Annotated in this window: 55 protein-coding genes, 1 tRNA gene and 1 other RNA gene (2 of these 57 cut by a window edge); 33 read left to right on the top strand and 24 right to left on the bottom strand. The window is 64.7% G+C overall.

Features of this window, described 5'->3' with window-relative positions; genetic code table 11:
* A protein-coding gene (locus tag VFG17_RS14235; protein ID WP_325030042.1) for a sulfite exporter TauE/SafE family protein crosses the window boundary here: on the top strand, positions 1–758 show its 3' portion. Its footprint begins 34 nt before the window's first position; only the last 758 of its 792 coding nucleotides appear in the window; its start codon lies beyond the left edge, outside the window; the stop codon is at positions 756–758.
* A 4-nt stretch (positions 759–762) separates the two neighbouring features.
* Here the strand turns inward: VFG17_RS14235 and VFG17_RS14240 are convergent, their stop codons facing one another.
* A complete protein-coding gene (locus VFG17_RS14240) occupies positions 763–2,892 on the bottom strand; it encodes a S9 family peptidase (RefSeq protein ID WP_325030043.1) in 2,130 nt (709 codons plus the stop codon).
* Between the two features lie 292 nt (positions 2,893–3,184).
* Between VFG17_RS14240 and VFG17_RS14245 the strand changes: the two genes are divergently transcribed.
* The gene (locus VFG17_RS14245) at positions 3,185–5,377 is read left to right on the top strand and encodes a TonB-dependent receptor (RefSeq protein WP_325030044.1); all 2,193 of its coding nucleotides are present in this window, start codon (positions 3,185–3,187) and stop codon (positions 5,375–5,377) included.
* A gap of 212 nt (positions 5,378–5,589) precedes the next feature.
* Here the strand turns inward: VFG17_RS14245 and VFG17_RS14250 are convergent, their stop codons facing one another.
* The 3 genes from VFG17_RS14250 to VFG17_RS14260 are packed head-to-tail and all read right to left on the bottom strand — an operon-like array spanning position 5,590 to position 8,131.
* A complete protein-coding gene (locus VFG17_RS14250; RefSeq protein ID WP_325030045.1) occupies positions 5,590–6,603 on the bottom strand; it encodes a histone deacetylase family protein in 1,014 nt (337 codons plus the stop codon).
* Positions 6,600–7,178 (bottom strand): FMN-binding negative transcriptional regulator, encoded by a 579-nt coding sequence (locus VFG17_RS14255; RefSeq protein WP_325030046.1) that lies wholly within the window; start codon positions 7,176–7,178, stop codon positions 6,600–6,602. The genes VFG17_RS14250 and VFG17_RS14255 overlap by 4 nt, the downstream gene beginning before the upstream one ends.
* The gene (locus VFG17_RS14260; RefSeq protein ID WP_325030047.1) at positions 7,175–8,131 is read right to left on the bottom strand and encodes an alpha/beta hydrolase; all 957 of its coding nucleotides are present in this window, start codon (positions 8,129–8,131) and stop codon (positions 7,175–7,177) included. Before VFG17_RS14260 ends, VFG17_RS14255 begins: the two co-directional genes overlap by 4 nt.
* Positions 8,132–8,307: 176 nt before the next feature.
* Here VFG17_RS14260 and VFG17_RS14265 point away from each other — a divergent pair, with 176 nt between their 5' ends.
* The gene (locus VFG17_RS14265; RefSeq protein ID WP_325030048.1) at positions 8,308–9,066 is read left to right on the top strand and encodes a helix-turn-helix transcriptional regulator; all 759 of its coding nucleotides are present in this window, start codon (positions 8,308–8,310) and stop codon (positions 9,064–9,066) included.
* Positions 9,067–9,220: 154 nt separating this feature from the next.
* Here the strand turns inward: VFG17_RS14265 and VFG17_RS14270 are convergent, their stop codons facing one another.
* Both VFG17_RS14270 and VFG17_RS14275 read right to left on the bottom strand, forming a co-directional pair.
* Positions 9,221–9,634, bottom strand: coding sequence for a DUF2147 domain-containing protein (locus tag VFG17_RS14270; RefSeq protein WP_325030049.1), 414 nt, complete (start codon positions 9,632–9,634; stop codon positions 9,221–9,223).
* Complete coding sequence (locus VFG17_RS14275) at positions 9,631–10,488, bottom strand: metal-dependent hydrolase (RefSeq protein WP_325030050.1); 858 nt, start codon at positions 10,486–10,488, stop codon at positions 9,631–9,633. The genes VFG17_RS14270 and VFG17_RS14275 overlap by 4 nt, the downstream gene beginning before the upstream one ends.
* Before the next feature lie 160 nt (positions 10,489–10,648).
* Here VFG17_RS14275 and VFG17_RS14280 point away from each other — a divergent pair, with 160 nt between their 5' ends.
* Positions 10,649–11,275, top strand: coding sequence for a TetR/AcrR family transcriptional regulator (locus VFG17_RS14280; RefSeq protein ID WP_325030051.1), 627 nt, complete (start codon positions 10,649–10,651; stop codon positions 11,273–11,275).
* Positions 11,276–11,281: 6 nt separating this feature from the next.
* Here VFG17_RS14280 and VFG17_RS14285 read toward each other — a convergent pair whose 3' ends face one another.
* Complete coding sequence (locus VFG17_RS14285; protein ID WP_325030052.1) at positions 11,282–12,277, bottom strand: FecR family protein; 996 nt, start codon at positions 12,275–12,277, stop codon at positions 11,282–11,284.
* A complete protein-coding gene (locus VFG17_RS14290; protein ID WP_325030053.1) occupies positions 12,274–12,786 on the bottom strand; it encodes an RNA polymerase sigma factor in 513 nt (170 codons plus the stop codon). The genes VFG17_RS14285 and VFG17_RS14290 overlap by 4 nt, the downstream gene beginning before the upstream one ends.
* A gap of 333 nt (positions 12,787–13,119) precedes the next feature.
* Between VFG17_RS14290 and VFG17_RS14295 the strand changes: the two genes are divergently transcribed.
* The 3 genes from VFG17_RS14295 to VFG17_RS14305 all read left to right on the top strand — a co-directional run bounded on the left by VFG17_RS14295 (position 13,120) and on the right by VFG17_RS14305 (position 19,678).
* A complete protein-coding gene (locus VFG17_RS14295) occupies positions 13,120–16,359 on the top strand; it encodes a TonB-dependent receptor domain-containing protein (protein WP_325030054.1) in 3,240 nt (1,079 codons plus the stop codon).
* Positions 16,360–16,726: 367 nt separating this feature from the next.
* On the top strand, positions 16,727–17,248 hold the full coding sequence (locus tag VFG17_RS14300) for a hypothetical protein (RefSeq protein WP_325030055.1): 522 nt from the start codon (positions 16,727–16,729) through the stop codon (positions 17,246–17,248).
* A 201-nt stretch (positions 17,249–17,449) separates the two neighbouring features.
* Entirely contained in the window at positions 17,450–19,678 is a 2,229-nt protein-coding gene (locus tag VFG17_RS14305) for a hypothetical protein (RefSeq protein WP_325030056.1), read from the top strand.
* A 3-nt stretch (positions 19,679–19,681) separates the two neighbouring features.
* Here the strand turns inward: VFG17_RS14305 and VFG17_RS14310 are convergent, their stop codons facing one another.
* The gene (locus VFG17_RS14310; RefSeq protein WP_325030057.1) at positions 19,682–20,161 is read right to left on the bottom strand and encodes an Lrp/AsnC family transcriptional regulator; all 480 of its coding nucleotides are present in this window, start codon (positions 20,159–20,161) and stop codon (positions 19,682–19,684) included.
* Between the two features lie 187 nt (positions 20,162–20,348).
* Between VFG17_RS14310 and phhA the strand changes: the two genes are divergently transcribed.
* The 9 genes from phhA (at position 20,349) to VFG17_RS14355 (ending at position 28,720) form a co-directional block, all read left to right on the top strand.
* Positions 20,349–21,221 carry a phenylalanine 4-monooxygenase gene (phhA, locus tag VFG17_RS14315; RefSeq protein ID WP_325030058.1) on the top strand — a complete coding sequence of 291 codons (873 nt, stop codon included), beginning with the start codon at positions 20,349–20,351 and terminating at the stop codon, positions 21,219–21,221.
* Positions 21,218–22,138 (top strand): tryptophan 2,3-dioxygenase, encoded by a 921-nt coding sequence (locus VFG17_RS14320; RefSeq protein WP_325030059.1) that lies wholly within the window; start codon positions 21,218–21,220, stop codon positions 22,136–22,138. Before phhA ends, VFG17_RS14320 begins: the two co-directional genes overlap by 4 nt.
* A complete protein-coding gene (gene kynB, locus VFG17_RS14325) occupies positions 22,135–22,764 on the top strand; it encodes an arylformamidase (protein WP_325030060.1) in 630 nt (209 codons plus the stop codon). Before VFG17_RS14320 ends, kynB begins: the two co-directional genes overlap by 4 nt.
* Complete coding sequence (kynU, locus tag VFG17_RS14330; protein WP_325030061.1) at positions 22,761–24,002, top strand: kynureninase; 1,242 nt, start codon at positions 22,761–22,763, stop codon at positions 24,000–24,002. Before kynB ends, kynU begins: the two co-directional genes overlap by 4 nt.
* On the top strand, positions 23,999–25,015 hold the full coding sequence (locus VFG17_RS14335; protein ID WP_325030062.1) for a carbon-nitrogen hydrolase family protein: 1,017 nt from the start codon (positions 23,999–24,001) through the stop codon (positions 25,013–25,015). The genes kynU and VFG17_RS14335 overlap by 4 nt, the downstream gene beginning before the upstream one ends.
* The gene (locus tag VFG17_RS14340; RefSeq protein WP_325030063.1) at positions 25,012–26,142 is read left to right on the top strand and encodes a cupin domain-containing protein; all 1,131 of its coding nucleotides are present in this window, start codon (positions 25,012–25,014) and stop codon (positions 26,140–26,142) included. The genes VFG17_RS14335 and VFG17_RS14340 overlap by 4 nt, the downstream gene beginning before the upstream one ends.
* Before the next feature lie 16 nt (positions 26,143–26,158).
* Complete coding sequence (locus VFG17_RS14345) at positions 26,159–27,067, top strand: fumarylacetoacetate hydrolase family protein (protein WP_325030064.1); 909 nt, start codon at positions 26,159–26,161, stop codon at positions 27,065–27,067.
* 7 nt (positions 27,068–27,074) lie between these two features.
* Positions 27,075–27,827 carry an Asp/Glu racemase gene (locus VFG17_RS14350; protein WP_325030065.1) on the top strand — a complete coding sequence of 251 codons (753 nt, stop codon included), beginning with the start codon at positions 27,075–27,077 and terminating at the stop codon, positions 27,825–27,827.
* Between the two features lie 269 nt (positions 27,828–28,096).
* On the top strand, positions 28,097–28,720 hold the full coding sequence (locus VFG17_RS14355; protein WP_325030066.1) for a PilZ domain-containing protein: 624 nt from the start codon (positions 28,097–28,099) through the stop codon (positions 28,718–28,720).
* Between the two features lie 3 nt (positions 28,721–28,723).
* On the opposite strand, the gene VFG17_RS14360 is transcribed toward VFG17_RS14355, so the two are convergent.
* The 5 genes from VFG17_RS14360 to VFG17_RS14375 are packed head-to-tail and all read right to left on the bottom strand — an operon-like array spanning position 28,724 to position 33,281.
* Positions 28,724–29,368 (bottom strand): FABP family protein, encoded by a 645-nt coding sequence (locus VFG17_RS14360; RefSeq protein WP_325030067.1) that lies wholly within the window; start codon positions 29,366–29,368, stop codon positions 28,724–28,726.
* A 20-nt stretch (positions 29,369–29,388) separates the two neighbouring features.
* Positions 29,389–30,240, bottom strand: a complete 852-nt coding sequence (gene aguB / locus VFG17_RS14365) for an N-carbamoylputrescine amidase (RefSeq protein ID WP_325030068.1) — start codon at positions 30,238–30,240, stop codon at positions 29,389–29,391.
* Complete coding sequence (locus VFG17_RS21615) at positions 30,237–30,599, bottom strand: energy transducer TonB (protein WP_414712956.1); 363 nt, start codon at positions 30,597–30,599, stop codon at positions 30,237–30,239. Before VFG17_RS21615 ends, aguB begins: the two co-directional genes overlap by 4 nt.
* A complete protein-coding gene (locus VFG17_RS14370; RefSeq protein ID WP_325030069.1) occupies positions 30,596–31,579 on the bottom strand; it encodes an agmatine deiminase family protein in 984 nt (327 codons plus the stop codon). The genes VFG17_RS21615 and VFG17_RS14370 overlap by 4 nt, the downstream gene beginning before the upstream one ends.
* Before the next feature lie 19 nt (positions 31,580–31,598).
* The gene (locus VFG17_RS14375) at positions 31,599–33,281 is read right to left on the bottom strand and encodes a M28 family metallopeptidase (protein WP_325030070.1); all 1,683 of its coding nucleotides are present in this window, start codon (positions 33,279–33,281) and stop codon (positions 31,599–31,601) included.
* 150 nt (positions 33,282–33,431) lie between these two features.
* On the opposite strand from VFG17_RS14375, the gene VFG17_RS14380 reads away from it, so the two are divergent.
* The gene (locus tag VFG17_RS14380; protein WP_325030071.1) at positions 33,432–35,393 is read left to right on the top strand and encodes a S9 family peptidase; all 1,962 of its coding nucleotides are present in this window, start codon (positions 33,432–33,434) and stop codon (positions 35,391–35,393) included.
* 57 nt (positions 35,394–35,450) lie between these two features.
* Here VFG17_RS14380 and rpsD read toward each other — a convergent pair whose 3' ends face one another.
* Positions 35,451–36,062, bottom strand: a complete 612-nt coding sequence (rpsD, locus tag VFG17_RS14385) for a 30S ribosomal protein S4 (protein ID WP_037557879.1) — start codon at positions 36,060–36,062, stop codon at positions 35,451–35,453.
* A gap of 201 nt (positions 36,063–36,263) precedes the next feature.
* Here rpsD and VFG17_RS14390 point away from each other — a divergent pair, with 201 nt between their 5' ends.
* Positions 36,264–36,578, top strand: coding sequence for a chorismate mutase (locus tag VFG17_RS14390; RefSeq protein WP_325030072.1), 315 nt, complete (start codon positions 36,264–36,266; stop codon positions 36,576–36,578).
* Positions 36,579–36,621: 43 nt separating this feature from the next.
* On the opposite strand, the gene VFG17_RS14395 is transcribed toward VFG17_RS14390, so the two are convergent.
* Genes VFG17_RS14395 through rpiB form a run of 5 tightly spaced genes read right to left on the bottom strand, consistent with a single transcriptional unit; the run spans position 36,622 to position 39,798 of the window.
* A complete protein-coding gene (locus VFG17_RS14395) occupies positions 36,622–37,350 on the bottom strand; it encodes an RNA methyltransferase (RefSeq protein ID WP_325030073.1) in 729 nt (242 codons plus the stop codon).
* Entirely contained in the window at positions 37,347–37,814 is a 468-nt protein-coding gene (gene nrdR, locus VFG17_RS14400) for a transcriptional regulator NrdR (RefSeq protein ID WP_037557889.1), read from the bottom strand. The genes VFG17_RS14395 and nrdR overlap by 4 nt, the downstream gene beginning before the upstream one ends.
* A gap of 3 nt (positions 37,815–37,817) precedes the next feature.
* Positions 37,818–38,036: a hypothetical protein gene (locus tag VFG17_RS14405; RefSeq protein ID WP_325030074.1), complete on the bottom strand. Its 219-nt coding sequence runs from the start codon at positions 38,034–38,036 to the stop codon at positions 37,818–37,820.
* Positions 38,037–38,041: 5 nt separating this feature from the next.
* On the bottom strand, positions 38,042–39,349 hold the full coding sequence (glyA, locus tag VFG17_RS14410) for a serine hydroxymethyltransferase (protein WP_325030075.1): 1,308 nt from the start codon (positions 39,347–39,349) through the stop codon (positions 38,042–38,044).
* On the bottom strand, positions 39,346–39,798 hold the full coding sequence (rpiB, locus tag VFG17_RS14415; RefSeq protein ID WP_325030076.1) for a ribose 5-phosphate isomerase B: 453 nt from the start codon (positions 39,796–39,798) through the stop codon (positions 39,346–39,348). The genes glyA and rpiB overlap by 4 nt, the downstream gene beginning before the upstream one ends.
* Before the next feature lie 112 nt (positions 39,799–39,910).
* Here rpiB and VFG17_RS14420 point away from each other — a divergent pair, with 112 nt between their 5' ends.
* Positions 39,911–40,075 (top strand): hypothetical protein, encoded by a 165-nt coding sequence (locus tag VFG17_RS14420; RefSeq protein ID WP_325030077.1) that lies wholly within the window; start codon positions 39,911–39,913, stop codon positions 40,073–40,075.
* A gap of 142 nt (positions 40,076–40,217) precedes the next feature.
* Here the strand turns inward: VFG17_RS14420 and VFG17_RS14425 are convergent, their stop codons facing one another.
* A complete protein-coding gene (locus tag VFG17_RS14425) occupies positions 40,218–40,874 on the bottom strand; it encodes an alpha/beta hydrolase (RefSeq protein WP_037510410.1) in 657 nt (218 codons plus the stop codon).
* Positions 40,875–41,014: 140 nt separating this feature from the next.
* Here VFG17_RS14425 and VFG17_RS14430 point away from each other — a divergent pair, with 140 nt between their 5' ends.
* From VFG17_RS14430 to ffs, 3 genes are all read left to right on the top strand, one after another.
* The gene (locus tag VFG17_RS14430) at positions 41,015–42,097 is read left to right on the top strand and encodes a cysteine desulfurase family protein (RefSeq protein WP_325030078.1); all 1,083 of its coding nucleotides are present in this window, start codon (positions 41,015–41,017) and stop codon (positions 42,095–42,097) included.
* Positions 42,094–42,432 (top strand): 2Fe-2S iron-sulfur cluster-binding protein, encoded by a 339-nt coding sequence (locus VFG17_RS14435; RefSeq protein WP_325030730.1) that lies wholly within the window; start codon positions 42,094–42,096, stop codon positions 42,430–42,432. The genes VFG17_RS14430 and VFG17_RS14435 overlap by 4 nt, the downstream gene beginning before the upstream one ends.
* Positions 42,433–42,573: 141 nt before the next feature.
* Positions 42,574–42,671: signal recognition particle sRNA small type (ffs, locus tag VFG17_RS14440), an RNA gene on the top strand.
* Here ffs and VFG17_RS14445 read toward each other — a convergent pair.
* Positions 42,670–43,134 carry a hypothetical protein gene (locus VFG17_RS14445; RefSeq protein WP_325030079.1) on the bottom strand — a complete coding sequence of 155 codons (465 nt, stop codon included), beginning with the start codon at positions 43,132–43,134 and terminating at the stop codon, positions 42,670–42,672. The genes ffs and VFG17_RS14445 overlap by 2 nt on opposite strands.
* Positions 43,135–43,176: 42 nt before the next feature.
* Between VFG17_RS14445 and VFG17_RS14450 the strand changes: the two genes are divergently transcribed.
* From VFG17_RS14450 to VFG17_RS14485, 8 genes are all read left to right on the top strand, one after another.
* Positions 43,177–44,880 carry a DNA polymerase III subunit gamma/tau gene (locus tag VFG17_RS14450; RefSeq protein ID WP_414712957.1) on the top strand — a complete coding sequence of 568 codons (1,704 nt, stop codon included), beginning with the start codon at positions 43,177–43,179 and terminating at the stop codon, positions 44,878–44,880.
* Positions 44,877–45,212: a YbaB/EbfC family nucleoid-associated protein gene (locus VFG17_RS14455; RefSeq protein WP_062181825.1), complete on the top strand. Its 336-nt coding sequence runs from the start codon at positions 44,877–44,879 to the stop codon at positions 45,210–45,212. The genes VFG17_RS14450 and VFG17_RS14455 overlap by 4 nt, the downstream gene beginning before the upstream one ends.
* A 138-nt stretch (positions 45,213–45,350) precedes the next feature.
* Positions 45,351–47,747 (top strand): endopeptidase La, encoded by a 2,397-nt coding sequence (lon, locus tag VFG17_RS14460; RefSeq protein WP_325030080.1) that lies wholly within the window; start codon positions 45,351–45,353, stop codon positions 47,745–47,747.
* 168 nt (positions 47,748–47,915) lie between these two features.
* Positions 47,916–48,188, top strand: a complete 273-nt coding sequence (locus VFG17_RS14465) for an HU family DNA-binding protein (RefSeq protein WP_037510426.1) — start codon at positions 47,916–47,918, stop codon at positions 48,186–48,188.
* Between the two features lie 162 nt (positions 48,189–48,350).
* Positions 48,351–48,425 (top strand) — tRNA-Val (locus VFG17_RS14470).
* A gap of 86 nt (positions 48,426–48,511) precedes the next feature.
* Positions 48,512–48,820, top strand: coding sequence for a hypothetical protein (locus VFG17_RS14475; RefSeq protein WP_325030081.1), 309 nt, complete (start codon positions 48,512–48,514; stop codon positions 48,818–48,820).
* Between the two features lie 117 nt (positions 48,821–48,937).
* On the top strand, positions 48,938–49,600 hold the full coding sequence (locus tag VFG17_RS14480) for a response regulator transcription factor (RefSeq protein ID WP_037557905.1): 663 nt from the start codon (positions 48,938–48,940) through the stop codon (positions 49,598–49,600).
* Between the two features lie 105 nt (positions 49,601–49,705).
* Complete coding sequence (locus VFG17_RS14485; RefSeq protein ID WP_414712966.1) at positions 49,706–51,010, top strand: sensor histidine kinase; 1,305 nt, start codon at positions 49,706–49,708, stop codon at positions 51,008–51,010.
* Positions 51,011–51,142: 132 nt separating this feature from the next.
* Here the strand turns inward: VFG17_RS14485 and VFG17_RS14490 are convergent, their stop codons facing one another.
* Positions 51,143–51,838: a glutathione S-transferase N-terminal domain-containing protein gene (locus VFG17_RS14490; protein ID WP_325030082.1), complete on the bottom strand. Its 696-nt coding sequence runs from the start codon at positions 51,836–51,838 to the stop codon at positions 51,143–51,145.
* Positions 51,835–52,122, bottom strand: a complete 288-nt coding sequence (locus tag VFG17_RS14495) for a chorismate mutase (protein ID WP_325030083.1) — start codon at positions 52,120–52,122, stop codon at positions 51,835–51,837. The genes VFG17_RS14490 and VFG17_RS14495 overlap by 4 nt, the downstream gene beginning before the upstream one ends.
* Positions 52,123–52,230: 108 nt before the next feature.
* Between VFG17_RS14495 and VFG17_RS14500 the strand changes: the two genes are divergently transcribed.
* The 3 genes in view from VFG17_RS14500 to hrpB are tightly spaced (at most 6 nt apart) and all read left to right on the top strand, a layout consistent with a single transcriptional unit that may run on beyond the window.
* A complete protein-coding gene (locus VFG17_RS14500) occupies positions 52,231–53,244 on the top strand; it encodes a polyprenyl synthetase family protein (protein ID WP_325030084.1) in 1,014 nt (337 codons plus the stop codon).
* Positions 53,245–53,250: 6 nt separating this feature from the next.
* A complete protein-coding gene (locus VFG17_RS14505; RefSeq protein ID WP_325030085.1) occupies positions 53,251–53,637 on the top strand; it encodes a DUF1801 domain-containing protein in 387 nt (128 codons plus the stop codon).
* Positions 53,637–54,817 carry the 5' portion of an ATP-dependent helicase HrpB gene (hrpB, locus tag VFG17_RS14510; RefSeq protein ID WP_325030086.1) on the top strand. It continues 1,282 nt past the right edge of the window, so 1,181 of the gene's 2,463 nt are visible here — the first part of the coding sequence; its start codon is at positions 53,637–53,639; its stop codon lies off the right edge, out of view. The genes VFG17_RS14505 and hrpB overlap by 1 nt, the downstream gene beginning before the upstream one ends.

Raw genomic sequence — 54,817 nt, forward strand, 5'->3', positions numbered from 1 at the left:
TGCTGCCCTTCATCGCCGTGGGTTTTGCCGCGCAGCTGATCGACAGCGCGCTCGGCATGGCATTCGGCGTCATCGGGACCGCGCTGCTGCTCGTGCTCGGGCTGCCGCCGGTATCGGCGTCGGCGGCGGTCCATGTCGCGGAAAGCTTCACCGGCGGTGTGTCGGGGCTGAGCCATGCGATGCAGCGCAATGTCGACTGGCGGCTGTTCCGCCGGCTCGTCGTGCCGGGTATCGTCGGCGGGCTGATCGGCGTCTGGCTGCTCACCAACATCGACAACAGCATCGCGCGGCCGGTCGTGCTCACCTATCTGGGGGCGGTCGGCATCTATCTGCTCTGGCGCGGCGTGCGGCGCCCGCAAACCTATCGCAGCCTGAAATTCGTCGAGCCGCTGGGACTCGTAGGCGGGATCGCCGACGGGTCGGGCGGAGGCGGCTGGGGTCCGATCGTCAGCGCGAACCTGCTCGCTCAGGGGGCCGAGCCGCGCATGGTGATCGGCACGGTCAACGCGTCGGAGTTTTTCGTGAGCGTGACGATCGCTGCGGGGTTCATCGGCGCGATGGGCTGGCAGAGCTTCAGCACCGCCGCCATCGGGCTGCTGATCGGCGGGATCATCGCGGCGCCGATCGGCGCCTGGCTGGTCCGCCGCCTTCGCGCCGAGTGGCTCGTCGCTGCCGCCGGCGTGCTGCTCCTTCTCGCGAGCGCCTATGGTTTCCTTTTGCTGATGTTCGCGCCGGTGCCCGCATTCCGGGGCTTCTGACGGTTCAGCTCACGCAGCGCATCGCGAACGCCCAGAACAGAGCCTTTTCCTTATATTCGCTCGCGAGGTCGGCGCTGCCCTGGTGGCCGCTGTCCATGTCGGTCATCAGCATCGCGGGATTGCCGCTCGTCGATTGCCGCCGCACCTCGGCGACCAGCTTCGCCGGCTCCCAATAGGACACGCGATCGTCCTTCAGTCCGGCGGTGCAGAGCAGGGGCGGATAGGGGGCGGCGCGGACATTCTCATAGGGAGAGATCGACGCGATATAGTCATAGGCCTTGGGGTCGGCGAGCGGGTCGCCCCAGTCGGGACGGAACAGCGGGACGAGCGGATGCGCGGCATCGCTCATCGTGTTGAGCATGTCGACGAACGGCACTTCGGCGATCACGCCGCCCCACAGCGTCGGGGCGATATTCATGCTCGCGCCGACCAGCAGCCCGCCGGCCGAGAGGCCATAGGCGACGACCTTGCCCTTCGCCGTATAGCCTTCGGCGGCGAGATATTCGGCGCAGGCGATGAAATCGGTGAAGCTGTTGCGCTTGGTGAATTTGCGGCCGCCGAGGAACCATTGGCGGCCCTTTTCGGACCCGCCGCGGACATGCGCGATCGCATAGCGCCAGCCGCGATCGACGAGCGCGAGTGCGGGGATCGAAAATTCGGGATCGCTCGGGACGCCGTAGGAGCCATAGCCATATTGGAGGAGCGGCGCCTTGCCGTCCCTGGGCGCATCACGGCGCGACAGCAGCGTGACCGGCACCATTTCGCCATCGGGGGCGGGGGCGAACAGGCGCTCGACCTGATAATCGTCGGGGTCGAAGTTTTCGACCTGCTGTTGCCGGACGACCGTCTGTTCGCCGCTCGCGAGGTCGACGCGGATCCAGCGGCGCGGCGATTTGGGCGACTGGTGCGCGATCATCACCGATGCGGCATCATAGCTTTGTTCGAGCGGGAGTTCGACCGCATAGGCGGGATCGTCGAACGCGATCGCCTGTTCCGATCCGTCGGCGCGGAGGATGACGAGGCGGTGCAGGCCCTCGGCGCGTTCGAGGCGCACGAGCGCGCGATCGAAGGGCAGGATCGACAGGATCGGCGTGCCCGCGCGGTGCGGAACGAGCGCGCCTAGTGTGCGGAAATTCTTTGGATCGAGGCGCAGTAGCTGCATGTCGAACGCGTCGCCGAGATCGGTCAGCGCGACGAGGCTGCCGTCCCATTCGTCGATTTCGTAACGCACGCCCACCTTGCGCGGCCAGACCGTGGCGGGCGCGGCGGTTTCGTCGCGCGCGGGCACGAGGCGGACTTCGGCGGTCTCGGGACCGGCGAGCGTCAGCGCGACGAAGCCGTCGGCCGCGGTGCGCTTCACCTGCATGAAGATCGCCGGGTCCTTCTCTTCATAGACGAGGTCGGTGACCTTGCCGTCGACCGAGGTGCGATAGAGCCGCGTCGGCCGGTTGCGCGCGTCGCGCCAGATCCAGAACAGCCAGCGCGATGAGGGCGAAAAGACGAGCCCGCCATAGCCATAGGCGTCCTTGTCGACGATCGTGCGGATCGCGCCGCTGGCGTTGTCGCGGATGCAGATGCGGTGGCGGTCGTTGCCGATCACATCCTCGGCCCAGGCGAACCAGCGGTGGTCGGGGCTCGGCTGGTGGCCGGTGCTGCGGAAATAGGGCTGGCCTTCGGCGCGCTCGCTTTCGTCGACGAGCAGTTCGGCCTCTCCGCCGCCGCGCTGGCGGGTGTAGCGCGCGTGGGTGGCGCCCGGGGGGATCGCCGACGCATAAATCCAGCCGTCTTTTTCGAGCGCGGGCGCCGCTGCGGCATCCGAACCGCGCGCCAGCATCGCGCGCACCAGTTCGGCCTGCTCGGCTTCGGTCGGCTTCAGCACCGCCTCGGCATAGGCGTTTTCGTCGGCGAGCATTTTCGCGACGGCGGGGGGCAGGTTGGTGCGGCTGCGTTCGCCGCTCGCGGGGATGAATTTCATCCAGCTATAGGCGTCGTCGCGCTTGCGGCCCAATTGTTCGATCACGTCCGAAATGCGCGGCGATTGCGGCGGCGCGACCGCGGGCCAGCGTTCGGCCGAAGACTTGGCCCAAACAGCGCGATTTCCAAGCAAGAAGGCCGCCATCGCGGCACCGCTCATAAACGATCTGCGACCAGTATTTCCGATGCTGTGCATGCGACCCTCTTTCGATCGACGGGGATGTTCCGTCCAGTCTATGGCGGCGCCGATGGCTTACTGCGCCGATCAGGCCGCCCGCTCCATCGATCGGGCAAATTGGCTGCAAGCACCCACGAAACCGCGCTTTCCTGCGCTCGTCGGCTGGCCCAATCCGGCTGGATTATGGCCCGACCATCGCCGACACGCCAATTTCGCATGATAGCTTGAGGATCGGATTTTCCTACCAATAGGCAATATCAAAAGGGAGGCAGAAATGGGGTTTGCATCGATCCGGCGGGTCGCCGCGTGCGGTATCTCGGTCCTGGCGCTGGGCCATGCGACAGGGGCGCTGGCACAGGAAACCGACGACAACGAGATCGTCGTCACCGCCGCCAAGCGCGAACAGTCGGTGCGCGACGTCAGCGGATCGGTGAGCGCGGTCAGCGAAGCGACGCTGCAGAAACTCAACGCCCAGAGCCTTTCCGATTATATCACGCGCGTCCCCGGCGTCATATTCAACGACTATCAGCCCGGCGTGTCCGAAGTCGTGATCCGCGGCGTCGCCTCGTCGACCTATCACGAAGCCAATCAGGCGACGACGGGCTATTATCTCAACGAAGTGCCGCTGATCGAGCCGGGCTTCCCGCTCGTCATCCCCGATGTCGACAGCTTCGACGTCAGCCGCGTCGAGGTGCTGCGCGGGCCGCAGGGCACGCTGTTCGGCTCCTCCTCGCTCGGCGGCGCGATCAACTATGTGGTGAACGAGGCCGATCCCGCCCGGTTCGACGTCGGGTTCGAGGGCAATCTCGCGACCACCAAGGGCGCGGGCGAAGCGAGCTATGCGGCCAAGGCGATGGTCAACGTGCCGATCGTCACCGACAAGCTGGCGGTCCGCCTCGTCGCGCTCCAGCGGTACGACGCGGGCTATCTCGACAACACGCTGCTCGGCGAGGACGGCAGCAACGACCTTCGCGTGCGCGGTCTGCGCGGGTCGATCGTATTCACCCCGACCGAGACGACGCGCATCTCGGCGCTGAGCATGTATCAGGAATATGATCTCGACGATCAGACCTATGTGATCTTTGGTCCGCCCAAGACCTTTGAGCGCGCGACCAACGTGGCCGAATATCAGGACACGAGCTTCATGATGCACAGCCTCAGGATCGAGCAGGATCTGGGCTTCGCGACCCTCACGGCAGTCGGCAGCTATACCGAGAAGAAAGCCGATCTGGCGTTCGACAATTCGATCTTCAACGGCAATGATCCGCGCACCGACACCCCCGAACTCGCGAGCAGCAACGGCAAGTCGAAGACCGAATATGGCGAATTGCGGCTCGCGTCGCCCGATAGCGGGCGGTTCCGCTGGCTGCTCGGCGCCAATTACACGCGGCTGCGGTCGAACAACACCGACGGCACCTTTATCGAGGGCATCGCCGATTATATCGACGCGAACCCGGGCGAATTCGACGGCCAGCCGGGCAGCGAGCTTGCCCCCGGCGACCTCGCGACGCGGACGATCAGCAGCAACCGGGTGACCGAAAAGGCGATCTTCGGTGAGGCGTCGTTCGACATTGTCGACGCGCTGACGCTGACCGTCGGCGGCCGCCTGTTCGAATATCGCTCGCGTCCGCGCCTGCAATATCTTCCCAACGCCAATCTGGTCGACCCGTTCGACTTCGCGCCCGCGGCGGACAAGGATTCGGACTTCATCCCGAAAGTCTCGCTGACGTACAAGCCGTCGAACGACTTCATGGTCTATGCGCTTTATTCGGAGGGTTTCCGCATCGGCGGCGTCAACGTCTATTCGGCCGCCGTTCCCGGCCTGCCGCTGACATTCGAAAGCGACACGACGAAGAATTACGAGATCGGGACGCGCTTCGACCTGATCGACCGGACGCTGAGCGTCGACGTCACCGCCTATCATATCGATTGGGGCAACATCCAGGCGCGTCTGTTCACCCCGGTCGACTTCGACGCCTATACGGTGAATGGCGGCGGGGCGGACATCGACGGCGTCGAGATCAGCCTGAACCTGCGGCCGACGCGCAACCTCAGCTTTTCGTCGAACATCGCCTACAACGACGCACGCCTGTCGACGCTGCTGCCCGACAGCTTCGCGCCCGGCGGCGGCTATGCCAAGGGAACGCGGCTGCCGGGCGCGTCCGAATGGACGCTGTCGAACTCGCTCGATCTGAGCTTTGCCGACGCGCCGCTGAAACCGCGCTTCGGCATCGCGCACCGCTATCTGTCGAGCGCGCCCGTCGATTTCGCGGGGACGCTGGAGAAGGGCGATTTCCACCTCGTCGACCTCAACGCGTCGGTGACGGTGAACGACCGGATCGAGCTTGGGCTGTTCGCGAAGAATCTGTTCAACCAATATGGCATATTGAACGCGCCCTTCGCCTTCGCCGGCTCGGTCGCCCGGCCGCGCACGATCGGCGCGACGGTGCGTTTCAGCCTGGATTGACGATAGGAAGGGCCGCCCCGCTGGAAGGGCGGGGCGGTCATTTTTTGGGAGTGACCGGTTCCGGTTGGAAGCGGCCATCATATTTCTCGTCATCCCGGGCTTGACCCGGGACCCGCCTTCCTCCTGCTCAACGTCGAAAAGAAAAGGCAGGCCCCGGGTCAAGCCCGGGGTGACGAATTAGGGGACGTCCGCGTCCCACTCCCAAGCGGGCTTTACGCCTGAAACCCCGAAATGAACGCAGCAACATTCTTGCCGAGGTCGCCGACGGCGTAGCCGCCCTCCATCACGATCAGCGTCGGGACGCCGAGCGCGGCGATGCGGGCCGCGAGTTCGACATAATCCGCGCGTTCGAGCGCGAAGCTCGAGATCGGGTCGCTGCTGTGGGTGTCGGCTCCGAATGACAGTATGAGAAACTTTGCGCCCCATTTCGAGATCGCGGCCAGCGCGGTATCGAGCGCGGGCGCATAGCTTCGCCCGTCAGTGCCGCGGGGCAGGGGGAGGTTGAGCGTGGCGCCTTCGCCAGCGTCTTCGCCGCGCTCGTCGGCATGGCCCCAATAGAAGGGATAGTCGGTACGCGGGTCGGCGTGGATCGAGGCGAAATAGATGTCGGGATCTTCGTAGAAGATGTCCTGCGTTCCGTTGCCGTGGTGATAGTCGATGTCGAGGATCGCGACCGGGCCGAGACCGCGGTTCTGCGCCGCGCGCGCGGCGATCGCGGCGTTATTGAGGTAGCAATAGCCGCCCATATAGTCGCGGCCCGCGTGGTGGCCCGGCGGGCGGCAGAGCGCGAAGGCGTGTGTCTCGCCGCTCGTCGCCAGATGGTCGAGCGCGGTCAGCGCGCCCTGCGCCGACCAATAGGCCGACTGCCATGTTCCCGCCGCGATCGGCGTCCCGGCGTCATAGCTGTAGGCGCCGAGATCGGCATCGATACGCCTGAAACTCAGCGGGCGGCGGCGCCTGATCGGAAAGGTGTAGCCGATCGCATCGCCATTGCGACCTGCCGCGATCCAGTCGCGATGCGCGCGTTCGAGGAAGGCGAGATAATCGGCGTCGTGCACGGCGAGCAGCGGCGCCATGCCGAAGTCGCGCACCGGGCGCCAATCGGTAAGGGCATCGACGATCGAACGCGGGCGCTCGATATTTTCGGCATAGGGCACCCAGTCGCCATTGTGCAGTTCGCGCGACGGCGCATGCGCCATCTGGCGATCGTCGAAGAAGAGCTTCACCTTTTTGCCTGTCCTTCCATCCACGCCGCGAGCGTCCGGTCGCTGTGGCCCGCGACGATCTCGGCAAAGCCCCCTGCGCTTTCGTCCTGCCCGAGCTTGAAGCGGTGCTCGGCCGAGCGGACATGCGCGCGAAAGGCGATGATCTGATCGAGCATCTTTTCATAGCGGGCGCCGAGGCTCGCTGTCGACCAGGCGCCGTCTTCCATCCTCGCGACGAGCCGCTCGATCGCGTCCTTCGTTTCGTCCTCGACAAACTCGATTTCGACCGTGAAACGCAGCACGGCATAATTCCAAGTCGGCGCCCAGTCGGGCTTCGACAGCAAGGTCGTCGGGACATAGGCTTCGGGGCCGGTGAAGAGGACGAGCCCGCGCGGGTCGGCACGGAAATCGGCGACGAGCGGATTGCGCCGCCCGCAATGGCCGAACAGCGCCGTCACTGAGCCGTTCGCGCCGGTCTCGGCGAGCAGCGGCAGCGGGCTCGCGTGAAAGTCGCGCGAGACGAGCCAGGCGAGCGGATAGTCGCTGATGAGCTGGCTGACGTCGGCGGCATCGCGTGGTTCGTAGGGAGCGGTCATGCCTTCAGCGTATCACGGATCCACGCCGCCTGCTCGTCGAGCGCGCGGCTCGCGAGCGGTGCGATCGAAACGGCTTCGAGGAAGCTGTGCGTCGCGCCCTGGTAGGTGACGGCGCGGGTCGGGACGCCGGCTTCTTCGAGCTTTCGGGCGAAGGCGTCGTTGCAATCGGCCAATATGTCGCATTCGGCGATGGCGAGGAAGGCGGGCGGGAGCCCGGTCAGGTCGGCGCGCAGCGGCGCGACGAGCGGATCGGCGAGCTGTTCGGAGCCGTCGATATAGGCGGCCCAGAAGGCATCCATCTCGTCTGCCTCGAGTGAATAATCGCCCGCGCCGAAGCGCGCATAACTCGGCGTGCGTTCGGGGGCGAAGGCGCCATAGTTGAGCAGCATCGCGGCGGGCAGCGGGCGGCCGCGCTGGCGCTGCAGCAGGCAGGTGGCGACCGAGAGGTTGGCGCCCGCGGAATCACCGCCGATGAGCACCCGCTGCGAATCGAGGTTCAGCGCGTCGGCCTGCGCCGCGATCCAGTCGAGCGCGGCGGCGCATTCCTCAAGCGCGACGGGAAATTTGCTTTCGGGCGAGAGGCTGTAGTCGATGCCGATCACTGCGATCCCGGCGCGCGCGGCATATTCGCGCATCAGCCGGTCGTGCGTGTCGATGCTGAACAACATCCAGCCGCCGCCGTGGATATAGAGCATCACTGGCAGCTTTTCGTCCGCGACCGGGCGGTGGAGGCGCAGGCGGACGCCGCCCATGTCCATTTCACGCGTCTCCGCCATTATCGGGCCACCCTCCCGCCACGGACGGCGCACGCGTTCGGCGACCGCGCGGCGCACCGCCATGCCTGCGCCGACGGGAGCGGCATGTTCGGCATAGGCGGCGTTGATCGCATCGACGAAGCGGCGGATATCGGGGTCGGCCATGTCGTCCTGCACGGCGCTCAAGCCCTTTGACATATTTGATAATCCTTTGCGGAAACTGTCCTTGATCGCCTGATAGCCGCTGCGCCGCCCCATCTATCGCCCGAACGGGCCAATCACCGCAGCGGACAGGCCAGCGGAGCCATCACCGCTGGCCAGCGACGCGCATGGCCTATATTGATCACTTGTCCAAGACTCGCGAGGATCGGGCCATGAAGCATAGTGTCGATATTCTGACGACCGACCGTCCGGTGATGGCGCTGCAGGATGAATATCCCGCGGGCTTCATCGACCCGATGCACAGCCACGACCATATCCAGATTCTCTACGCCTCGGCGGGCGTGATGTCGGTGCGCACGCCCGAGACGAGCTTCGTGATCCCGCCGCAGCGCGCGGTGTGGCTTCCGGCCGGAACCCGGCACGAGGTCGCGTGCCGCGGCCCGGTCTCGCTGCGCACGCTCTATCTGCCCTGCGCGGGGCATGAGCATGAGCGGCAATGCCGCGTGTTCGAAGTGTCGACCCTCGTCAAATCGCTGATCCTTGAGGTCGTCGATTTTCCCGCGCTTTACGACATCGACGGGCGCGAGGGACGGATCATCGCGCTGCTGCTCGACGAGATCGGCCGGATGCCCAACGCGCCCTATCAGGTGTCGATGCCGTCGAACCCGCGTCTGCTGCGCGTCTGCAACGCGATCATCGCCGACCCTTCGGACCCGCGCGACATCGACGACTGGGCGGCGCTCGCGGCGATGGGGCGGCGCACCTTCACGCGCAGTTTCAAACAGGAAACGGGAATGGGGCTCGCCGTCTGGCGGCAGCAGGTGCGGTTGATGGAGGCGCTGTCGCTGCTCGCCGCCGGCGCGTCGATCACGCAGGTTACCTATGACGTCGGCTATGACAGCCCCAGCGGTTTCGCCGCGATGTTCCGCCGTGCCTTCGGCGTCCCGCCGAGCCAGTATCTGAAGCACTGAGGATGGGCTGGCAGTGTTCTAAACATCGCGAAGGTTCCTGTGTCCCCGCGAAGGCGGGGACCCATCATCGGCCAGCTCGAAATAGCACCGATCGGAGATGGGCTCCCGCCTTCGCGGGAGCACACAGCTTATTCAGTTAAAGATAAATCATGCGCTAGCCGACGCGGGTCCATATCTTGGTGCGGCAGAAAAAGGCGATGCAGCCCTTGAGTTCGAGCTTGCCGCCCGGAAGCAGTTTGAGCCGGCCGTTCGCGGCGCCGTCGCCCGATTCAGGATCGTAGACGGGACCGCCCTTCCACTCGGTCGGGCCGCCAGTGAAGCCGTTCAGGACGACAAGGCCCTTGAGCTTGCGGTTACGCAATTGGGGGTCCGAATTGCGCACGTCGCGAAGGTCCGGGTTGGCGCGCAGGCGTTTGGCGTCGACGACCTTGCCGCACAGCGCCTTGCCACAGCGATAGATTTCGACGCGTCCGCCTTCGCTGCCCGTCGCCCAGACGCCGGTGATGTCGGCGGCGGCGGCGGGCGTCGCGAAAGCCGTGGCGGCGAGAAGAAGCAGGCCCCGCTTCATGCCGCCAACTCCCTGGCCTTGCCGGCTTCGAGCAGGCGGAGCGCCTCTTCGAGCAATGGCCGGTCGTCGAGCTCCCAAGGATGGAACCCCGGCTTCATATAGGTGAAGACGCCGCGCAGCAGCGCGCGCATCAGCCCGTCGCGGCCATAGAGCCATGCCAGAAGGGTTTTCCACGTTGCCCAATTATTGCGGCCGTCCTGTGCGAGCAGGTCGGCGGTGTTGCGAAAGATGACATAGTGAAAGCGCATCGTGGTCACGCACATCACCGTGCTGCGCTTGAGCCAGCGGCGAAGCGGGGTCATCGTCCGCGCGGCGTGGAGATAGGTGTCGAAGGCGACGGCCTTGTGCTCGATTTCCTCGATCGCGTGCCAGCGCCACAGCTGCCGCGCCTCCTCGGCCGCACCGCCAAGATGCGCCGGGTTGGCGAGCGCGTCATGCGCGAGCGTCGCGGTGAAATGTTCGAGCGCGCAGGTCGCGGCGAGCTGCTGGATCGGCGAGCGGCGCTTGACCCAGGCGATCGTCCGGCGTGCGCGATCCTCGGCCGATGCGATGTCGAAGCCCACATCTTCGGCCTGGCGGTTGAACACGACATGTTCGCGGCTGTGCATCGATTCCTGATAGAGGAAATCGTCGATCTGGCCGCGCAGCGGCTGCGGCGTGCCCTCGCGATAATGACGCACCGACGTCATGAAGAATTTCTCGCCGACCGGGAAGGTCGATGAGAGCGCGTTGAAAAAGGCGGTGCGGCCGGGATCGCCGCTGTGCCACCAGCGCGGCGGTGGGTTTTCGCGACCGAATTTGAGGTCGCGCTTTTCGATCCGGATGTCGTCGGGAGTGCGGAGGGGAATGGCCATCGTGCAACCTTTCTGCGATCAAAGTTACATTAACATCAATGTATATATCATGTGTTTTCCGAAACGGCAAGCAGGACGATGAGGGTGACAATCGGCCGCTTTCGGGTAAGGCTTTTGGGCGAAGGCCGTCGCGGGGCGCGGGGCCGCAAGGAAATAGTGCATGTACAAGCAAGCGCGGCCGCATCAGAAACGGCGCAAGCGTTCGGGGGCCGAGGTTCGCGAAGAAGGACTGGCGGCGGCGCGCGGCCTGCTCCTCGATCGCGGGCCCGCCGCGGTGACGCTCGCCAATGTGGGGCAGGCGATCGGCATGTCGCACGCCAACGTGCTCCACCATTTCGGATCGGCGGCGGGGCTGCAGTCGGCGCTGATGGGATCGATGGTGCGCGACCTGACCGACGCGCTCGGCAATGTCGTCGACCTGATGAAGACCGATGCAGCCGCGCCGCGCGCGGTGGCCGATCGCGTGTTCGACGCGTTCGACAAGGGCGGCGCGGGCCCGCTCGCGGCGTGGATCATCCTGTCGGGCGATGTCGAACATCTCGAACCCGTGCGCGCCGCGGTGCGCGCGCTGGTCGAGGCGATCGTCGGCCAGTCGACCGACGAAGCCGCGCCCGACCGCGTGCGCGCGGCGGTGCTGATGATGGCGGTGACCGCGTTTGGCGACGCCGTCATCGGCCCGCATGTGCGCGCGATGCTCGACCAGCCCGACGACGCGATGCGCGACCTGATCGCACGCATCCTACCGCTGTTCCTGATTCCGACGGGAATCCCGCCAGCGGCGCCCTGACTGGCGCTACTCGCTTCCCGACAGGAGGATCTGGTCGTCGGTCGCCGAGACCCGGCGCGCGATGCCGTTCAATTCCATCGCCTTCACAAAGGCGTCGACATCGCCCGCCTGGAACACGCCGACGACCTGTTTCTCGGGGATCTTGCCGTCCTTGAAGACCAGCTTTCGCGGCGAATAGCGGTTCATTTCGGCAACCGCTTCGGACAAGGGGTCGCGCATGAAGATAAGGCGCCCCTCGGTCCAGCTCGTTTCCTTCGCGACGTCGACCCGGCTGAGCGTCCAATTATGGTCGGCGCCGATGACAAGCTGGCCGCCGGGCGCCATGTCGGTGCCGCTGCCCGACCCGGATCCGGTTTCTTCGACCCGCACTTTCCCTTCGGCCAGCGTGACGACCATATTGCCATGCTCGAAGCTGACTTCGAAGGCGGTGCCGATGGCGCGCACGCTCTTGCCGCCGGCGTTTACCGTGAAGGGGCGCGACGGATCATGCGCCACGCGGAAGAAGGCGCGCCCGGCGATCAGGTCGACGCGGCGCTCGCGCGGGGTTTCGCGCAGCCGCATTTCGGTTTCGGCATCGAGCGTCACGACCGAGCCTTCGGGAAGGGTGACGGTCGTCGTCTGGCCGACGCCGGTGCGGAACTGCTGGGCCTGTGTCGTGTCGAAGCCCGGGAACGCGTTGAAATAGGCGGACCAGCCCACGGCGAAGACCAGCAGCAGCGACGCCGCAAGCGCCAGATGTCGGCGCCAGCCCGATCGCCGGTTTTCTACATCGCCATCAACCGCGGGCGGCGACAGCATTTCGGGTTCCTGCGCGATCGTTCCAGCAATCAGCCAAGCGCGTTCGACCAGCCGATAGGCGTCGCGATGCGCGTCGGACTGATCGAGCCACTCGAGGAAGTGCAGTTCGTCGTCGACCGTCATGTCGCCCGAGCGTTCGAGGTTGAACCATTGTACCGCCTTTGCGCGAAGCGCGGCGCGAGCGAAGGCGTCGTTGCCGCTCACAGGTCGGGCTCCATCTCTTCGACAATGCGCACGAGGGCGCGGTGCATCAGTTCTTTGACCGCCTCCTTGGAAATGCCCATTCGCTGGGCGATGGCCTGATAGGTCAGATTTTCGAACCGGTGATATTGAAAGGCCTCGCGTGCGCGCGGCGGAAGATTCTGGATCGCCTCGAGCACGCGGCGATATTCCTGTTGCCCGATGACGATGCGCTCGGGCGACCGTTGCTCGGCGATTTCGATGCCGTCTTCGAACTCGTCGTGCAAAAGGCTCGCGCGCGCCTTTTGCCGGCGGTGACGACTGATCAGCGCGTTGCGCGCGGCGGCGAACAGATAGCGTTCGACATTGTCGATCGGCGCGCTGAGCTGCGCCGATTGCAGGCGCAGGAAAACCTCCTGCACCAGATCGTCGACGTCGGCATCGTCGGCGCGGCGGCGGAAATAGCGGCGCAAGCCCGGGCCATAGGCCGTCATCCATGCGGTAAGATCCCGGTCCTGATGCGGGACGGCCATCGTCAATAATGACCCTGATAAAACAGGCATTGCGAGATGCTCCCAACCCTACGCGTCATCCCGGCATCATTCCCAAAACGGTCATTGCGGCTCCACTCTGTGCTGGAGTTAACAGGATAGACGCGGGAAATTCGCAAGAGGGGGGATAAAAAATGCCCCGGCCGACAAATTTTCCTAACGGCTCGTTCACCGGCGTAGATATTAACATCGTTGAAAATATTATTCGACCGATCCCCCCATGTCTGAAAATGGGGCGTCTATCCGAATGGCGTCGCATCGAACGCCGGAACAGCGGGACATGAATCCCGCAACACAGGGTGAGGGAGAGGGAACATGCGGGTTCGTGCATGCAATTTGCGCAAATTTCTGTTGAGTGGTGCGGCGATCGGCTGCCTGGCGTTCTCGGGCAATGCGGCGCTGGCGCGCGAACATGTCACGAGTTACAGCATTCCGGCGCAGTCGCTCGACCGGGCGCTGCGCGACTTCGGCGTGCAAAGCGGCGCGACGATTCTCGTCGACGCGGCGATCGTCAACGGCAAGCGGACGGCGGGGCACAGCAAGCGTTCCGACCCCGAAACGGCGCTGCGCGCGCTGCTGCTCGGCACCGGCCTCGGCTATCGCCGCGACGGCGATGTCTTTGTGGTGACGCGGGAGGGAAACGTAACGCCGCTCGCCGCCGGCGGTGAGATCGAGGACCCCGCGGAGATCGTCGTTACGGCGCAGAAGCGCGAGGAAAAGATCAGCGACGTGCCGATCGCGATTAGCGCCTTCACGCCCAAAGGGCTCGACGACCGCAAGGTTGAAAGCGGCGCCGAACTGGTCCGCGCGGTTCCCAACGTCAATTTTTCGAAGGGCAACTTCAGCGGCTATGACTTTACGATCCGCGGCATCGGAACGAAGGCGATTTCGGCCTCGAGCGATCCCGCGGTCGCGGTCAGCTTCAACAACACGCCGCTCATTCGCAACCGCCTGTTCGAAGCCGAGTTCTTCGACCTCGAGCGCGTCGAGGTGCTACGCGGCCCGCAAGGAACGCTCTATGGCCGGAACGCTACGGGCGGCGTGGTCAATGTCATTCCGGCGATGCCCAGCGACGAGTTTGAGGGTATGGCGAAGGGCGAGGTCGGAAACTTTGCGACGCGCCGGCTGAGCGGGATGATCAACGTTCCGCTGACCGACACGTTGGCGGTCCGCGCCGCGGGCGCGATGACCAAGCGCGACGGTTTCGATTACAATACCTTCACCCAGCAGCGCGTCAACGACCGCGACCTGTGGTCGACACGCGTGTCGGCGCAGTGGGAACCGACCGACAATCTGAAGGCCAGCTTCATCTGGCAGCATTTTGAGGAGGACGACCAGCGTTCGCGCACCGGCAAGCAGCTTTGCACGCGTGACGACGGGCCCGCGATGCTGGGAACTACCGTCGTCCCCGATCATCTGCGCGCGAAGCTGAGCCAGGGCTGCAAGCCGGGATCGCTTTACAGCGACGCGGCTTTCGGCGCGCCGAATGCGTCGAGCTTTGCATTTGTGTACACGGCGAAACAGATCGGGGTCGGATTCGTGCCCGATCCGGTATTCGGGCTCGCTACCGTGCCGTTGATCGATCGGGACCTCGATCCCTATGCCGGTGTCCGGCAATCACGTAACCTGCGTGAGATTTCGACCAGCTATGATCCGGTATTCCGGGCCAAGAATGATGTATTTCAGCTCAATCTCGAGGCGGGGGTGGGCGACTTGAAATTGATCTCGCAGACGGCCTATTCGCGCGACCGCTATTATTCGTCTCAGGATTACAATCGCTTCGTCTCGGTACCGATTTTCAACGATTCGGCCGATCCAAGTCTGGTCGATATTCTGGGGCGACCGAACAATATTCCAGGCCCGACGCCGGGCGGTATCTATACCGATCCGCAACTCGGCCCGTCGGACCGGATGCTGGCGGTCGATGTCAGCCAGTCGCGCAACACGCAGTGGACGCAGGAATTGCGGCTGCAATCGGATTTTTCAGGGCCGTTCAATTTCAGCGTCGGCGCCAATGCGCTGAATTTCAAGTCGCAGGACGATTATTACGTCTTCAGCAACCTGTTCAGCGTTCTTGCCGAATATTTCTACAACCGCGAAGACGCGCCGGGTGAATTCGGGACCGGCACGCGCAATTGCGACCCGGGCCAGGAATTTCGCGAGTGCGTCTATGTGGACCCGAACCCGATCGGCCAGATCAACGGCGAAGGGCATAATTATTTCCGCAGCAAGAATGTCGTGCAGACCCGATCATGGGCGCTGTTCGGCGAGGCCTATTGGAACGTATCGGACGATGTGAAGATCACCGCCGGCGCGCGCTATACCAACGACAAGAAGACTTCGACGCCGATTCCGAGCCAGCTTTTGCTCGGGGCGCAGAATTTCGGCAACGACAGCGGGGCATCGAGCGGCGGACGCGTCAGCATCGGTTATCCGGCGCTGCCGCCGATCGACCAGCAGTGGGACGCCTTCACCGGGCGGCTGGTGGTCGACTGGAAACCCGAAACCTCCTTCTCCGACGACACATTGGTCTATGCGTCCTTCTCGCACGGGTACAAGGGCGGCGGTTCGAACCCGCCGCGCGTCGATATCGACCCCAAGGTGATCCAGTATCAACCGCTCGCCGAGACGTTCAAACCCGAATATGTCAACGCTTTCGAAATCGGTACGAAGAACAGCTTCGCCGGCGGCAGGATGACGCTCAACGCCACCGCCTTTTTCTACGACTATACCGATTATCAGGTGTCGCAGATCGTCGATCGCATCTCGCTCAACGAGAATTTCGATGCGCAGAGCTGGGGACTGGAACTCGAGGCGGCATGGCAGCCGTCGCGCAATTTCCGGATCGACTCCAACTTCGGTTATCTTCGCACGCGGATCGGCAAGGGCGCACAATCGATCGACGTGATGGACCGGACGCAGGGGAATGAGGATTGGGTGGTCCTGCGCCCGCAACTCGGTGTCCCGTCCAATTGTATTGCGCCCAGGGACAAGGTCGAGGCGATCCTGAATTCCTTCTTCGCCGGGCCCAATGGGCTCGGAGACTTCATGCTGTCCGCCATGTGCGCGGGATCGGCGCGTTACGGCAGTTTCAACCCGAATGTCGAGACCAACCTTCGCTACGATCAGTTCTTGGGTTTCACTTACGATCCGCTGACCGATGCGCCCAACGGCGGGCGCGGTTTCTATGCCGATCTGGAAGGGAATGAGCTGCCCAATTCGCCGCGCTTCACCTTCAATATCGGCGCGCAATATACCTTCTTCATCGACGACTGGAATTTGACGTTCCGCGGCGATTATTACCGTCAGGCGAAAAGCTATGCCCGCGTGTACAACACCGAATATGACCGGCTGCGCGCATGGGACAATGCCAATCTGGCGGTAACGCTGGAACGCCCGGAATCGCAATTCGCGATGCAGCTTTATGTCAAGAACCTGTTCAACGACACGCCGATAACCAACACCTTCACGAACAGCGACGACACCGGACTCAGCGCGAATATCTTCACGCTCGACCCGCGCATCATCGGCTTCAGTGTGACCAAGCGTTTCTGATCGGCACGACGCAAGGTCCTCCCTCGGGCGCGTTTTCGAACGCGCCCTTTTTTTTGTCCCCCGTCCCCGCCAGGGTGAACAGCAAAGCGGGCGTCTGCTTTTTTTGTCGGGCGAATGGCAGATACGCATCCCGTGCGAGAAAGGGGGAGCGGTTGCGCTCGCCCTGCAACCCTACAGCGGCAACGGATTTGCAAATATGTACCTATTCAATGGGGAAAAGGCAGGTGTCACGCCGAATGATCATTCGCCGGGCGTCGATATTTGCAAATATTTTTGCCCTTCTATCCCCCCGACGGACACCCCGGTGCGTCATAAGTATCGGGAAGGAAATTCCCTTCTCGTCAAAACAGAATAGGAGAGGATAGACATGAAGTATTTTGCGAAAGCTTCACTTAGCTCCCTTGTTGCGTTGAGTTTGCTTCCGGCCACGGCGCAAGCGGCAACCTATTCCCCTACCGGGTCCGGCAGCGTGGTGCCCACCACCGTCCAGGTGAAGAAGGGCATCATCCTGAACTGCGTGCTTAACGCAAACATCGTTTCGGACGGCACCATTCAGACCAACGTCGGGCCCTCCATTCCCCTGCCCAATGGCACGAGGATCACCAGCCTGACGATTCCTCCCGGCGATCCGCTGTGTTCGCTCGTCTCCTTCGCCGGCCTTCCTTATAAGGTCCAGGCGAACAGCGCCACCGAGGTGGAATTCATCGATGTGCGGGTGACTGGTGTCACCGGCAATTGCCGCGGAAACCTGAAGGCCGATCTGGTCGGCGGTGTCCTCAAGTTCACCCACACCAAGAGCACGATCCCGTCGGATCCGCCCGGTGGTTCGAGCTGCAGCATCCAAGGCAATGTGCCGACGAATCCGACAGCTTCGTTCAGCTACCCCTGATCAGCCGTTGGCGTATACAGCCGACGCCTGCCTGCCCGTTGGGGCAGGCAGGATTGGGGTAACCCCTCCCTCCTCCCCACGGTACGCCGGCAGCTGAGAACGATGAAGACCGGAAGGGCTGCCTTCCGGTCTTCATCGGCTTGTGGAAGGATCGTTGGCTGCGGGGAGATCGCTTTGACGTGCAATAGCGAGTGACGGTTTATGAAGGCGGGGACGGAAAGGGCATTCGCCTGCGCGGCGGCAGCGCTCCTGCCTTCGATGGGCGCTGTCGCTCACGCCCAAATTCCGGCCGGGGCCCCCTCGACTCCATCGCTTTCCGACGCCGATGAGATTGTGGTGACCGCGCGGTGGGGCGAGGCGCTGGTTGAGTCCGAAACTGAACTGGGCGAAGCGGATATCGATGCCTATGGCGCTGGCTCGATCGGCGAACTAATCGCGCTTGTTGCGCCGTTGACCGGGCGGGTCGACGAGCAGCCAGTCATCCTTATCAACGGCGAACGTGCCGACGGTGCGATGGGGATCACCGGCTTCCCGCCCGAGGCACTGGCACGGCTTGCCATCTTGCGGTCGGAAGCCGCCGCACGATATGGCTATCCCCCGGGCAAACCCGTATTGAACCTGGTCCTCAAGCAGAATTTTGCGTCGTGGCAGGCCGAGGGGGGGCTGGCTATGGCGACAGCGGGCGGACGGGAAAATGGGCGATTGTCGCTCGGGCGCTTCGTGATCGACGGCAAAATGCGCTGGAACGCGCAAGCAGGCGTCTCGCACGATAGCGCGTTGCTCAAGAGCGAGCGCAGAAACGATCCGGACGGCGCTTATCATACTCTGTTACCGGCATCGGACAGCATAACGCTCAACCTCGGTCTGTCGCGACCGCTGGGCCGATTCACAGGCACGCTCAGCATCGATGCCGCCCAGCGTAGTGGCCGCCAGTTGCTCGGGCGCGTGCCCGCAGACGCCGCGGGCCGCGATCGTGCGCTGCGTGGCGATCAGGATTCCACCAGCCTCGGACTGTCGGCCATGATCGCTGGCCCCTTGGGGGACTGGTACGCGAATTTCACCACACGCTATGCTCGCGAATGGTCCACGAACACCCTCGAAAGCGCGGTTCCCGGATCGGAAATCCAGGAAGATCGGTCGCGTTCGCGCAGCGAAATCCTGTCGGGACAATTCAATCTCAGCGGGATGATACTGACGCTGCCCGCAGGTGCGGTAAGATCGAATATCTCGCTCGGCGCAACGCGAAACTGGTCTGAAAGCCGGTTTTCCGCCGACGAAGACGTCTCGCCCGGCGACGCTGAATTCCAGCGCAAGCAACTTGATGCGCGAGTTTCGTTTTCCGTGCCGATTTTCTCATCGGCCTCCGACGGGTTCTCGACGCTCGGCGATTTGTCGTTCGATATCGCCGGCGGCGTGAGCGAGGCCTCGGGCTCGCCGCTGCAAAAGCGGTTCGATTTCGGAATGAACTGGACGCCTTTTCCGCTTCTTCAGCTCTACGCCACCGCAGGCTTCGCCCAGCTGATACCGAGCGCCGATCAGCTGGGCGGCCCCTATGTCGAGGAGGTGAGGCGCATCTATGATTACCGGCGGCAGGAGATCGCCGAGCCGCTATGGATCACTGGTGGCAATCCCGACTTGGGCCGCGGGCGGCTGCGCAGCTATTCGCTGCGTGCCAGCCTGACTCCCTTCGCCGATCCGCAAATCACCCTCTCAACCCAATATCAACGCCAATCCGCTACCGGCGGCGCCGGACTATTCCCGACGCTGACCCCCGCGGTCGAGGCTGCGTTTCCGGAGCGGGTCGTTCGCGATGCGGCGGGGCGGCTCGTCTCGGTCGATGCGCGCCCAATCCGCATCGCGCGCGACATCAACGAACGGCTCGACAGCGGCCTGGTGGTCTCCTTTTCCACGGGCGGGAAAAATGGCGCGGAAGGAGCGGGGCCCTTCGTGGCCAGCCCGTGGCAGATAACGCTGTCGGTCAACCATGGCTGGTCATTGCGCAGCGAGTTGCTGGCGCGTCCGGGCGTCCCGGCGATCGACCGGCTGCGCGGCGATACGGCGCAATCGCGCCATAGCCTGGGGTTCCAGCTGGTTGCGGGGCGTGCCGGGGCCGGGTTGACGCTGGACGGGAATTGGCAAAGCCCCTTTCGCCTCCGCACCTCCGCCGCGTCGGACGGCCGGCAGGACTATCGCCACCGCGCGGTGACGAGGCTGAACTTGCGCCTGTTCGCCGAGCCAGAGCGCCTGCTGCGAATGGAAGAGAAGCCCGCATGGCTTTCGGATCTCAACATTTCGCTCGATATCCAGAACCTGTTCAACAGCTATCGGCGCGTCGTGCTGGGCGATGGGAGCGTCCCCGCGGGGTATCGGCGTTACGACGCCGACCCGTTGGGGCGCACGATCCAGCTGTCGGTCCGCAAGCGGTTTTGATGGTCAATTGGCGCGGTCGCGGCCCTCGGTCGTGCGCGCCCATTCGGCGAGATCGCCGTGGCGCTTGATCGTCTTGAGGCACACCACCGTCTTCAAACGCTGGACGCCGGGCAGTTTCGACAAATTGTGACGAAGCAGCTCGTCGAGATGATCGGCCGAGCGCGCGAAGATCTTGAGCAGATAGTCGCTTTCGCCCGCGGTCGTGTGGCACTCGACGACGGCAGGATGCGCGAGCACCGCGGCTTCGAATTCGATATGCGCGTCGAAACGGATCTGCACCTCGACGAAACTCTGCACCGCGAGGCCGATCGCGAGCGGGTCGAGCCGCGCCGCATAGCCTTCGATCACGCCGCTTTCCTCGAGGTTTTTCACGCGCGACCAGCAGGGCGATTTCGAAAGGCCGACCTGTTCGCCGAGGTCGGCATAGGATTGCCTGCCATCACTCTCAAGCGCGGCGACGATCTTCCAGTCGAGCTTGTCCATGCGTTCCGTCCTTGAATCGGCTTTTGTTCAGAATGACGGTTGGAAGCTAACATGGGGGAACATATTCCTTCAAATGAGAAATAGCGCAGAACGAATGTCGATTTTTCACGCCGCTTCGCCGCCAAATCCGCACAATGTTCGCCCGCGTGCAGGCTAGTCTGGCGGCCGAAGGTTTGGAGAGAGACCGATGGCCGCGACGCATATTTTCGACGCACCGCCCGAAGGCGTCGCGGCCGATTGGACGATGCCGCAAAACTGGCGTGCCTTCACCGGCGGGCAGCACGAGACTTGGCGCGCCCTTTTCGAACGGCAGTCGGCGGCGCTCGATGGTTATGCGTGTCGGTCCTTCCTGGGTGGGCTCGACATCCTCCACAAGCTGACGCCCGGCGTTCCCGATTTTGCCGAACTCAACGTGCTGCTGAAGCCGGTATCGGGGTGGGAAGTCGTCGCGGTGCCCGGCTGGATCCCGAACGAGCCTTTTTTCGAGCATCTCGCGCACCGGCGCTTTCCCGCCGCCAATTTCCTCCGCCCGCCCGAGCAGATCGCCTACAGCGAAGAGCCCGACATGTTTCACGACATATTCGGGCATGTGCCGATGCTGACCGACCCGGCCTTTTCGGACTTCCTCGTGGCCTATGGGCAGGCGGGGTTGCGCGCCGAAAAGCTGGGCGCGTCGGATTTTCTCGGGCGCTTGTGGCTTTATACCGTCGAGTTCGGGCTCGTCGTCGAGGATGGCGAGCTTCGCGCCTTTGGCGGCGGGCTGATGTCGAGCCTTGCCGAGACGGTATCGGCGCTGACCGCGCCCGAACCGCGGCGGATCTGGCTCGATATCGAGCGCGTGATGCGGACCAAATATCATTTCGATCAACTTCAGCAGGCCTATTTCGTCGTCGCGGGGTTCGAGGAATTGCTGCGCGCGACCGAGGAAACCGACTTCGCGAGCATCTACCGCAAGATTGCCGACGAGCCGGCGCTCGAACCGGGGGATGCCTGCCCGGGCGATGTCGCCTATGAAGGACGCCTGCCGGCCGCGCCGGCAAGCGGAGAGGCATCGCAATGATCAGGCAGACGAGCGACGGCGGCACCGACATTTTCGAGACCGAGATCGACGGCGAGACGATCCAGTGGGACAATGGCCTCACCTATGCGCGGCACCTGCAGACCGCGCAATTGCTCTCGGCGCAGGTGCCGGTGTCGGACAAGCCCGACGAGATGCTGTTCATCATCATGCACCAGACGATGGAGCTGTGGCTCAAGCTCGTGCTGCATGAAGGCCGGATCGTCTATGACGCGATCAAGGGCGACCGGCTCGCAATCGCGGGCAAGGGGCTCGATCGGATCGCGACGATCCAGCGCCATATGATCCACAGCTGGGAAGTGCTCGCGACGCTGACTCCGCATGATTTCCTGACCTTTCGCGGCTTCTTGCGCCGCGCCTCGGGCTTTCAGTCGCAGCAATATCGCGAACTCGAATATCTGCTCGGCAACAAGCGCGAGGATATGATGATCGTCCACAAGGACGATGTGGAGGGCACAGCGCGGCTGCGGGCAACGTTCGAGGCGCCGTCGCTGTATGACGAGCTGCTGCGGTTGCTGGCGCGGCGGGGATTTTCCATTCCTGCCGATCGTCTGGAGCGTGACTGGACGAAGCCTTACGAGGCGTCCGAAGCGGTCGAAAAGGCGTGGCTCGCGATCTACACCGACCCCGAGCGGCATTGGGATCTCTACACGCTCGCCGAGAAGATCACCGCGCTCGAATATTATTTCCAGGAATGGCGCTTCAAGCACATGAAGACCGTTGCGCGCGTGATCGGACACAAGCCGGGGACCGGCGGCTCGTCGGGGGTCAATTATCTGGTCAAGGCGCTGAGTCTCAGCTTTTTCCCCGAACTTTGGTCGATGCGTACCGAAATGACCGCGCCGCGCCAAGGTGGAGATTATGGGGGCGGCGACTATGCCGAGGGGAAGGGCGCATGAGCCGGATCTGGGACATTTCGCAGCCGCTGCACGCCGCGGTCCCGGTGTGGCCCGGCGAGCCGGCCTTCGCGCTCCACAGCCATGCGGTGATCGGCGACGGCTGCCCGGTCAATGTCGGCGGCATGTTCACGCCGCTGCATGCGGGCACGCATGGCGATGCGCCGCTACACTATGCCAATGATGGGGTGTCGTCGGCCGACAGCGACCTCGGTCCCTATATCGGTCCGTGCGTGCTGCTCGACGTCCGCCACGCGCGCGGGCGGGTCGAGATTGCCGATGTGGACTGGACTGCGATCGAGGACGCCGAGCGTGTTCTGTTGCGGACCTATGAGCAGTTTCCACACGAGCAATGGGATTCGGACTTCACAGCCATTGCTAGCGACGTGATCGCGCGGCTCGGGTCTATGGGCGTGCGCCTGATTGGCACCGACGCCGCCTCGCTCGATCCCGAACAGTCGAAGACGCTCGACGCGCACCAGGCGGTGAAGGCCGCCGACATGCGGATCCTGGAAGGGCTGGTGCTCGATGACGTCCCGCCCGGCCGCTACGAACTCGTCGCGCTGCCGCTGCGGATTGTCGGCGCCGATGCCAGCCCCGTGCGCGCCATTCTGAGGGAAATCGCATGACCGACACGATGTTCGCCACCGATGTGTCGGCGCTCGACGCCGCCGACCCGCTCGCGCCTTTTCGCGACCGTTTCCACCTGCGCGAAGGGCTGATCTATCTTGACGGCAATTCGCTCGGCGCGCTGCCCAAGGCGACGGGCGAGCGGCTTGCTGAAGTCGTCGGTGGCGAGTGGGGCGAGGGGCTGATCACTTCGTGGCTGGGCGCCGAATGGTCGACCGCGCCGCGCCGGATCGGCGACAAGATCGGCCGGCTGATCGGCGCGAATGCGGGCGAGATCGTCGCGACAGATTCGACTTCGGTGAATATTTTCAAGGCACTGACGGCCGCACTTTCGTTACGGCGCGAACGGACCGTGATCCTCTCGGAGGCGACGAATTTCCCGACCGACGTCTATATGATGCAGGGGATCGAGGCCTTTTCGGGCGGGAGGGTGAAGGCGGTGACCGTGGCGCCGGATGATGTCGTCGAGGCGCTGAACGACGATGTCGCGGTTCTGCTCTTGACGCAGGTCCACTACAAGTCGGGCCGTGTGCGCGACATGGCGGCAGTCACGCGGGCGGCGCACGAAGCCGGGGCGCTCGTTGTCTGGGATCTGAGCCACAGCGCGGGCGCGATCCCGGTCGACCTCAATGGCGCGAACGCCGACTTCGCGATCGGCTGCGGCTATAAATTCCTCAACGGCGGCCCCGGCGCGCCCGCCTATCTCTTCGCCGCAGCGCGGCACCATGCCGCCACGCCGGTGCTGTCGGGCTGGTTCGGCCACGCGCGGCCCTTCGACTTCGAGGAGGATTACGACCCCGCCGCGGGGATCGAACGTTTTCAGTGCGGCACGCCGCCAGTGCTGGGCCTGTCGGCGCTCGAAGTCGGCGTCGACCTGATCCTCGAAGCCGACATGGCCGAAATTCGCCGCAAGTCGCTCGCGCTCGGCGATCTGTTCATCGAGCTTATGCAGCCGCTGTGCGACGCTTACGGCTTCGAACTGGTGAGCACACAGGGCCATGCCGAGCGGGGCAGCCAGGTCGCCTATGCGCACCCGCAGGGTTACCAGATCGTGCAGGCGCTCAAGGAGTTCGACGTCATCGCGGACTTCCGCGCGCCCGACATTTTGCGCTTTGGGCTGACGCCGCTGTACCTGCGCTATCAGGACATCGTCGAAACCGCCCGCCGCCTTGAAAAGGTCTGCGCAACGCGCGCATGGGACAAGCCGCAATATCACCAGCGGGCGGCGGTGACATGAGCGACGTGTCGGAGCCCTCTCTGCCCAAGTCGCGCGTTGCCGCGATACAGGCCGCGCCGGTCTTCCTCGACACGGCGCGCACTATCGACAAGGCGTGCGCGCTGATCGCCGAGGCGGCGGGAAACGGCGCTGAGCTTGTCGCCTTTCCCGAGGTGTTCGTTTCCGCCTATCCCTATTGGAACTGGCTGATGACGCCGATCGAGGGTGCCGAGTGGCACGAGCGATTGTATCGCGCATCGGTGCTGGTCGATGGCCCGGAGGTCGCAGCGCTCTGCGCTGCCGCACGCGATCATGGCTGCACCGTCGTGATCGGGATCAACGAGCGCGATCCGGTCAGCGTCGGCACGCTCTACAATAGCAACCTGATCATCGGCGCCGACGGCGGTCTGCTCGGGCGGCACCGCAAGCTGGTGCCGACCTGGGCCGAGAAGCTGACCTGGGCGGGCGGCGACGGCAGCTCGATCTGTGTCTACGACACGCCCGTCGGGCCGCTCGGCACGCTCGCGTGCGGCGAGAATACGAACACGCTCGCGCGCTTCGCCTTGCTGTCGCAGGGCGAGCTCGTCCACGTCGCCAACTATATCGCGCTGCCCGTCGCGCCCGCATCTTACAATATGGCCGAGGCGATCAAGATCCGCGCGACCGCGCACAGCTTCGAGGGCAAGGTCTTCACCATCGTCGCCTGCTCGGCTGTGAGCGAGGAGATCATCGCGGCGATGTCGCAAGATCGCCCGGCGAACCGCGAGCTGCTGTCGCGGCCGAACAGCGCCTTTTCGGGCGTCATCGACCCGCACGGCAATCTGGTCGGCGAAGCGCTGATCGACGTCGAAGGCATCGCCTATGCCGATATCGACCTTGGCGACTGCATCCGCCCCAAGCTGATGCACGACATCATCGGCGGCTATAACCGCTTCGACATCTTCAACCTGACGGTCGACCGGACTCCGCGCGCGTCGGCGCTGTTCGTCGACGAGCAGCCGCCCATCGATCCCGACGAGGAGAGGCCGTTATGACCGGCAACACGATCATCGATCCGCGCGACGATGTGCTCGGGCGGTCGCGCGTGACCGATACGCCCGAACTCGAAGCCTTTTATCAGGAGCTTGCAGCGCGCAATGCCGGCGCTTTCTGGAAACGCGCGAATGCCATCGAGCCGTGGGAGCCCGAGACGCGCTATCGCCCGACGCTCTGGCGCTACGCCGAGATGCGCGACATGTGCCTGCGCGCGCTCGACTTGGTGAAGCCCGAGGAAGCGGGGCGCCGCGTCGTGACCCTGCTCAACGACAGCGACGCGGGGCGCGAGAATGTCGCGGTGTGCGGCTGGCTGTTCAGCGGCATGCAGGCGATGCGCCCCGGCGAGATCACCCCCGCGCACAAGCACACCGCCTCGGCGCACCGCTTCATCATGGAGGGGAGGGGCGCCTATACCGTCGTCGACGGGCACCACATCACCTTGGGCGCGAACGACTATGTGCTGACGCCGAACGGCGCCTGGCACGATCATGGCGTCGTCGCCGAGGGCGAAGTCTCGATCTGGCAGGATGGGCTCGACATCCCGCTGATGAACAGCCTCGAGACCAATTTCTACGCGGTTTACGACCGGCCGGCGCAGACCGCGGCGTTTCCGGTCGACGACCTGCCGCTGAGCTACGGCGGTGCGGCGCTGCGGCCCGAGGGCGTGCCGGCGTGGGAGAAGCCCTATTCGCCGGTGATGGTCTATCGCTGGGAGACGGTGCGCGACGCGCTGTGGAACCTTGCCAAGGTCTCGGACGGCACGCCCTTCGACGGGCATATGCTACGCTATTCGAACCCGCTCACCGGCGGCTGGGCGCTCCAGACGATGGGCGCGCATATGCAGATGCTTAAAGGCGGTTTCCGCGGCAAGGCGCACCGCCATACGGGCAATGTCGTCTATAATGTCGCGGGCGGCCGCGGCTATTCGATCATCGGCGGCGAGCGCTTCGACTGGCAAACGCACGACATTTTCTGCGTGCCCGCGTGGATGTGGCACGAGCATGTCAATCTCGACGCGTCCGAAGAGGCGTTTCTCTTCTCGTTCAACGACTTCCCCGTGATGGAGGCGCTCGGCGTCCGGATCGAGGAAGCCTATTCCGACCATGGCGGTCACCAGCCCGCCTGACCAGACAGGATAGTTTATGCGTTTCGTCACCTATCGCACGGTCGAGACCGAACCCCGGCTCGGCCTTCTCCACGACGCACTTGTGATCGACGTCGAATATTTCGGCAATGCGGTCGGGCAGGATTTGCCGTCGACGATGCTCGATTTCATCGACCTGGGGCCGATCGGTCTGCGCTTCCTGCGCGAAGCGATCGACAGCGCGACGACCGCCGATCTGATCGGCACCTCGCTGCCCGAAGGGAATGTCACCCTGCTCGCGCCGATCCCGCGGCCGCGCAAGAATATCTTCGGTATCGGTCTTAACTATACCGAGCATGTTGCTGAATCGGCGCGTAGTCTAGACACGTCGAACGAATTGCCGCAGCAACCGGTAATCTTCTCGAAACCGCCGACCGCGGTCGTCTCGTGGAACGACCCGATCCGCCACAATGCGAAGGTGACGCAGCAGCTCGACTGGGAAACCGAACTCGCGGTGGTGATCGGCAGCACCGCGCGCGGTGTCGCCGAGGGCGACGCGCTGAACCATGTGTTCGGCTATACCGTCATCAACGACGTGTCGGCGCGCGATTGCCGCCGCGCGGGGCAGTGGATCGTGTCGAAGGGGCAGGACAGCTTCGCGCCGATGGGGCCGTGCATCGTCACCGCCGACGAAATCGGCGATCCGCACAATCTCAATATCCTGACCCATGTGAACGGGGTGGAGAAGCAGAACAGCAATACGCGCTTCATGCTATTCAATATCAATCAGTTGATCGCCGACATTTCGAGCGTGATGACGCTCGAACCCGGCGACATCATCGCGACCGGTACTCCCGCGGGAGTCGGCGCGGGCCGCGACCCCCAAGAGTTCATGTGGCCCGGCGATGTGGTCGAATGCACCGTCGAGGGCATCGGCACGCTCCGCAACCCGATCGTCGCGGTCTGAGGGCGTGATGACGCGACCCATCCGCATCGGGCAGATCGTGCCCAGCTCGAACGTCACGATGGAAACCGAAATCCCGGCGCTGCTCCGCGCCCGCGAAGGCGTGGCGCCCGAACGTTTCACCTTCCACTCGTCGCGAATGCGGATGAAGAAGGTGACGAAGGAAGAACTCGCGGCAATGGACGCGGACTCGGACCGCTGCGCGCTCGAACTGTCCGACGCCGCGGTCGATGTGCTCGGCTATGCTTGCCTCGTCGCGATCATGAGCATGGGCGAGGGCTATCATCGTGTGTCGGAGGCGCGGCTGCACCGGCGCACGGTCGAGAACGGCCGCGCCGCGCCGGTCGTCACCAGCGCCGGCGCTTTGATCGAGGGTCTGAAGGCGCTGCGGGCGAAGCGGATCGCACTGGTCGCGCCGTATATGAAGCCGCTGACCGAGATGGTCGTCGGCTATATCGAGCAGGAGGGCATAAACGTCGCCGACTGGCTCGCGCTCGAAATCCCAGACAATCTGGAGGTCGCGGCGCAGGATCCGGCGAAGCTGCTCGATCATTACAAACGGCTCGACCTGACCGGCATCGACGCGCTCGTCCTGTCGGCCTGCGTCCAGATGCCTTCGCTGCCCTCGGTGCAGCGGATCGAGGATGCGACGGGGCTGCCGGTCGTTTCCGCCGCCATCTGCACCACGCACCAGATGCTTTCGCGTCTCGGCTTGTCGACCGGGATTCCGGGCGCCGGCGCCTTGCTGTCGGGTCGCTATTGAGAGGCAGACCGGCAGGCATTCGCGGCCACCGCCTCCCGGGGCTTAATCCCAGCTTCGCTGCACCGTAAATTGTGTAAAATACTAACTATTCGCGGGCGGCGAGCGCAGGTTCGCGCGTCTGCATTTTGATCGATGGCGTTAACTATGATCCGCAATATTATTGAATTTTCATATAAATCCCAGTAAGTGATTGCGCGATTTTGCGTATTTTTGCAGTATTGGCAGGGGCTTGGGCTTCTATCTGACGCTGCTTCGACAAGGTGGACAAGATGAACCAACGTCGCTTCTCGGATTCGATAGAGGAGCAGGACGTCGCCGCCAGCAGCGATCGCCGCGAAGGCGATCGCTATCGCACGGTCTGGCGGATCGCCAAGGTGATGCGCAACGGCGACGCGGGCTTGTGGCGCGTCCGCAATATTTCCGATCGCGGCATGATGCTCGCGGCCGACGTTCCGATCGCCGTCGGCGAAAAGCTGGAGATCGCGCTCTCCGATACGGTGGCGATCCGCGGCGAAGTGGTTTGGTCCGATGCGGGGCGATGCGGCGTTTCCTTTGATCAAGAGGTCGACGTCGCCGACGTGCTCAAGCAATTGGCGGCCGAGCAGCGCGCCACGGGCTATCGCCAGCCGCGCCTGCCCGTGCACACGAAGGCCGAAGCGGTGACCGATGAGGGCGCGGCGACGCATATCGAACTGGTCGATCTGTCGCAGCACGGCGCGGGCTTCGTCCACGACGGCCATTTCGAAGTCGGCAAGGAATTCAACCTCATACTCGCGGGCGGGGTCAAGCGCCGCGCCATCGTGCGCTGGTCGCGCGGCGGACGCGGTGGCCTCTGGCTGACCCAGCCGCTCGACCGTGCCGACCTGGAAAGCATCCGCCGCTTCGAGAGTTGAGCCTCAGGCCGCTCCGCGAACGATCTTTGCCCAGGGGTTGAGATCGGGCTCGGCGATCTTGACCAGCCTGTTGCGGTCGCGGTGGAGGAAGGGCTCGTCGCGGCCTTTCACCATCAATGTCGTGTCGGACACATAGTTCCACGATCCGTCGTCGTGGAAATCGATCGTCAGTTGATAGGCGTCGGTGCGAAAGGCGAGTTCGAGGAAACTCGTCGAGCAGATGCCATATTCGGTTTGCCCTCGCTCCGCCTTGACCACGAGTTGCTTTGCATCGGGTTCGGCATGGCCCGCGGCGATCGCGATCTGACCGCGCGGAATCGCCAGCGTCTGGAGGATCAGGCCGGTCGACGCCTCGTAAAGCCAGTATCCGACCTGGTCGTGAAAGGCGATCTCCTCCTCGCGCGTGTTGACGTGGAGGTGATAGCGCAGCCCGTAGAATAGCTGCGGCCCGTTCGCCTGCGGATCGATCGGCTGCAATTCGATCCGTTCATAATATTCGCGGGTTTCGGGGCCATCGGCCTTGGGATTGATGTCGACCCCGCGCTGGCCTTCCCAGATACCCGCAAGCCGGCGGAGCGGGCCCAGATTGGCGAGCGTCTCGGGATCGACATCCTCGGGCTCGGTGAAGATATCTTCGGGTAGTTCCATCGCTTGCCCCTCGCTGGCGATCAGATGTCCTCGACGAGCCGTCCGTAAAGTTGCGGACGGCGGTCGCGAAAAAAGCCCATGCCGGCGCGGTGTTTCGCCGCGCGGTCGAGGTCGATCGTCTCGACGAGCACGCCGGTTTCGCTCGCCCCGAACGCCTGCGCCATGTCGCCCCATTCGTCGGTGATGAAGCTGTGGCCGTAGAAGTTCGCGTCGCCCTCGGCCCCGATGCGGTTCGCGGCAATCACCGGCATGCAGTTCGACACGCTATGCCCTTGCATCGCGCGGCGCCACATGCGGCTGGTGTCGAGGTCGGCGTCATAGGGTTCGGATCCGATCGCGGTCGGATAGAAGAGCAGTTCGGCGCCCATCAGCGCCATCGCGCGCGCGCATTCGGGATACCATTGGTCCCAGCACACGCCGACGCCGATGCGCGTCCCGAAGACGTCCCAGACCTTGAAGCCGGTGTTGCCGGGGCGGAAATAATATTTCTCTTCATACCCCGGGCCGTCGGGGATGTGGCTCTTGCGATAGGTCCCCATGATCGCCCCGTCGGGACCGATCATCGCGAGCGTGTTGTAATAATGCGGCCCGTCCTTTTCGAAATAGCTCGTCGGGATCGCGACCTTCAGCTTCGCGGCGAGCGCCTGCATGGCGACGACGCTCGGATGCTCGGCCGTCGGCCGCGCATTGGCGAAGAGCTCCTCTTCCTCGACCTGGCAGAAATAGGGACCCTCGAAGAGCTCGGGCGGCAGGATGATCTGTGCACCCTTGGCCGTCGCTTCCTCGACGAGCGCGGTGACGGCGTCGATATTCGGTTTGACGGGGCCGGGCAGGGGAAGCTGCAGCGCGGCGACGGTGATGGTGCGGGTCATGGCTTCTTGGGCTCGGCTGTTGTTGCGGAGGACTCGATTACCCACCTTATGGACTGTTCGCGATAGAATGGCTTCGATATCCCGCTTCCGTCCCGTGGCGGATTGAAGCGACCTTTTTCCATTATGAGCTTGCAGGCGTCGGCGTCCAGTTCGGGATGGGCTGACTGGATTACCTCGCACGATTTAATAAGCCCGTCGGTTCCGACAAGGAATTTCACTCTCGTGACAGCCTCTCGACGCTCCGCCTGTACGCCGACCGGAGATTTCGGGGGCGTCGCTTGCGCGGTGGCGGGCACCGCTGCGAAAGCCGCCGAGAGCGAAGTTATGGCCGCGATCAAATAACGCGATTTTCCGGTCATTGCGGCACCTGCTGGCTCGAGCAATGGAAGCTGCCGCCGCCGACGATGATCCCGCGCGCGGGCACGCCGATCGCGCGCCGGTCGGGAAAGAGCGTGGCGAGGGTGTCGACCGCGGCCTGATCATTCGGAACGCCATAGGTCGGGACGACCACGACGCTGTTGCCGATATAGAAGTTCATATAGCTCGCCGCCGCGATTTCGCCGCCGATCTCGACCCGGCCGGGCGAGGGGAGGTCGACGATCTCGACCCCGCCGAACGCAGCGATGCGCGCGCGGGCATCGGCGTAGATGGCGGCGTTGGGATCGTCCTCGCTCGCCGCGACGGGCAGCGCGAGGCGGCCTTCGCCAACGAAGCGCGCGAGATTGTCGACATGGCCGTCGGTATGATCGCCGACGAGGCCATTGCCGAGCCACAGCAGCCGGTCGATGCCGAGCGACTGGTGCAGCCGCACCGCGATATCTTCGCGCGTCAGCGACGGATTGCGGTTGAGGTTGAGTAGGCATTCCTCGGTGGTGACGCAAAGACCGCTACCGTCGACGTCGATGCCGCCGCCTTCGAGCACCCAGTCCTGATCGTCGACGGGCAACCCGCTTGTCCGCGCGAGCGCGGCGCCGATTTCCTGGTCGCCCGGCATGACGAATTTCTCGCCCCACCAGTTGAACCGGAAATTGCGCGCCCGCCGCGCGACGCCGGTTCCCGCGATGATCGGCCCCGTGTCGCGCAACCAGATGTCGCCGAGCGGCTGGACGAGGATTTTGACGCCCGGAGCGACAAGCGCGGCGGCGATGTCGGCCTGCCGCGCATCGTTGACGACCAGCCGCACCTCTTCGCCGCGGCCGCCGTCATGGACGGCGTTGGCAAAGGCGGCGACATCGCGCCGCCCTTCATCGATCGCGCCCGCCCACTCCTCGGCGAGGTGGGGGAAGCCGATCCACACGGCATCGTGCGGCGCCCATTCGGCAGGCATTTTTAGCGTCATGGGCGCGCACTTCTGCCGCTTATTTGCCGGCGCGCGACTTGTCGCGGGCGGCGCGGAATTCGTCGCCCTCGACCCAGTTCGGCCACGCGTCGGTCATCGCCAGCATGCGGCCCGCGGCATAATAGAGGCGCAGGTCCGACATCATACCGTCCCAGTTGGTGATCGCCTCATATTCGTCGCCCGGCGCGTGATAGCGGTTCTTTTCATAGTCTTCGGCGGCTTTCTTGCCGGCGTCGACCCCGCCTTCGACCAGATCGTCGCCGCTGCCGAAATTGAACATCGGCACGCCGAGCTTCGCGAAGCTGAAATGGTCCGAACGGTAATAAAAGCCCTTTTCGGGGGTCGGTTCGGCCTTGACGGTGCGGTCCGCCATCTTGGCGAGCTTTTCGACATAGGCGTCGAGTTCGGACTTGCCGGCACCGACGACGACGATGTCCTTCGCCGGGCCGCTGGCGTTGAGTGCGTCCATATTCACGCCGCCGACCGTCTGCGCGAGCGGGAAGATCGGGTTTTCGGCATAATATTTCGAGCCGAGCAGGCCCGATTCCTCGGCGGTCACGGCGAGGAAGACGATGCTGCGGTCGGGCGCGCCGGCCTTGTTGAAGGCCTGCGCCAGCGTCACGAGGCCCGCGATGCCGCTCGCATTGTCGACCGCGCCGTTGCAGATGTCGTCGCCGTCGACCGGCGTGCAGCGGCCGAGGTGATCCCAGTGGCCGGTGTAGAGGACATATTCGTCGGGGCGCTTGGCGCCCGGCAGAACGCCGATGACGTTGCGCGACATCTTCTTCGAAATCTCGTTATCGAAGCTGAAATTCGCCTTCACGCCGGTCAGCGCGACGGGCTTGAAACCCTTCTTTTTGGCGGCTTCGCGCAGCGCGTCGAAATCCTGTCCCGCGCTCGCGAACAATTCCTTCGCCTTGGGAAGCTGGATCCAGCCGTTGGCGACGGTCTGGTCGGCGCCGCCGTTCTTGCTGTCGGCCAGATATTGCGTGCCGGTGTTGCTCGATTCGACGACGTTCCAGCCATAGGCTGCGGGTTCGGTGTCGTGGACGATCAGTACCGCGGCGGCGCCCTGCCGCGCGGCTTCCTCATATTTGTACGACCAGCGGCCGTAATAGGTCATCGCGCGGCCGTTGAATTCGCCCTTGGCTTCCTTGGTCTGCCAGTCGGGGTCGTTGACGAGGACGACGACGGTCTTCCCCTTCACATCGAGCCCGGCATAATCGTTCCAGCCCTTTTCGGGGGCGTTGATGCCGTAACCGACGAAGACGACGTCGCTGTCCTTGACCGCGGTCTTCGGCTGCACGCGATAGCTGAACGCGACATAATCCTTCGCATATTGCGCGGTGACCGGCGTTTTGCCGCCGGTGAAGCTCAGCGGCGTCGCATTTTTCGCGGTGATCTCGACCAGCGGCACATCCTGCGTCCACTTGCCATTGTTCCCGGGCTTCAGCCCCGCTTCCTCATATTTCTTGATGATATAGGCGACGGTCTTTTCCTCGCCCGCGGTGCCCGGCGCGCGGCCCTCATAGGCGTCCGACGACAATTCCTTGGTCACTTCCTGAAGCGTCGCGAGCGACAGTTCGGGGATTTCGACATCGGGAATGGCGTCTGCGGAAGTGGCCGTTTTGTCCGACGCGTTGCACGCGGCAACGGTCAGGAGAACCGCAAGGGCTGCGGTCGATCGGGGGAAGCGAAGCATGGAAATTCCTCGGTTTTTCGTATTCGACCGCGGGCTTGTGCCAGCCCCGTGCCGGGGGCGCAAGCGCCGCTTGTGGCACTTTCGGCGCTTGGAAAAGCGAATGCGGGCTTTTAGGGAAGCAAAAGGGGACCGGATAACAGGGGGATGGATATGCGGGGGCGCTGGCTATATTTGCTGGGTTTGGGGATTGCTGCGGGGGCAGCGCAGGCGCAGGAGAATGATCTGGAGCGCCGCTTCGGCACGCTCGATGGCGTCACACAGGTCAGCCTGTCGCCCGATGGGCAACGCCTCGCTTTCTTGGCGCCGAACAAGGGGCTGGCGAACGATCTGTTCGTCGTCGATATTGCCGACGGGGCTTCTCCACGCCGTATCGTGCGGGCGAGCGGCGATCCCGAAATACTGCAATGGTGCAGATGGGCGACCGACGCGCGCCTCGTCTGTCAGATCGGCGGCCGGGAAAAGGTGGGCGAGTTCATCTATGGCTTTTCGTCCTTGCTGGGTGTCGATGCGGCGGGCGGCAACGTCAAGTCGTTGAGCGTCCGGCGAGGCGAGAATGCGCTGGGGATCGATTTTCGCGGCGGCAGCGTTATCGACTGGCAGCCCGGTCCACCCGACAGCGTGTTGATGATGCGCAGCCATGTTCCCGAGGCGAACCGCCGGATGGCTTCGCTGATCGCCAAGGACGAGGAGGGGATGGGGGTCGACCTGGTCAATGTCGTCGAAGGGTCGGTGAAAATCGTCGAGAAACCTAGGCGCGACACCATCGAATATATAACCGACGGCAAAGGCAAGGTGCGCATCATGGGCACCCAGCCGATGGAAGGGCGGACCGACAACCTTAGCCGCATCGTGCGCTACCTCTACAAACCCGCGGATGGGGGTGACTGGCGGCAATTGTCGTCGCTCGACACCCTGTCGCGTGAGGGATTCGAGCCGTGGACGGTCGATGCCGCGACCGATCGCGCGATCGGCTTCGGCAAGATCGACGGGCGCCTCGCCGTCATGGCGGTGAAGCTCGACGGGACGGGGAAGGGGGAAACGCTCTATCGCCATCCCGAAGTCGATGTCGACGGGCTGGTGCGCGTAGGCCGCGACCAGCGTGTCGTGGGCGCGACCTATGCCACCGACCGCCGCCAGATGGTAACGACCGACCCCAAGGTCGCGGCGATGGCGAACTCGCTGTCCCGCGCCCTCGGTGGACGCCAAGTCTATTTCATCGATGCGTCGGCCGATGAATCGCAGTGGCTGCTGTGGGCCGGGTCGGACGTCGATCCGGGGCGCTATTATCGGTATACGCCGGCGGCGAAGCGGCTTCGCCCGCTCCTTGAGGATCGGCCCCTGCTGTCGGCATTGACGCTCTCGCCGGTCAAGGCGATCCGCTATCCCGCGGCCGACGGCACGATGATCCCCGGTTATCTCACGCTTCCGCCGGGGCGGAGCGATGCCAAGGGCCTTCCGGCGATCGTGATGCCGCATGGCGGGCCGTCTTCGCGCGACGAATGGGGATTCGACTGGCTCGCGCAATATTTCGCCCAAGCGGGTTTTGCGGTCGTGCAGCCCAATTATCGCGGCTCGTCGGGCTATGGCGATCAATGGTATCAGAACAACGGTTTCCAGTCGTGGAAGGTCGCGATCGGCGACGTGAACGACGCGGGCCGCTGGATATTGGCGCAAGGGGCCGATCCCGCCAAATTGTCGATCGTCGGTTGGTCCTATGGCGGCTATGCCGCGTTGCAGTCGGGCGTCGTCGCGCCCGACCTGTTCCGCGCCATCGTCGCGATCGCGCCGGTGACCGACCTCCGCAGGCTGAAGACCGAAAGTGCCCGCTATACGAGCGGCGCGATCATTCGCGATTTTATCGGTTCGGGTCCGCATATCCGTGAGGGATCGCCGGCGCAAAATGCCGACCGCATCGCGGCGCCGGTGCTGATGTTCCACGGCACGCTGGACCAGAATGTCGATATCGATCAGGCGCGGATCATGCGCGGGGCGCTGACCTCTGCAGGAAAGAAGGTCGAGCTGGTCGAATATCCCGGCCTCGCGCATAGCCTGAGCGACAGCGAGACGCGCGCCGCGATGCTGGCGCAGATTACCGGGTTTCTGCCGCACTAAACGAAAAAGGGGCGGTCCGTTCCCGGACCGCCCCAGCAATTTCGCAATCGAACCGGATCAGCGCGAATAGAATTCGACGACGAGGTTCGGTTCCATCTTCACCGGATAGGGCACTTCGTCGAGCGTCGGAACGCGGACGAAGGTTGCCTTGGTGCCGTCGATGGCGAGATATTCGGGCAGGTCGCGCTCGGGCAGGCTCTGCGCTTCGGCGACCAGCGCCATTTCCTGCGCCTTCTTGCCGAGGGTGACTTCGTCGCCCGGCTTCACGAGGCGGCTCGCGATGTTGCACTTCACGCCATTCACATAGACGTGGCCGTGGCTGACGAGCTGGCGGGCCGAGAAGATCGTCGGGGTGAACTTCGAACGATAGACGACCGCGTCGAGGCGGCGTTCGAGCAGGCCGATCAGGTTCTGGCCGGTGTCGCCCTTCATGCGCGACGCTTCGAAATAATTCTTCTTGAACTGCTTTTCGGTGATGTCGCCGTAATAGCCCTTCAGCTTCTGCTTCGCGCGAAGCTGGATGCCGAAGTCCGACATCTTGCCCTTGCGGCGCTGGCCGTGCTGGCCGGGGCCATATTCGCGGCGGTTGACCGGGCTCTTCGGGCGACCCCAGATGTTTTCGCCCATCCGGCGGTCGAGTTTATACTTGGCGCTCTGGCGCTTCGACATTGTCGTCTCCAATATGCTGTGTGCCGAAGGATTTCGGCTCGTTCCCGGGTCGCACCATATGGAAGATTTCCATATGCGACCGCCGCTTCACCGGGGTGCGGGGTCCATTGCGAAGGCGCGCGGTTAGACGGGGAGGGCGGCAAAGTCAAGCATCAAGCCCGCCGCTCGACAGCGGCGAAAAAGCCGCTAAAGGCAGCGCGCATGACGTCCGCCAAACTTCCCGAACAATGCGAAACGATGACCGAGGTCCGTACCGGGGTCGATCAGGTCGACCGCGAGCTGGTCGCGCTGCTCGTCCGCCGTTTCGGCTATATGGATGCCGCCGCGCGCATCAAGACCGACCGCGGCACCGTTCGCGACGAAGCGCGCAAGGCCGAGGTGCTCGACAATGTCGCGCGCGCGGCCGAAGCCGTCGGACTGGAGCCCGAGCGGCTGCGCGCGGTGTGGAACGAGCTGGTCGAACAGTCGATCGCTTATGAAGCGGTCCGGTGGGATCGGCTGCGCGCCGATCACTGATCTTCAGTCTGCCGGCCGTCTAAGAAGCACGGCGGCCATATAATCATCGCGGCCGTGGCGTCCTGCCGAGCGCCGTAATAATGCCGTGCATCATGCGGACGTCGTTATAGGACCAGCCCGTCTTGGTCAGTGCGGTGCGCAGCGTACGCAGCGTCATTTCGCGCCGTTCGGGCGGGAAGAAATAGCCGCTCCTGTCGAGGTCGCGCTCCAGGTGCTGGATGAATTCTTCGAGCACGCCATGCTCCGCCGGCGGATCGAGCGGGACTTCGGGAGGGCTCGCCAGTGCCACGCCTTTCGACCATTCATAGGCGAGCAAGATCACCGCTTGCGCAAGGTTCAGTGAAGCGAATTCGGGGTTGATCGGCACGGTGACGATCTTGTGCGCCAGCGTGACGTCGTCGGTTTCGAGCCCCGACCGTTCGGGGCCGAAAACATAAGCCGAGCGCCCCGCGCTGGCATGGACCTCACGCGCCGCCACTTCGGGAGTGAGAACGGGTTTGGTCACGCCGCGCTTGCGCACCGTGGTGGCATAGATGGTCGTGCAATCGGCGACGGCGTCGGCGAGCGTATCGAAGACCTGCGCGCCGGATAGCACAGTATCAGCACCCGACGCCGCCGGGCCGGCATCGGGATTGGGCCAGCCGTCGCGCGGCGCGACGAGGCGCAGTTCGGTGAGCCCGAAATTGAGCATCGCGCGCGCCGCCTTGCCGATATTTTCACCGAGCTGCGGACGGACGAGGACGATGACGGGAGGCGGTGCGGCCGCGGTCATTTGATCGGCCGCGCCGCCTCTGTGATCGTCGAGGCGAATTCCTCGAAATCCTTGGCTTCGGTGAAATCGCGATAGACGCTGGCGAAGCGGATATAGGCGACATTGTCGAAGCCCTTGAGCGCCTCCATCACCATCGCGCCGATTTGTTGCGCCTGCACTTCGCTTTCGCCCGAGGTTTCGAGCTGGCGCTGGATACCCGACACAAGCCGTTCGATGCGCGCGCCGTCGATCGGCCGCTTGCGGCACGCGATCTGAACGCTGCGCATCAATTTCTCGCGATCGAAGGGCTCGCGCGTTCCGCCGGTCTTGAGCACCGCGACCTCGCGGAGCTGAATGCGTTCGAAGGTCGTGAAGCGCGCCCCGCAATCCTCGCACTGGCGGCGGCGGCGGATTGCCGCACCGTCCTCGGTCGGACGGCTGTCCTTCACCTGGCTGTCTTCATGTCCGCAATAGGGGCAGCGCATGGGTTAGCGCTTCACCCGGCTGTAAAGCGCGATTGCAGCGCCCGCGAAGAGGCCGACGGGCCACGACACGACGGGCAGCACCGCGCCGATGACCGCACCGACCGCGCCGCCGGTCAGGACGGGACGCGTCGAGGGATGGTTCATCCCCTGCTTGCCCATCGCCTTGACCTCTTCGATCGAGAGCTCGATCAACGTCGGTTCCTCGGGGTGCTGGCGCGCCATCGCCCTTATCCCTGATAGATGGGGAAGCGTTCGCAAAGCGCGCGGACGCGGCCGCGGACGTCAGCTTCGACGTCGGCGTCGCCATGTTCGCCCTTGTCGCGCAGCGCTTCGAGCACGTCGGCGACCATGTCGCCGATTTCCTCGAACTCGGCGATGCCGAAGCCGCGCGTCGTCCCCGCGGGCGATCCGACGCGGATGCCGCTGGTCTTGACCGGCGGCAGCGGGTCGAAGGGGACGCCATTCTTGTTGCAGGTGATCGCGCTGCGCTCGAGCGCCTCGTCGGCGTCGCGGCCGGTGATGCCGAGCGGACGCAGGTCGATCAGCGCGAGGTGCGTGTCGGTGCCGCCCGCGACGACATCGGCGCCGCGCGCCTTCAGCCGGTTCGCGAGCGCCTGCGCATTGGCGATGGTCGCTTTGGCGTAATGTTTGAACTCGGGACGCAGCGCTTCGCCGAACGCCACCGCTTTCGCGGCGATGACGTGCATCAGCGGGCCGCCCTGCAGCCCCGGGAAGACCGCCGAATTGATGCGCTTGGCGATCGCTTCGTCATTGGTCAGAATCATGCCGCCGCGCGGGCCGCGCAGCGTCTTGTGCGTCGTCGTGGTGACGACATGCGCATGCTCCATCGGCGACGGGTGCGCGCCGCCGGCGACGAGGCCTGCGAAATGCGCCATATCTACCATCAGCAGCGCGCCGACATCGTCGGCGATGGCGCGGAAGCGCGCGAAGTCGAGCGTGCGCGGATAGGCCGAGCCGCCCGCGATGATCAGCGACGGGCGATGCTCCTTGGCGAGCGCCTCGACCTGGTCGAAATCGACGAGATGGTCCTCGGGACGCACGCCATATTGCACGGCATTATACCATTTGCCCGACATGGCGGGCGGCGCGCCGTGCGTCAGGTGGCCGCCGGCGTCGAGGCTCATGCCCATGATCGTCGCGCCGGGCTTGGTCAGTGCGAGCATCACCGCTCCGTTCGCCTGCGCGCCCGAATGCGGCTGGACGTTGACGAAGCCCGCGTCGAACAGCTGCTTGGCGCGATCGATCGCGAGCGTCTCGACCTCGTCCGACGGCGCGCAGCCCTGATAATAACGGCGGCCCGGATAGCCCTCGGCATATTTGTTGGTGAAGACGCTGCCCTGCGCTTCGAGCACCGCCTTCGAAACGATATTCTCCGACGCGATCAGTTCGATCTGATATTGTTCGCGTTCGAGCTCATGCTTCATCGCCGCCGCGACTGCGGGGTCGACGATGCCGACGCCGTCGGTGAAATAGCCGGCCGATTTGATGGGCTTGGCGAGCGTGTCTGTGGTCATCGGCTGGTCTCCAGTTGCGGCGGATTCGAAAGCTTGTCGACGCGGCGTGCGTGGCGGTCGCCGGCGAATTCTGTGGAAAGGAAGGCGTCGAGGCACGCCTTGGCCATGTCGATGCCGGTCAGGCGCGCGCCCATCGCGACGACGTTCGCGTCATTATGCTCGCGCGCGAGTTTCGCCGACAGCGGCTCGGACACGAGTGCGCAGCGCGCGGCGGGGTTGCGGTTGACCGAAATCGAGATGCCGATGCCCGATCCGCAGAGCGCGACACCGCGTGTCGCGCGGCCTTCGGCGATCGCTTCGCCGAGCCGATAGCCATAGTCGGGATAATCGACGCTTTCGGGGCCGTTCGTGCCGAGATCCTCGACCTCATGCCCCTGTTCGCGCAACCAGTCGGCAAGCGCGGCTTTGAGCTCGTAAGCGGCGTGGTCGGAGGCGATGGCGATGCGCATGATGCGGCTCCCGCGGGGTCTAAGGGAATCGATGAGCGCGCTTTAGGCCAAGCCGCGCGGATTGGCCATAAGCGAGGTGGCAAATTTGTGACGGCGCCGATAAAGCCGGCCCATGTCCGACACGATCATGTCCATCCTGATGCTGACCGGCGCGCTGCTCACCGGGGGTGCGATCTTCGTCTTCCGTAAGGGCGACCGCCGCCGCGCGCTGCTGATGCTGGTCGCCGCGCTGGTGATGTTCGCCAATGTCGCGATCTGGCTGGTACCGGTGAAATAAAAACCCTCCCTGCCGCGAAGCGGTGGGGAGGGGAACCGCCGCGAAGCGGTGGTGGAGGGGCGGAAACGTCGCGCCATAGGCCCCTCCGTCAGCGTTTCGCGCTGCCACCTCCCCATGCCTTCGGCACAGGGAGGATCGGCAATCAGCGGATCGGCGAATCGGGCGCGAGCCGCATATCCAGATAATTATCGAGCGACTTCATCAGCTGATCGAGCTCATGCTCGAAGAAATGGTTCGCGCGCGGGATTTCGTCGTGATGGATCGTGATGCCCTTTTGCGTGCGCAGCTTGTCGACCAGCTTCTGCACCGCGCTCGGCGGCACGATCTCGTCCTGCCCGCCCGCGACAATGATGCCCGACGAGGGGCAGGGCGCGAGGAAGCTGAAGTCGTACATGTTCGCGGGCGGCGCGACCGACAGGAAGCCGCGGATTTCGGGGCGGCGCATCAAAAGCTGCATACCGATCCACGCGCCGAAGCTGAAGCCCGCGATCCACGTCGTCTGCGCCTCGGGATGGATCGACTGGACCCAGTCGAGCGCCGACGCGGCATCGGAGAGCTCGCCGATGCCGTTGTCGAACGTGCCCTGGCTGCGGCCGACGCCGCGGAAGTTGAAGCGCAGCACCGCGAAACCGCGCGCGACGAAGCTCTTGTACATCGCCTGCGTGATGCGGTCGTTCATCGTGCCGCCGCCCTGCGGATGCGGATGGAGGATCAGCGCGACGGGCGCGCGCGGGCGCGGCGGGGGCGAGAAACGGCCTTCGATGCGGCCCTCGGGGCCGGGGAAAATGACGTCGGGCATGGGCGCACCTTCTATATGTCTTGGGCTTGCCAGTGATTCGCCGAGGGGCGGGGTGGCGGAGCGGGATTGGCGCCTATATAGAAAATAGGTCTCAACATGCAAATTTTGCGAATCGTTCGCAATAAGGACTTTCTCGCCGGATGATTTACCTCGATTATCAAGCCACTACGCCGCTCGCTCCCGAAGCGCGCGAGGCGATGCTGCGCTGGCTGGGAGAGGATGACGGTTTCGCCAATCCGTCGAGCACGCACAAGGCCGGGCGCGCTGCCGCCGCGGCGGTCGAAGTCGCGCGCGACCAGGTCGCGGCGCTGCTGCCGAAGGGTGGGCGGCTGTTCTTCACCTCGGGCGCTACCGAGGCATTGAATTGGGCGCTGCTGCGCGGCGCCGATGCGATGCCGGGCGGCGTCGCGGGGCTGAGCATCGAACATGCCGCCTCGCTGCAATGCCTCGAAAGGCTGAATGCGACGATCCTCCCGGTCGACGGCGAAGGGCTGGCTTTGCCGCCCGATGACACACTGATCCCGGAGAGTGGCATCGTCGCGGCGATGCTCGTGAACAACGAGGTCGGCACGGTTCAGCCGGTCGCCGACTTCGCCGCTGCGGCGCATGCGAAGAACAGCCTGATGCTCTGCGACGCGGTGCAGGGCTATGGCCGCGTCGCGATCCCCGACGGCCCCGACCTGATCGCGATCTCGGCGCACAAGATCCACGGGCCCAAGGGCATCGGCGCGCTGTGGGTGAAGGACGGCGTCGACCTGCCGCCGTTGATGTTCGGCGGCGCGCAGGAGCAGGGGATGCGCTCGGGCACCGTCTCGCCCGCACTCTGCGCCGGGTTCGGCGCCGCGGCGGCGCTCGCCGCCGAGCGTTTCGACAAGGACGCCGAGCATGTCGAGAACCTCTGGTCGCTCGCGCGCGACATGCTTCCCGAATGGACGCTCAACGGCGCCGAAACCCCGCGCTATCACGGCAATCTCAACGTCCGGCGCGAAGGCGTAAACGGTCTGCGCCTGATGTCCGACGCGCGCGACGTCGCCTTCTCGCTCGGCAGCGCGTGCGGCAGCGGCTCGGGCAAGGTCAGCCATGTCCTCCGCGCGATGGGCGTCAGCGAGGCGGATGCCCGCGCGTCGATCCGTCTTGGCTGGGGGCGCTATACGAGCGAGCGGGAATTGCGCGATGGCCTCACCGCCATCAAGGACGCGGCGCGCTTGCAGGGCGTCAACTGATGCGCGTCACCTTCATCCACGCCGACGGCAAGGCGCGCACCGAGGCGGAGGCCGAACCCGGTTCGATCCTGCTCGACGTCGCGCAGGCGCATCTGATGCCGCTCGAAGGCACCTGCGAGGGGCAAATGGCCTGCTCGACCTGCCATGTGATTGTGGCGAAGGACGATTTCGACCGCCTGCCGCCCGCGAGCGAGATGGAGGAAGATATGCTCGACCTCGCCGCCGGGGTGCGCCGCACCAGCCGTCTGTCGTGCCAGATCGTGCTGACCGACGATCTCGACGGGCTGACGGTGCATATCCCCGCTGAAAGCCGCAATATGCAAGGACCGCGCTAGCCCGTTTTCGTCATCCCGGCGAAGGCCGGGATCTCGCTGAGGCGTCAAGGCGCGAGGTCGAGATTCCGGCCTTCGCCGGGATGACGAAGTGGAGGGTTGGGACCACCGCTTGCATTTTCCTGCGCGCGCGGCCATATGCGCCGCGGAAGTCGGGCGGACGTGGTCTTCGCCAACCCGGTCAGGTCCGGAAGGAAGCAGCCGCAACGAATTCGCCGCGGGTCGTTCCGGCTTCCACCCTCACCATGTGTCGAACGAATGGGCACTCCCGTTCTTGCGTCGGTATTCGGGGCGAATGCGCCGGACTGAACGGAGGCGCGCATGGGGTAGGCGGGTTGCGAACTTGCCGAGCTCGAAAGCCGCTTCGGTATCGCCCAACCGCGCGGCTCGGCCTAACCAGTGACGATAACCCTTAAGATCATTCGCCGCGAAACAGTTCATTGCCATATGCTGGGCCGCATTGGCATTGCCGCTACGCCAAGCTCTACGATACCAGTAGGTCGAGGAGGCGGGGTGGTTGCCGCGCATCTTTTCGACCGCGAAATCGCATGCGAACGATACTTGCCCGTGGCCGTGATTTCGGACCGCCAGCGCACGGAAAACCGGCTGGCAAAAACCGGGTGCCAGCCCAGCCTGAATGTGCAGCGCGCGATCGTAAAGCCGATCGAGTTTGTCCTGATCGCGAAACATCGGCGGAAAGTGCATCTTGCTTTCGACAAAGGCAAGTCGTCCCCCTAAGACAGGGCCATGGACGATTCCGCCGACGACGAGACCCCGATGCTGGGAATGGATTTGCCCGAGACGGTGCCGCAGGCATCGAGCGGTCCATACCGCGTCCTTGCCCGCAAATATCGCCCACAGACCTTCGCCGAGCTGATCGGGCAGGACGCGATGGTGAAGACGCTGGGCAACGCGATCGCGCGCGACCGGCTGGCGCATGCGTTCCTGATGACCGGCGTGCGCGGGGTCGGCAAGACGTCGACCGCGCGACTGATCGCCAAGGCTTTGAACTGCATCGGTCCCGACGGGCAGGGCGGGCCGACGATCGATCCGTGCGGCGTGTGCGAACCGTGCCGGGCGATTACCGAAGGCCGCCATATCGACGTGATCGAAATGGACGCCGCGTCGAACACCGGCGTCGACGACGTGCGCGAGATTATCGAGGCGGTGCGCTATGCCGCGGTGTCGGCGCGTTACAAGATCTACATCATCGACGAAGTGCATATGTTGTCGCGTAACGCGTTCAACGCACTGCTGAAAACGCTCGAAGAGCCGCCGCCGCACGTCAAATTCCTGTTCGCGACCACCGAAGTCAACAAGGTGCCGGTGACGGTGCTTTCTCGCTGCCAGCGCTTCGACCTTCGCCGCATCACCCCCGACATGCTGTTCGCGCATTTCAGCGCGATTTTGCAGAAGGAAGGTGTCGAGGCCGAGGCGCCGGCGATCTGGCTGATCGCCAACGCCGCCGAAGGCTCGGTGCGCGACGGCCTCTCGATCCTCGACCAGGCGATCGCGCATGCCGATCTCGATGGCGGGGGGAAGATCAGCGCCGATCAGGTGCGCGTGATGCTCGGCCTGTCCGATCGCACTTCCATCGCGCAATTGATGGCGACGATCCTCGACGGCGATGCGGGCGGCGCGATCGACCTCGCCCGCGCGCAATATGCGCTCGGCATCGAACCTGTCGCGATGGTGCGCGGGTTGATGGACCTGACGCACGCGATCACGCTGGCAAAGGTCTCGCGCCACGACGATCCCGCGCTTGCGGCATCGGACCGCGAACGCATCGGCGACTGGGCGCAAAAGCTCGGTTTCGCGCCGCTCAACCGCCTCTGGCAGCTATTGCTCAAGGGGCATGAGGAAGTGCTGCGCGCGAACAATCCGCTCGAACATCTCGAAATGCTGTTGCTGCGCGTGATCTACGCCGCGTCGATGCCCGATCCGGGCGAGCTTGCGAAATTGCTCGAAAAGGGCGGTGTGCCGGCGACACCGATGGTCGCACCCGCGGCGCCAGCGGCGCAAGGTGAGACCGCGACAGCATCGCCCACAGAAGCGCCCGCGGCCGAAGCGCCGGCCTCGGCGCTGACGATCGCACAAATCCACCAGCTTCTCGAAAGCTCGGGTAATCATCAGCTTGCGCGGCAGGTTTATGACGATCTCAAGCTTATTCAGCTCGAACCCGGGCTGCTCGTCTTTGCGCCGGTCCCCGCGCTCGACGGCGATTTCGCGCGGCGGCTCGGCGAGGCGCTGCTCAGCCACACTGGCAGCCGCTGGCAGGTGCGCGCGGGCGAAGGCGAGGCGCGGCCGAGCTTGGGGCAGGTGCGGCAGGCGAAGCTCGACGACAATGGCGCGCGAATCCGCGAATTGCCCGTCGTAAAGGCCGCCTTGGCGGCTTTTCCTGACGCGAGGCTTGTCGAGGACGACGACAATCGCCATAGGTCGAACCCATGAAATCGATCGAAGAAATGATGAAGGCGGCGCAGGAAGCAGCGGCCACCGTGCAGGCGCAGATGCAGGAGGCGCAGGCGAAGCTCGACAGCGTCGAGGTCGAAGGCGTGTCGGGCGGAGGCCTCGTGAAAATCACCGCGACCGCCAAGGGCCGGATCAAGGCGATCCACATCGACGACAGCCTGATGGTGCCCTCGGACAAGCAGATGCTCGAAGATTTGCTCGCCGCCGCGTTCAACGACGCGCGCGAAAAGGCCGACGCCGCGAGCAACGAGGAAATGGGCAAGATGACGAGCGGGCTGCCGCTTCCTCCGGGTTTCAAGCTGCCGTTCTGAGCCGCCCCCCCAAATCCCTCTGGGGCCGCGCTGTTCAGCGCAGCGACATTGAATGCGTGCGAAGTTACGCCATATTAGCGACGAACCACCTATAAGAAGGGCGGTGCGCCCGGTCGCGGCGCCCGCCCAGGAGCCGTAATGACGCAATCTTATCCCCTTCTTCCGCTGCGTGACATCGTCGTTTTCCCGCACATGATCGTGCCGCTGTTCGTCGGCCGCGACCGCTCGGTCGCCGCGCTCGAAGCCGCGATGGAAAGCGACAAGGAAATCTTCCTCGTCGCGCAGCTCGATCCGGGCGAGGACGATCCGCAGCGCGACGATCTCTACGACGTCGGCGTGATCGCGACCGTGCTTCAACTGCTCAAGCTGCCCGACGGCACCGTCCGCGTGCTCGTCGAAGGCAAGGAGCGCGCGAAGCTGCTGTCGCTCGCCGACGAAGACAAGGCGGTGATGGCGAGCGTCAAGCCGATCGGCGACACGATCGACGACAGCGTCGATACCGCGGCGCTGATGCGTTCGGTCGTCGACCAGTTCGAAAATTACGCCAAGCTCAACAAGAAGATGCCCGCCGAAACCGCGGTGCAGCTTTCGCAGATCGAGGACGCCTCGCGCCTCGCCGATTCGGTCGCGGGCAACCTCAACATCAAGGTTTCGGACAAGCAGGCCTTGCTCGTCGAGGATGCGCCGTCGAAGCGGCTCGAAATGGTCTTCGCCTTCATGGAGGGCGAGCTGGGCGTGCTGCAGGTCGAAAAGAAGATCCGCGGCCGCGTGAAGCGCCAGATGGAAAAGAGCCAGCGCGAATATTATCTCAACGAACAGTTGAAGGCGATCCAGCGCGAACTCGGCAACGACAATGGCGAGGGCGGCGACGACCTCGCCGAGCTGCAGCTCAAGATCGACAGCCTCAAAATGTCGAAGGAAGCCAAGGCGAAGGCGCAGGCGGAGCTCAAGAAGCTGCGCGCGATGGCGCCGATGTCGGCCGAGGCGACCGTCGTTCGCAACTATCTCGACACGCTGATCGGCCTGCCTTGGGGCAAGAAGTCGAAGCTCAAGAAAGATATCGCGAAGGCGCAGGCCGTCCTCGACGACGACCATTATGCGCTCGAAAAGGTCAAGGACCGGATCGTCGAATATCTCGCGGTGCAGGCGCGGACCAACAAGCTGAAGGGGCCGATCCTGTGCCTCGTCGGCCCTCCGGGCGTCGGCAAGACTTCGCTCGGCCGTTCGATCGCGAAGGCGACGGGCCGTGAATTCGTGCGCCAGTCGCTGGGCGGCGTGCGTGACGAGGCCGAAATCCGCGGCCACCGTCGTACTTACATCGGCTCGCTGCCGGGCAAAATCGTGACCAACCTCAAAAAGGCCGGCGCGATGAACCCGCTGTTCCTGCTCGACGAGATCGACAAGCTCGGCCAGGATTTCCGCGGCGATCCCGCGTCGGCGCTGCTCGAAGTGCTCGACCCCGAACAGAATGCGAAGTTCCAGGACCATTATCTGGAAATCGACGTCGACCTCAGCGACGTGATGTTCGTGACCACCGCCAACTCGCTCAACCTGCCGCAGCCGTTGCTCGACCGCATGGAGATCATCCGGCTCGAAGGCTATACCGAGGACGAGAAGGTCGAGATTGCGAAGCTCCACCTGATCGCGAAGCAGGTCGAGGCGCACGGGCTGAAGGATGGCGAGTTCGAGCTGACCGAAGAGGGCCTCCGCGATCTCATCCGCTATTACACCCGCGAAGCCGGCGTCCGCACGCTCGAACGCGAGATCGCGCGGCTTGCGCGCAAGGCGCTGCGCCGCATTCTCGAAGGCAAGGCGACAAGCGTCACCGTCACGCCGGAGAATCTTTCCGAATTCGCGGGCGTGCGCAAGTTTCGCCACGGCATGGGCGATCTGGAAGATCAGGTCGGCGCCGTCACGGGGCTGGCCTGGACCGAGGTCGGCGGCGAATTGCTGACGATCGAGGCGGTCACCGCGTCGGGCAAGGGCCAGGTGCGCACCACCGGCAAGCTCGGCGAAGTGATGACCGAATCGGTGCAGGCGGCGCTGTCGTTCGTGAAGGCGCGCGCGCCGGCCTATGGCATCAAGCCGAGCCTGTTCGCGCGCAAGGACATCCATATCCACCTGCCCGAAGGCGCGGTGCCGAAGGATGGTCCGTCGGCGGGCGTCGGCATGGTCACCGCGATGATTTCGACGCTGACCGGGATCGCGGTGCGCCGCGACGTCGCGATGACGGGCGAAGTCACGCTGCGCGGGCGCGTGCTCGCGATCGGCGGCCTCAAGGAAAAGCTGCTCGCGGCCCTGCGCGGCGGCATCAAGACGGTGCTGATCCCCGAGGAAAATGAAAAGGACCTCGTTGAAATCCCGGCGAATATCACGAGCGGGCTCAAGATCATCCCGGTCAATCACGTCGATCAGGTGCTGGCCGAAGCGCTGGTGTCGCCGGTCGTGCCGATCGAATGGACCGAGGCCGACGAGCTTGCCGCGTCGCCGCCGGTGCCGCCGGGAAGCGACCCCGAATCGGCGATTCGGCACTGAGGCACCGCCGCTTGATGGCGTTTCACCCCAAATTCGTCGCAAAATCGACGTTTTGGAACGTTTTTCGCCCTTTTTTGCTTTGACAAGACAGGGGCAAACATCGTTAGTGGCGCGCCATGGCTTCGGGCCATGAGAATCATTCAACCATAATGCAGGGGTTCCTTAGGCATGAACAAACAAGACCTGATCGCCGCCGTCGCTGACTCGAGCGGCCTGACCAAGGGTGATGCCAGCAAGGCCGTGGAAGCTGTCTTCGACGCGATCACCGGTTCGCTGAAGAAGGGCGGCGAAGTCCGTCTCGTCGGCTTCGGCACCTTCGCGGTCAGCAAGCGCAAGGCATCGACCGGCCGCAACCCGCGCACCGGTGAAACGATGACCATCGCGGCGTCGAACCAGCCGAAGTTCAAGGCCGGCAAGGCCCTCAAGGACGCCGTCAACTAAGTTGGCCCGCGCCTTTTGGTAAAAACATCTCGGGCCGTGGCGCAAGCTGCGGCCCGATTTGCGTTTGCAGGCGAATTTTCGGGCAAATGGGCGTTGCATTCACCGCGTCAGCGGCTATGGACGTCCGGCTTTCGGACGCCGGACCTCGGTCCGCACCGGGACGGGCGCGTAGCTCAGCGGTAGAGCACACCCTTCACACGGGTGGGGTCACAGGTTCAATCCCTGTCGCGCCCACCATGGCTTTGAGCCATGGCTGGAACCCAAACCGCGGCTGACCCGCCCATTCATCGCCTATTCAATGCTTTCGCGTTAGAGAAACGGCCATGACCCGCACCTTGACCCTTTCGCTGATCTCCGCCCTGCTGCTGTCGGCAGGCGCCCCTGCGGTCGCGCGCGGCGATCGCGACCAGGACAATCTGCGTCAGGCGGCCGCGCAGGGGCAGGTGATCCCGCTCAACAAGCTGGTCGCCGACATTCGTTCGCGCCCGCCCTACGCCGACATGACCTATCTTGGCGGGCCGCAGTTCGATGCCGGACGGATGCTCTACAAGCTGAAGTTCATGGACGGCAGCCAGGTCGTCGTCGTCTATGTCGATGCCCGCTCCGGCCGGATCGTCGGCCGTAAACCCTGATCATTCCACAAAGCCGCCCGTTTCGTCGCAACGAGATTTTGCGATGGACGTTCGGACTTGATACACAGTCGAAACATGCGGCCGCCCGGTGCGGTTTCGCAAAGGAAAGGCGCCTGAATGCGGATTTTGATTGTCGAGGATGAACCCACGCTGGGCCCGCAGCTCAAGGCGACGCTCGAGGGGGCGGGCTATGCCGTCGACCTCGCGACCGATGGCGAGGACGGGCATTTCCTCGGCTCGACCGAAACCTATGACGCGGCGATTCTCGATCTCGGCCTGCCCGAAATCGACGGGCTGACCGTGCTCGACCGCTGGCGCCGCGAAAAGCGCAATTTTCCGGTGCTCGTGCTGACCGCACGCGACAGCTGGTCGGACAAGGTTGCGGGGCTCGATGCCGGCGCCGACGACTATCTCGCCAAGCCCTTCCAGACCGAGGAGCTGATCGCCCGCCTGCGCGCGCTGATCCGCCGCGCGTCGGGCAATGCGTCGAGCGAGCTGATCGCGGGCGACGTGCGCCTCGACACGCGCTCGGGCCGCGTCACGCTCGCCGGCGAGCCGGTGAAGCTGACCGCGCAGGAATATAAATTGCTGTCCTATCTGCTCCATCACAAGGGCAAGGTCGTGTCGCGCACTGAGCTGATCGAGCATATTTATGATCAGGATTTCGACCGCGATTCGAACACGATCGAGGTGTTCGTCACGCGCATCCGCAAAAAGCTGGGTGCCGACATCATCACGACGATCCGCGGGCTCGGCTATCAACTCGACGATCCGCAATAAGCGATGTCGACGGCCGACGTCGCCCCGGCGGTCGAAACCGACCCGGACGCGGCAATCAAGCCCCTAGTCGTATCGAGCCGCATGACCGGCTCGCTGGCGCGGCGCATGATCGCGATCGCCGCCCTGTGGATTTCGGTGCTGCTGATCGGTGGCGGCTTCGCGCTCGATCAGGTGCTGAAGAGTGCGATCACGCGCAATTTCGATTCGGGCCTCGAATATGTGCTGATCGCGATGATCCGCTCGTCGGAGATCGGCCCCGATGGCGAGGTGCGGCTGGTCGAACCGCTCGGCGACCAGCGTTTCCTCGAACCATACAGCGGCCTCTATTGGCAGATCAGCGGGGGCGGACAGGAGCCCTACCGCTCGCGCTCGCTGTGGGAGCGCACGTTGAAGGCGCCGACGCCGCATGTCGACAATCAGATCCACACCTATGACAGCATCCAGTTCCCCGACGAGGAATTGCGCGTGCTCGAACGCAACGTCATCCTGCCGGGAAGCCGGACCAATTGGCGGTACCAGATCGCGCAGTCGCGCGAGGCGCTCGATGCGCAGGTCAGCGCGGTGCGGCAGACGCTGGTCCCCAGCCTTGTGCTGCTCGGACTCGGGCTCATCATCCTCGCGGCGCTCCAGACCTTCTATGGCCTGTGGCCGCTGCGCCATATCCGCCGCGCGATTGCGGCGATGCGCGGCGGACAGAACCGCCGCGTCACCGCGCCGCTGCCGCTCGAAGTGCAGCCGATGGTTGACGAGCTCAACGCGCTGCTCGCGCATAACGAGAAACAGGCCGAAGAAGCGCGGCTCCACGCCGGAAACCTCGCGCATGCGTTGAAAACCCCGCTCACCGTGCTCGTCAACAGCGCGACCAGCTCGGATAGCGAGCTGGCCGAAACGGTGCGGCGCGAGGCGGCGACGATGCAGCGGCAGGTCGACCATCATCTCGCCCGCGCCCGCGCCGTCGGGCGCCGCGGCGCCGCGCAGGCGCGCGCGACGGTGTGGGACAGCGTCGGCAGCGTGTCGCGCGCGGTCGCCGCGCTCTACCCCGACGTGCGGCTCGATGCCGCGGGCGACAAGGGCGTCGTCGCGCGCGTCGAGCGGCAGGACCTCGACGAACTCATCGGCAACCTGCTCGAAAATGCCGCCAAATATGGCGGCGGCAGCGTCTTCGTCACGATCGGGCGCGACGGCAATATGGCCGAGATATTGATTGAGGACGACGGCGCCGGCATCTCGCCCGCCGACCGGCTGCGCATCTTCGACCGCGGCGTGCGGCTCGACAGCGGCAAGCCCGGGACGGGACTGGGCCTCGCGATCGTGCGCGACGTCGCGGAGATTTACGGCGGCAATATCACGCTCGAAGAGAGCGAGGATCTGGGCGGCCTGCTCGTGCGGCTGCGCCTGCCGGCGGGGTAGGAGGCGAGGAAACCGTCGCCCCCGCGAAGGCGGGGGCCGCTGTCGGTCTACTCAACGCCGCCGGGTAAGGCCGCTAACGGCCCCCGCCTTCGCGGGCGACGGCTAGGTTCGGTCGTTACCCGCCGCGCGTCTTCAAGCCGCCGTCACTTCCAGCCCGCGCTGCACGCCCGGCCGCGCCAGCCCCGCATCGAGCCAGCGCTGCACATGCGCAAAGCGGTCGAAGCCGACGATCTCGCGCGCTTCGTAAAAGCCGATCAGGTTGCGCACCCAGCCGAGCAGCGAGATGTCGGCGATGCTGTAATCGTCGCCCATGATCCACGTCCGCCCATCGAGGCGGCCGTCGAGCACGCCGAGCAGGCGGGCGGATTCGGCGGCGTAGCGGTCGCGCGGGCGCTTGTCTTCATATTCGCGGCCGGCGAATTTGTGGAAGAAGCCGAGCTGGCCGAACATCGGGCCGACGCCGCCCATCTGCCACATCACCCACTGGATCGTCTCGTAACGCAGGTTCGGATCGGCCGGGAGGAATTGGCCGCTCTTGTCGGCGAGATAGATCAGGATCGCGCCCGATTCGAACAGTGCGAGAGGCTTTCCGTTCGGTCCAGCCGGATCGTAGATCGCCGGGATCTTGCCGTTGGGGTTGAGCGCGAGGAACGCCGAGTCATGGCTTTCGTTCGCCATGATGTCGATCCGGTGCGGCTCATAGGGAAGGCCGGTTTCCTCGAGCATGATCCCGGCCTTCACGCCGTTCGGGGTCGGCGCGGAAAAGAGCTGGATGCGGCCCGGATGCTCGGCCGGCCAGCGCGCGAAGATCGGATGGTCGAGGCTCATGCGTTCTGCTCCCGCTTCGCCTGCTGATGGTGGCGGATCACCTCGTCGATGATGAAGCGCAGGAATTTCTCGGTGAAATCGGGGTCGAGGTCGGCATCGCGGGCAAGGCTGCGGAGCCGCTCGATCTGGCGCTCCTCGCGGCCCGGGTCGGCGGGGGGCAGGCCTTCGCGCGCCTTGAGCTCGCCGACCGCCTTGGTCACCTTGAACCGTTCGGCGAGCATATAGACGAGCGCCGCGTCGATATTGTCGATGCTCTGGCGGTAACGGCTCAGCTGGTCGTCCATGGGTATGCGGCTCCTCTGATGTCCGGCACGCTTGGCACCGGCCGGGGGCTGCTGGCAAGCCGAAAGTCGTTGCAAAATCGCGACCGCGCGGCCAAGGGTCGCCGCGTTATGACTGCCGAAATTCATCAACTGCATGGGCAGAGGCCGCCCTCGCTCGACCCGATGATGGCGCTCGTCGCCGCCGACATGAACGAGGTGAATGCGGTCATCCTCGACCGGATGCAGTCCGAAGTGCCGCTGATCCCCGAACTCGCGGGGCACCTGATCGCCGGCGGCGGCAAGCGGATGCGCCCTATGCTGACGCTCGCGTGCGGCAAGCTGCTCGACTATCCGGGCCGCCGCCATTGCAAATTGGCGGCCGCGGTCGAGTTCATCCACACCGCGACCCTGCTCCACGACGATGTCGTCGACAAATCGGACCTGCGCCGCGGCCGCAAGACCGCGAACATCATCTGGGGCAACAGCGCCTCGGTGCTCGTCGGCGACTTCCTGTTCAGCCGCGCGTTCGAGGTGATGGTCGAGGACGGGTCGCTGAAGGTGCTCAAGATCCTCAGTCGCGCCTCGGCGGTGATCGCCGAGGGCGAGGTCAACCAGCTCTCGGCGCAGCGGCGGATCGAGACGAGCGAGGACCAGTATCTCGCGATCATCAACGCCAAGACCGCCGAGCTGTTCGCGGCGGCGTGCAAGATCGCCGCGGTCGTCGCCGAGCGCGACGAGGCGACCGAAGCCGCGCTCGACGCCTATGGCCGCAACCTCGGCATCGCTTTCCAGCTTGTCGACGATGCCATCGATTATGTTTCGGACGCCGAAACGATGGGCAAGGGCGTCGGCGACGATTTCCGCGACGGCAAGGTGACGCTGCCCGTCATCCTCGCCCACGCCCGCGGAGACGCCGAGGAGCGCGAATTCTGGAAACAGGCGATCGTCGGCCACCGCACATCGGACGAGGATCTCGCCTACGCCACCTCGCTGCTCCACAAGCATGACACGATCACCGACACGCTCGCGCGGGCGCGCCATTACGGCCAGCGTGCGGTCGACGCGATCGGCGGTTTCCGCGCCAGCCAGGCGAAATCGGCGCTGACCGAGGCGGTCGCTTTCGCGGTCGCGCGCGCTTACTGATCTTTCATGGCGATGATGGGCCCAGCGGCGGACAGCCCCGATGCCTATATCGCGGCGCTGTCGGGCTGGCAGTTGGAGCGGTGCCGAATGATGCGCGCCGCGATCATGGCGGCAGCGCCCTTTGACGAGGTGATCAAATGGACCAACCTCGTCTTCATGGCGAACGGTCCCTGCATCCTGATCCGCGCCGAGGCGCATCGCGTCCTGCTCGGCTTCTGGCGTGGCAAGCGGCTCCGCGACCTCGAACCGCGGATCAAGGCGAGCGGCAAATATGAACTCGGCAATCTGGTGATGGCGGAAGGCACCGACGTGTCGGCGGAGACCGTTACGACGCTTGCCGCCGAAGCCTTTCGCCTGAACGCCGAACTGGGCAACCCCGCGGCGCGCGCCTGATGCAGTCGCTGCCGATCGACGCCGTGCTGCCCGACATCATGGCGGCGCTGGTGCTGAAGCCCAACGCCGTCGTCGTCGCGCCGCCCGGCGCGGGCAAAACAACGCGCGTTGCACCCGCGATCCTCGACCAGCCCTGGTGCAAGGGCGCGGTGTGGCTCCTCTCGCCCCGCCGCCTCGCGGCGCGCGGGGCGGCCGAACGGATCGCCGAGGAGATGGGCGAGGCGGTCGGCGGGCGCGTCGGCTATGCGACACGGCTCGACAGCAAGCAGTCGGCGGCGACGCGGCTGCTGGTGATGACGCCGGGCCTGTTCCGCAACCGTATCCTTGCCGATCCCGAGCTTCAGGACGTGTCGGCGGTGCTGTTCGACGAAGTCCACGAGCGCAGTCTCGACGGCGATTTCGCGCTGGCGCTCGCGATCGACGCGCAGCAAGGCTTGCGCGACGACCTCCGCCTCGTCGCGATGTCGGCAACGCTCGACGGCGCGCGCTTTGGCGCCTTGCTGGGCGATGCGCCGGTGGTGAAGAGCGAGGGCAAGATATGGCCGCTCGACCTGCGCCATATCGGTCGCCGCGCCGAGGACCGGCTCGAAGCATCGGTGCTGAGCGCGGTGCGGCAGGCGCTGGCCGACGAGGCAGAAGGCGACATGCTCGCCTTCCTGCCCGGCGCTGCCGACATCGAGCGTGCGGCGGCGGCGGTCGAGGGCGCGCGCCTGCCGCTCGCGGTCCACCGCCTGCACGGGCAGATCGATCCCGCGCTCCAGCGCAAGGCGCTCGTCCGCGATCCCGGGGGGCGGCGCAAGCTGATCCTAGCGACGAGCATCGCCGAGACCAGCCTGACGATCGACGGTGTGCGGATCGTGATCGACGCCGGGCTGTCGCGGCGCCCGCGCTTTGACAAGGCGGCGGGGATCGCGCGGCTGGTCACCGAACGCGCGAGCCAGGCGTCGGCGACGCAGCGCGCGGGCCGCGCAGCGCGGCAGAGGCCGGGGGTGGCATACCGCCTATGGGAGGCCGCGGCGACCGCGGGCATGCCGCCGTTCGATCCGCCCGAGATTCACGAGAATGATCTGATGCCCGTCGTGCTCGACTGCGCGAGCTGGGGCATCGTCGATCCGCGCCAGCTGGGCTGGCTCGACCCGCCATCGCCCGCCGCGATTTCGGAAGCGAAGACGCGATTGCA

The organism is Sphingopyxis sp. (assembly GCF_035686825.1).
Lineage (GTDB): Bacteria > Pseudomonadota > Alphaproteobacteria > Sphingomonadales > Sphingomonadaceae > Sphingopyxis.

Excerpts from the sequence above, each read along its gene's own strand:
- VFG17_RS14240 (WP_325030043.1), bottom strand. The coding sequence starts at position 2,892 with ATGAGCGGTGCCGCGATGGCGGCCTTCTTGCTTGGAAATCGCGCTGTT.
- VFG17_RS14245 (WP_325030044.1), top strand. The coding sequence starts at position 3,185 with ATGGGGTTTGCATCGATCCGGCGGGTCGCCGCGTGCGGTATCTCGGTC.
- VFG17_RS14255 (WP_325030046.1), bottom strand. The coding sequence starts at position 7,178 with ATGACCGCTCCCTACGAACCACGCGATGCCGCCGACGTCAGCCAGCTC.
- VFG17_RS14260 (WP_325030047.1), bottom strand. The coding sequence starts at position 8,131 with ATGTCAAAGGGCTTGAGCGCCGTGCAGGACGACATGGCCGACCCCGAT.
- VFG17_RS14265 (WP_325030048.1), top strand. The coding sequence starts at position 8,308 with ATGAAGCATAGTGTCGATATTCTGACGACCGACCGTCCGGTGATGGCG.
- VFG17_RS14270 (WP_325030049.1), bottom strand. The coding sequence starts at position 9,634 with ATGAAGCGGGGCCTGCTTCTTCTCGCCGCCACGGCTTTCGCGACGCCC.
- VFG17_RS14275 (WP_325030050.1), bottom strand. The coding sequence starts at position 10,488 with ATGGCCATTCCCCTCCGCACTCCCGACGACATCCGGATCGAAAAGCGC.
- VFG17_RS14280 (WP_325030051.1), top strand. The coding sequence starts at position 10,649 with ATGTACAAGCAAGCGCGGCCGCATCAGAAACGGCGCAAGCGTTCGGGG.
- VFG17_RS14290 (WP_325030053.1), bottom strand. The coding sequence starts at position 12,786 with ATGGCCGTCCCGCATCAGGACCGGGATCTTACCGCATGGATGACGGCC.
- VFG17_RS14295 (WP_325030054.1), top strand. The coding sequence starts at position 13,120 with ATGCGGGTTCGTGCATGCAATTTGCGCAAATTTCTGTTGAGTGGTGCG.
- VFG17_RS14300 (WP_325030055.1), top strand. The coding sequence starts at position 16,727 with ATGAAGTATTTTGCGAAAGCTTCACTTAGCTCCCTTGTTGCGTTGAGT.
- VFG17_RS14305 (WP_325030056.1), top strand. The coding sequence starts at position 17,450 with ATGAAGGCGGGGACGGAAAGGGCATTCGCCTGCGCGGCGGCAGCGCTC.
- VFG17_RS14310 (WP_325030057.1), bottom strand. The coding sequence starts at position 20,161 with ATGGACAAGCTCGACTGGAAGATCGTCGCCGCGCTTGAGAGTGATGGC.
- phhA (WP_325030058.1), top strand. The coding sequence starts at position 20,349 with ATGGCCGCGACGCATATTTTCGACGCACCGCCCGAAGGCGTCGCGGCC.
- VFG17_RS14320 (WP_325030059.1), top strand. The coding sequence starts at position 21,218 with ATGATCAGGCAGACGAGCGACGGCGGCACCGACATTTTCGAGACCGAG.
- kynB (WP_325030060.1), top strand. The coding sequence starts at position 22,135 with ATGAGCCGGATCTGGGACATTTCGCAGCCGCTGCACGCCGCGGTCCCG.
- kynU (WP_325030061.1), top strand. The coding sequence starts at position 22,761 with ATGACCGACACGATGTTCGCCACCGATGTGTCGGCGCTCGACGCCGCC.
- VFG17_RS14335 (WP_325030062.1), top strand. The coding sequence starts at position 23,999 with ATGAGCGACGTGTCGGAGCCCTCTCTGCCCAAGTCGCGCGTTGCCGCG.
- VFG17_RS14340 (WP_325030063.1), top strand. The coding sequence starts at position 25,012 with ATGACCGGCAACACGATCATCGATCCGCGCGACGATGTGCTCGGGCGG.
- VFG17_RS14345 (WP_325030064.1), top strand. The coding sequence starts at position 26,159 with ATGCGTTTCGTCACCTATCGCACGGTCGAGACCGAACCCCGGCTCGGC.
- VFG17_RS14350 (WP_325030065.1), top strand. The coding sequence starts at position 27,075 with ATGACGCGACCCATCCGCATCGGGCAGATCGTGCCCAGCTCGAACGTC.
- VFG17_RS14355 (WP_325030066.1), top strand. The coding sequence starts at position 28,097 with ATGAACCAACGTCGCTTCTCGGATTCGATAGAGGAGCAGGACGTCGCC.
- VFG17_RS14360 (WP_325030067.1), bottom strand. The coding sequence starts at position 29,368 with ATGGAACTACCCGAAGATATCTTCACCGAGCCCGAGGATGTCGATCCC.
- aguB (WP_325030068.1), bottom strand. The coding sequence starts at position 30,240 with ATGACCCGCACCATCACCGTCGCCGCGCTGCAGCTTCCCCTGCCCGGC.
- VFG17_RS21615 (WP_414712956.1), bottom strand. The coding sequence starts at position 30,599 with ATGACCGGAAAATCGCGTTATTTGATCGCGGCCATAACTTCGCTCTCG.
- VFG17_RS14370 (WP_325030069.1), bottom strand. The coding sequence starts at position 31,579 with ATGACGCTAAAAATGCCTGCCGAATGGGCGCCGCACGATGCCGTGTGG.
- VFG17_RS14375 (WP_325030070.1), bottom strand. The coding sequence starts at position 33,281 with ATGCTTCGCTTCCCCCGATCGACCGCAGCCCTTGCGGTTCTCCTGACC.
- VFG17_RS14380 (WP_325030071.1), top strand. The coding sequence starts at position 33,432 with ATGCGGGGGCGCTGGCTATATTTGCTGGGTTTGGGGATTGCTGCGGGG.
- rpsD (WP_037557879.1), bottom strand. The coding sequence starts at position 36,062 with ATGTCGAAGCGCCAGAGCGCCAAGTATAAACTCGACCGCCGGATGGGC.
- VFG17_RS14390 (WP_325030072.1), top strand. The coding sequence starts at position 36,264 with ATGACGTCCGCCAAACTTCCCGAACAATGCGAAACGATGACCGAGGTC.
- VFG17_RS14395 (WP_325030073.1), bottom strand. The coding sequence starts at position 37,350 with ATGACCGCGGCCGCACCGCCTCCCGTCATCGTCCTCGTCCGTCCGCAG.
- nrdR (WP_037557889.1), bottom strand. The coding sequence starts at position 37,814 with ATGCGCTGCCCCTATTGCGGACATGAAGACAGCCAGGTGAAGGACAGC.
- VFG17_RS14405 (WP_325030074.1), bottom strand. The coding sequence starts at position 38,036 with ATGGCGCGCCAGCACCCCGAGGAACCGACGTTGATCGAGCTCTCGATC.
- glyA (WP_325030075.1), bottom strand. The coding sequence starts at position 39,349 with ATGACCACAGACACGCTCGCCAAGCCCATCAAATCGGCCGGCTATTTC.
- rpiB (WP_325030076.1), bottom strand. The coding sequence starts at position 39,798 with ATGCGCATCGCCATCGCCTCCGACCACGCCGCTTACGAGCTCAAAGCC.
- VFG17_RS14420 (WP_325030077.1), top strand. The coding sequence starts at position 39,911 with ATGTCCGACACGATCATGTCCATCCTGATGCTGACCGGCGCGCTGCTC.
- VFG17_RS14425 (WP_037510410.1), bottom strand. The coding sequence starts at position 40,874 with ATGCCCGACGTCATTTTCCCCGGCCCCGAGGGCCGCATCGAAGGCCGT.
- VFG17_RS14430 (WP_325030078.1), top strand. The coding sequence starts at position 41,015 with ATGATTTACCTCGATTATCAAGCCACTACGCCGCTCGCTCCCGAAGCG.
- VFG17_RS14445 (WP_325030079.1), bottom strand. The coding sequence starts at position 43,134 with ATGCACTTTCCGCCGATGTTTCGCGATCAGGACAAACTCGATCGGCTT.
- VFG17_RS14450 (WP_414712957.1), top strand. The coding sequence starts at position 43,177 with ATGGACGATTCCGCCGACGACGAGACCCCGATGCTGGGAATGGATTTG.
- VFG17_RS14455 (WP_062181825.1), top strand. The coding sequence starts at position 44,877 with ATGAAATCGATCGAAGAAATGATGAAGGCGGCGCAGGAAGCAGCGGCC.
- lon (WP_325030080.1), top strand. The coding sequence starts at position 45,351 with ATGACGCAATCTTATCCCCTTCTTCCGCTGCGTGACATCGTCGTTTTC.
- VFG17_RS14465 (WP_037510426.1), top strand. The coding sequence starts at position 47,916 with ATGAACAAACAAGACCTGATCGCCGCCGTCGCTGACTCGAGCGGCCTG.
- VFG17_RS14475 (WP_325030081.1), top strand. The coding sequence starts at position 48,512 with ATGACCCGCACCTTGACCCTTTCGCTGATCTCCGCCCTGCTGCTGTCG.
- VFG17_RS14480 (WP_037557905.1), top strand. The coding sequence starts at position 48,938 with ATGCGGATTTTGATTGTCGAGGATGAACCCACGCTGGGCCCGCAGCTC.
- VFG17_RS14485 (WP_414712966.1), top strand. The coding sequence starts at position 49,706 with ATGATCGCGATCGCCGCCCTGTGGATTTCGGTGCTGCTGATCGGTGGC.
- VFG17_RS14490 (WP_325030082.1), bottom strand. The coding sequence starts at position 51,838 with ATGAGCCTCGACCATCCGATCTTCGCGCGCTGGCCGGCCGAGCATCCG.
- VFG17_RS14495 (WP_325030083.1), bottom strand. The coding sequence starts at position 52,122 with ATGGACGACCAGCTGAGCCGTTACCGCCAGAGCATCGACAATATCGAC.
- VFG17_RS14500 (WP_325030084.1), top strand. The coding sequence starts at position 52,231 with ATGACTGCCGAAATTCATCAACTGCATGGGCAGAGGCCGCCCTCGCTC.
- VFG17_RS14505 (WP_325030085.1), top strand. The coding sequence starts at position 53,251 with ATGGCGATGATGGGCCCAGCGGCGGACAGCCCCGATGCCTATATCGCG.